38 protein-coding genes, 1 rRNA gene, 1 pseudogene and 1 other annotated feature are annotated in these 42520 nt (G+C 32.9%); of the genes and pseudogenes, 35 read left to right on the forward strand and 5 right to left on the reverse strand.

Annotation, left to right across the window (positions count from 1 at the left end; genetic code table 11):
* Window positions 1-3: 3 nt before the first annotated feature.
* The 19 genes from infC to BUB48_RS12105 all read left to right on the forward strand — a co-directional run bounded on the left by infC (window position 4) and on the right by BUB48_RS12105 (window position 22162).
* Window positions 4-501: a translation initiation factor IF-3 gene (gene infC / locus BUB48_RS12015; RefSeq protein WP_408631050.1), complete on the forward strand. Its 498-nt coding sequence runs from the start codon at window positions 4-6 to the stop codon at window positions 499-501.
* A gap of 20 nt (window positions 502-521) precedes the next feature.
* Complete coding sequence (gene rpmI, locus BUB48_RS12020) at window positions 522-719, forward strand: 50S ribosomal protein L35 (protein ID WP_073026483.1); 198 nt, start codon at window positions 522-524, stop codon at window positions 717-719.
* Window positions 720-743: 24 nt separating this feature from the next.
* Window positions 744-1103, forward strand: coding sequence for a 50S ribosomal protein L20 (gene rplT / locus BUB48_RS12025; RefSeq protein ID WP_073026484.1), 360 nt, complete (start codon window positions 744-746; stop codon window positions 1101-1103).
* A 65-nt stretch (window positions 1104-1168) separates the two neighbouring features.
* Window positions 1169-1978: a TrmH family RNA methyltransferase gene (locus BUB48_RS12030; protein ID WP_073026485.1), complete on the forward strand. Its 810-nt coding sequence runs from the start codon at window positions 1169-1171 to the stop codon at window positions 1976-1978.
* Between the two features lie 72 nt (window positions 1979-2050).
* Window positions 2051-2255, forward strand: a binding site (T-box leader).
* 55 nt (window positions 2256-2310) lie between these two features.
* Entirely contained in the window at window positions 2311-3330 is a 1020-nt protein-coding gene (pheS, locus tag BUB48_RS12035) for a phenylalanine--tRNA ligase subunit alpha (protein ID WP_073026486.1), read from the forward strand.
* A gap of 15 nt (window positions 3331-3345) precedes the next feature.
* Entirely contained in the window at window positions 3346-5721 is a 2376-nt protein-coding gene (gene pheT / locus BUB48_RS12040) for a phenylalanine--tRNA ligase subunit beta (protein WP_073026487.1), read from the forward strand.
* 55 nt (window positions 5722-5776) lie between these two features.
* Entirely contained in the window at window positions 5777-6745 is a 969-nt protein-coding gene (locus tag BUB48_RS12045; protein ID WP_408631049.1) for an ABC transporter ATP-binding protein, read from the forward strand.
* 22 nt (window positions 6746-6767) lie between these two features.
* Window positions 6768-7676, forward strand: a complete 909-nt coding sequence (locus BUB48_RS12050) for an ABC transporter permease subunit (protein ID WP_073026489.1) — start codon at window positions 6768-6770, stop codon at window positions 7674-7676.
* On the forward strand, window positions 7673-10057 hold the full coding sequence (locus tag BUB48_RS12055) for a M28 family peptidase (RefSeq protein WP_073026490.1): 2385 nt from the start codon (window positions 7673-7675) through the stop codon (window positions 10055-10057). Before BUB48_RS12050 ends, BUB48_RS12055 begins: the two co-directional genes overlap by 4 nt.
* Window positions 10054-11019: an ABC transporter ATP-binding protein gene (locus BUB48_RS12060; RefSeq protein WP_073026491.1), complete on the forward strand. Its 966-nt coding sequence runs from the start codon at window positions 10054-10056 to the stop codon at window positions 11017-11019. Before BUB48_RS12055 ends, BUB48_RS12060 begins: the two co-directional genes overlap by 4 nt.
* 30 nt (window positions 11020-11049) lie before the next feature.
* Entirely contained in the window at window positions 11050-12351 is a 1302-nt protein-coding gene (locus tag BUB48_RS12065; RefSeq protein ID WP_073026492.1) for an efflux RND transporter periplasmic adaptor subunit, read from the forward strand.
* Window positions 12348-12983, forward strand: a complete 636-nt coding sequence (locus BUB48_RS12070) for an ATP-binding cassette domain-containing protein (protein ID WP_073026493.1) — start codon at window positions 12348-12350, stop codon at window positions 12981-12983. The genes BUB48_RS12065 and BUB48_RS12070 overlap by 4 nt, the downstream gene beginning before the upstream one ends.
* Window positions 12984-12994: 11 nt before the next feature.
* On the forward strand, window positions 12995-14089 hold the full coding sequence (locus tag BUB48_RS12075) for an ABC transporter permease (RefSeq protein WP_073026494.1): 1095 nt from the start codon (window positions 12995-12997) through the stop codon (window positions 14087-14089).
* A gap of 87 nt (window positions 14090-14176) precedes the next feature.
* Window positions 14177-14752 (forward strand): cell division protein ZapA, encoded by a 576-nt coding sequence (locus BUB48_RS12080; RefSeq protein WP_073026495.1) that lies wholly within the window; start codon window positions 14177-14179, stop codon window positions 14750-14752.
* 26 nt (window positions 14753-14778) lie between these two features.
* A complete protein-coding gene (locus tag BUB48_RS12085; protein WP_073026496.1) occupies window positions 14779-17178 on the forward strand; it encodes a DUF3656 domain-containing U32 family peptidase in 2400 nt (799 codons plus the stop codon).
* A 24-nt stretch (window positions 17179-17202) separates the two neighbouring features.
* Window positions 17203-17880 (forward strand): response regulator transcription factor, encoded by a 678-nt coding sequence (locus BUB48_RS12090; RefSeq protein ID WP_073026518.1) that lies wholly within the window; start codon window positions 17203-17205, stop codon window positions 17878-17880.
* Window positions 17877-19343 (forward strand): sensor histidine kinase, encoded by a 1467-nt coding sequence (locus BUB48_RS12095; protein WP_073026497.1) that lies wholly within the window; start codon window positions 17877-17879, stop codon window positions 19341-19343. The genes BUB48_RS12090 and BUB48_RS12095 overlap by 4 nt, the downstream gene beginning before the upstream one ends.
* Before the next feature lie 21 nt (window positions 19344-19364).
* Window positions 19365-21734, forward strand: a complete 2370-nt coding sequence (locus tag BUB48_RS12100; RefSeq protein WP_073026498.1) for an endonuclease MutS2 — start codon at window positions 19365-19367, stop codon at window positions 21732-21734.
* Complete coding sequence (locus BUB48_RS12105) at window positions 21731-22162, forward strand: DUF523 domain-containing protein (protein WP_073026499.1); 432 nt, start codon at window positions 21731-21733, stop codon at window positions 22160-22162. Before BUB48_RS12100 ends, BUB48_RS12105 begins: the two co-directional genes overlap by 4 nt.
* On the opposite strand, the gene BUB48_RS12110 is transcribed toward BUB48_RS12105, so the two are convergent.
* Window positions 22132-23052, reverse strand: a complete 921-nt coding sequence (locus BUB48_RS12110; protein WP_073026500.1) for a selenium metabolism-associated LysR family transcriptional regulator — start codon at window positions 23050-23052, stop codon at window positions 22132-22134. The two genes, BUB48_RS12105 and BUB48_RS12110, sit on opposite strands and share 31 nt — an antisense overlap.
* Window positions 23053-23192: 140 nt before the next feature.
* On the opposite strand from BUB48_RS12110, the gene BUB48_RS12115 reads away from it, so the two are divergent.
* From BUB48_RS12115 to tmk, 10 genes are all read left to right on the forward strand, one after another.
* The gene (locus BUB48_RS12115) at window positions 23193-23462 is read left to right on the forward strand and encodes a DUF3343 domain-containing protein (RefSeq protein WP_073026501.1); all 270 of its coding nucleotides are present in this window, start codon (window positions 23193-23195) and stop codon (window positions 23460-23462) included.
* Window positions 23463-23479: 17 nt separating this feature from the next.
* Window positions 23480-24379: an LCP family protein gene (locus tag BUB48_RS12120; RefSeq protein ID WP_073026502.1), complete on the forward strand. Its 900-nt coding sequence runs from the start codon at window positions 23480-23482 to the stop codon at window positions 24377-24379.
* 115 nt (window positions 24380-24494) lie between these two features.
* Window positions 24495-25106, forward strand: a complete 612-nt coding sequence (locus BUB48_RS12125; RefSeq protein ID WP_073026503.1) for a lactate utilization protein — start codon at window positions 24495-24497, stop codon at window positions 25104-25106.
* 25 nt (window positions 25107-25131) lie between these two features.
* Window positions 25132-26034: a bifunctional enoyl-CoA hydratase/phosphate acetyltransferase gene (locus BUB48_RS12130; RefSeq protein WP_073026504.1), complete on the forward strand. Its 903-nt coding sequence runs from the start codon at window positions 25132-25134 to the stop codon at window positions 26032-26034.
* 17 nt (window positions 26035-26051) lie between these two features.
* Complete coding sequence (gene iorA, locus BUB48_RS12135; RefSeq protein ID WP_073026505.1) at window positions 26052-27800, forward strand: indolepyruvate ferredoxin oxidoreductase subunit alpha; 1749 nt, start codon at window positions 26052-26054, stop codon at window positions 27798-27800.
* A 1-nt stretch (window position 27801) separates the two neighbouring features.
* The gene (locus tag BUB48_RS12140; protein WP_073026519.1) at window positions 27802-28374 is read left to right on the forward strand and encodes an indolepyruvate oxidoreductase subunit beta; all 573 of its coding nucleotides are present in this window, start codon (window positions 27802-27804) and stop codon (window positions 28372-28374) included.
* 45 nt (window positions 28375-28419) lie between these two features.
* The gene (locus BUB48_RS12145; protein ID WP_073026506.1) at window positions 28420-30468 is read left to right on the forward strand and encodes an ATP-dependent helicase; all 2049 of its coding nucleotides are present in this window, start codon (window positions 28420-28422) and stop codon (window positions 30466-30468) included.
* Between the two features lie 18 nt (window positions 30469-30486).
* On the forward strand, window positions 30487-30738 hold the full coding sequence (locus BUB48_RS12150; RefSeq protein WP_073026507.1) for a hypothetical protein: 252 nt from the start codon (window positions 30487-30489) through the stop codon (window positions 30736-30738).
* Between the two features lie 81 nt (window positions 30739-30819).
* Window positions 30820-31575 carry an S-methyl-5'-thioadenosine phosphorylase gene (locus tag BUB48_RS12155; RefSeq protein WP_073026508.1) on the forward strand — a complete coding sequence of 252 codons (756 nt, stop codon included), beginning with the start codon at window positions 30820-30822 and terminating at the stop codon, window positions 31573-31575.
* Window positions 31576-31592: 17 nt separating this feature from the next.
* On the forward strand, window positions 31593-32207 hold the full coding sequence (gene tmk, locus BUB48_RS12160) for a dTMP kinase (RefSeq protein ID WP_175548415.1): 615 nt from the start codon (window positions 31593-31595) through the stop codon (window positions 32205-32207).
* Window positions 32208-32229: 22 nt separating this feature from the next.
* Here tmk and BUB48_RS12165 read toward each other — a convergent pair whose 3' ends face one another.
* Window positions 32230-33705 carry an aminotransferase class I/II-fold pyridoxal phosphate-dependent enzyme gene (locus BUB48_RS12165; protein WP_073026509.1) on the reverse strand — a complete coding sequence of 492 codons (1476 nt, stop codon included), beginning with the start codon at window positions 33703-33705 and terminating at the stop codon, window positions 32230-32232.
* 161 nt (window positions 33706-33866) lie between these two features.
* On the reverse strand, window positions 33867-34973 hold the full coding sequence (locus BUB48_RS12170; RefSeq protein WP_073026510.1) for an MGDG synthase family glycosyltransferase: 1107 nt from the start codon (window positions 34971-34973) through the stop codon (window positions 33867-33869).
* Between the two features lie 236 nt (window positions 34974-35209).
* Between BUB48_RS12170 and spoIIAA the strand changes: the two genes are divergently transcribed.
* From spoIIAA to BUB48_RS18870, 4 genes are all read left to right on the forward strand, one after another.
* Entirely contained in the window at window positions 35210-35548 is a 339-nt protein-coding gene (spoIIAA, locus tag BUB48_RS12175) for an anti-sigma F factor antagonist (protein WP_207648341.1), read from the forward strand.
* Window positions 35549-35562: 14 nt separating this feature from the next.
* A complete protein-coding gene (gene spoIIAB, locus BUB48_RS12180; protein WP_073026512.1) occupies window positions 35563-35991 on the forward strand; it encodes an anti-sigma F factor in 429 nt (142 codons plus the stop codon).
* 11 nt (window positions 35992-36002) lie between these two features.
* Window positions 36003-36740 (forward strand): RNA polymerase sporulation sigma factor SigF, encoded by a 738-nt coding sequence (sigF, locus tag BUB48_RS12185; RefSeq protein ID WP_073026513.1) that lies wholly within the window; start codon window positions 36003-36005, stop codon window positions 36738-36740.
* A 262-nt stretch (window positions 36741-37002) separates the two neighbouring features.
* A complete protein-coding gene (locus BUB48_RS18870) occupies window positions 37003-37128 on the forward strand; it encodes a hypothetical protein (RefSeq protein WP_278308961.1) in 126 nt (41 codons plus the stop codon).
* A gap of 146 nt (window positions 37129-37274) precedes the next feature.
* Here the strand turns inward: BUB48_RS18870 and BUB48_RS12190 are convergent.
* Both BUB48_RS12190 and BUB48_RS12195 read right to left on the reverse strand, forming a co-directional pair.
* Window positions 37275-38499, reverse strand: a pseudogene (locus BUB48_RS12190) (IS256 family transposase).
* Between the two features lie 163 nt (window positions 38500-38662).
* Window positions 38663-41035 (reverse strand): transglycosylase domain-containing protein, encoded by a 2373-nt coding sequence (locus BUB48_RS12195; protein ID WP_073026514.1) that lies wholly within the window; start codon window positions 41033-41035, stop codon window positions 38663-38665.
* Window positions 41036-41255: 220 nt separating this feature from the next.
* Between BUB48_RS12195 and yunB the strand changes: the two genes are divergently transcribed.
* Window positions 41256-41948, forward strand: coding sequence for a sporulation protein YunB (yunB, locus tag BUB48_RS12200; RefSeq protein WP_073026515.1), 693 nt, complete (start codon window positions 41256-41258; stop codon window positions 41946-41948).
* Between the two features lie 443 nt (window positions 41949-42391).
* Window positions 42392-42520, forward strand: a 16S ribosomal RNA gene (locus BUB48_RS12205); the annotation flags it as partial.

The following is a 42520-nucleotide window of genomic DNA, read 5'->3' on the forward strand; positions in this document are numbered from 1 at the left end:
GATATCCAAATAAATGAGGAAATCAAAGATAAAGAAGTTAGAGTAATTGATACTAACGGAGAACAACTTGGTATAATGTCTTCCAAGCAAGCTTTAGAAATTGCTATGGAAAGAGAATTAGACCTTGTTAAAATAGCTCCACAGGCTAAACCGCCAGTATGCAAGATAATGGATTATGGTAAATTTACTTTTGAGCAGAGCAAAAGAGAAAAAGAAGCCCGAAAGAATCAAAAAGTTATTAATGTTAAGGAAATTAGATTTTCTCCTAAAATTGAAGAACATGACTTAAATGTAAAAGCAAAGAATGCTCAAAAGTTTTTGAATGATGGTAATAAGGTAAAAGTTACAATAAGATTCAGAGGCAGAGAAATAGATCATGTTGCATATGGAGAAAAAGCCTTGGAAAGGTTTTATGAAATAATTAAAGATCATTGTGTAATTGAAAAACCGGCGAAATTAGAAGGGAAAAATCTTTCTTTGACTTTATCGCCCAAACAATAGTTAAAAGGGAGGACTTAGTAATGCCAAAAATGAAAACCCATAAAGCTTCAGCTAAAAGATTCAGCTTCACTAAATCAGGAAAAGTAAAAAGAGCTAAAGCTTACAAGCAACATATTCTAACTAAGAAAAGTTCAAAAAGAAGAAGAAATCTTAGAAAGACAGGTTATGCAAGCTCAACTGAAGCCAAAATCATCAGAAAATTGGTTCCATATAAATAATTTCCATAAGGAGGCAGCATTAAGATGGCAAGAGTAAAAAGAGCATTAAATGCCCATAAGAAACGCAGAAAGATATTAAAATTAGCTAAAGGCTATGTAGGAGCCAGAAGCAAGAAATATAGAGTAGCTAATGAAACAGTTATAAGAGCATTGAGATTTGCTTACATCGGAAGAAAGCTAAGAAAGAGAGATTTCAGGAAGCTTTGGATAGCAAGAATAAATGCAGCTGCAAGAGCTCACGGATTATCTTACAGCAAATTTATAAGTGGACTTAAGAAGTCGGGTATCGAGATAAACAGAAAAATGTTATCAGAAATGGCTATCAACGATGAAGCTGGTTTTGCAAAATTAGTTGAAATAGCTAAGCAAAACATAAACGCATAAAAGACCGTAAGGTCTTTTTGTTTATATAGAGAAACGATTTCTTTATTATGGAGATAGGTGATATAATGATACAAGTTATTGCCAGTTGTCAAAACAAGATAATAAAGCATTGTAAATCTTTGCAAACGAAGAAGTATAGAGATTCAACCAATGAGTTCTTGATAGAAGGTATTAAATTATTGAAAGAAGCTATTGAATCTAATGTTAAATTAACTGCATTATTGTATCACAATGAGGCTGCAAAGGATCGTGATGTTCAGAGCATAATAAAAATGTGCATGGAAAAGAATATAGTTATATATGAACTTCATGAGAAACCATACATGGATATAAGCGAAACAAAGACACCCCAAGGGGTTATAGGCATAGGCAAAAAGATAGATTATAATGTTAACAAATTGCTTAGGTCTAACAGATTTAATATAATAATAATGGAGCAGGTACAGGATCCAGGAAATGTGGGGACAATAATTAGGACAGCAGATGCCTTTGGTTTTGATATGGTTTTTTTATCAAAAGGATGCGCTGATGTTTATTCAGGTAAAGTAATAAGATCAACAATGGGGTCAATATTTCATATTCCTATAATAACAGATGTGAGTCTGGAAAGTTTATTAAAGAAGTTTATTGATTTAGAGGTATATACAATAGCAGCAACTCCCCATACTGGCTTGTCATGTTATGATATAGAATATGGCGATAGAAATGCTATAATTATAGGTAATGAATCCAAGGGTCTAAGTAGCAATATTATGGATATGGTAAAAATAAAAGCCAACATACCTATGGTAGGAATGGCAGAGTCATTAAATGCAGGTATTGCAGCTGCCATAATGATGTACGAAGCAACAAGATATAAGCTTAAGCATAGGTAAGAATATTGATATTATTGTAATAATATAGTATCATATGCTATAATTAAGAATAAATTAGTAAAAACTAGATATTAATAATCGATGAAGGAAAGAGTAAGGTATATCAAGTATAAGAGAGATGGTGTCGTGGCTGAGAGCGCCATTTACTGTGGTATATCTGAAGTTCATTCTGGAGATTCGGAGCTGAATTAAAAGTAGGTTTCGACGGCATAGCCGTTAACTTTTGAGAGGCCTTTGTGGCAATTAGGGTGGTACCGCGGAAAACTTCGTCCCTTTGTTGGGAATGGGGTTTTTTTTTATGAATGAATAACTTGAAGAAAGGAGTTTTATGTATGAAGGATATACTTGAAAAAATAAAAAATGAATCTATTATTGAAATCGATAAAGTTGAATCTATTCAACAGCTTGAAGAAATAAGAGTAAAGTATCTAGGTAAAAAAGGTCAACTTACACAATTACTTCGTGGTATGGGCCAATTAACTCCAGAGGAAAGACCTGTTGTTGGACAGCTTGCAAATGAAGTAAGAGACTTAATAACAGAAAAAATAGAGCAGACTGCCTATTGCCTAAAAAGAAAAGATTTAGAAAAGAGATTAAGAAGTGAGTTTATTGATGTTACCATGCCAGGAAGAAAGAAAAAATTGGGGAATAGACATCCTTTGACTAAGGTATTAAATGAAATTGAAGATATATTTATCGGAATGGGTTTCTCTATAGTAGAAGGACCTGAAATAGAGAAAACTTATTACAACTTTGATGCACTAAATCATAGCAAATATCATCCTGCAAGGGATATGCAGGATACATTTTATATAACTGAGGATTTGTTATTGAGGACTCAGACTTCGCCAAATCAAGTAAGGACAATGGAGAGACAGAAACCTCCTATTAGAGTAATAGTACCAGGCAAAGTATATAGATCAGATGAGATTGATGCAACTCACTCACCTATGTTCCATCAGATAGAAGGATTGGTTGTTGATAAAGGTATAACAATGGCAAATTTGAAAGGGACATTGGATGTTTTTGCTAAAAAACTGTTTGGAGAGCAGACAAGAACAAAATTCAGACCTCACCATTTCCCCTTTACCGAGCCCAGTGCAGAAATGGATTGCACATGTTCTGCCTGTGGAGGAGAAGGCTGTCGCATATGTAAGAATACAGGTTGGATTGAGATTTTAGGAGCTGGTATGGTTCATCCCAATGTCCTTGCAAATTGTGGTATAGATCCAGAAGAATATTCAGGATTTGCATTCGGAATGGGTTTGGATAGAATAGCCTTGTTAAAATACGACATTTCAGACCTAAGGCTAATGTTTGAAAACGATAAGAGATTTCTTGAACAGTTTTAAGAGGGAGGAATTAATATGCTTGTACCGATTAAATGGCTAAAAGACTATGTTGACTTGGATATAGATATAAAAGACTATGTTGATGGAATGACAATGTCTGGTACAAAAGTGGAATCTGTTGAGGAAGTAGGACAGAATATAGATAAAGTTGTAGTTGGAAAAATCATTGAGATAACTCCTCATCCCAATGCAGATAGTCTATTGGTAACAAAGGTTGATGTAGGAGGAGAAATTCTTCAGATAATTACTGGAGCAAACAATATTAAAGTAAATAATTATGTACCTGTGGCGTTGCACGGTTCTACTCTACCTGATGGAACAAAGATAAAAAAAGGTAAATTGAGAGGTCTTGAATCCAATGGTATGTTGTGCTCTCCAGAAGAATTAGGATTGAATGCAGAAAGCTTTCCGGATGGCATATATATATTGGATAAAGAATACCCTCTTGGAACAGATATAAAAAAGGTTCTTGGGTTAGATGATAAGATAGTGGAGTTTGAAATAACCAATAACAGGCCAGATTGCTTAAGCATGCTTGGTATAGCTCGTGAAACTGCTGCTACCTTTGGCTTGAAAATGAATTATCCAAGCATTGAGGTTTCTGGCAAAGATGGAGATGTATCTGATTATATTTCTGTAGATGTTCAAGCTACTGATTTATGCCCTAGATTTGCAGTAAGAGTAATAAAAAATGTAGAAGTAAAGAGTTCGCCTGCATGGATGCAGGATAGATTGCTGAAAGCAGGAGTAAGACCCATTAATAATATAGTTGATATAACAAACTATGTAATGCTGGAAACTGGCCAGCCTATGCATGCATATGATTTAAACATGTTGGAAGGTAATAAAATAGTTGTCAGAAGAGCAAAAGATAATGAAAAGATAGTTACATTAGATGAGATAGAAAGAATACTGGATAATAAAACACTTGTAATAGCAGATGAGAATAAAGCCATCGGTATAGCTGGAATAATGGGAGGTTATAACAGCGAAATTAAAGAGGATACCAAAACTATTGCCTTCGAAGCTGCAATATTTGATTCCGTAAACGTAAGACTTTCATCAAAAAAGTTAGGTATACGAACAGAAGCATCCTCAAGGTTTGAGAAAGGCTTGGATGCAGCAATGGTACAGTTCGCCATTGATAGAGCTTGCCATCTGGTGGAAGAGTTAGGAGCAGGAGAAGTTGTTGGTGGAATGATAGACATATATCCTACAAGAAAAGAAAGAAGAATTATGAATTTAAGAACTGAGCGTGTGAAATGGTTGCTTGGAGTTGATATCCCTGTAGACAAGATGAAGAAAATATTGGAATCTTTAGAGTTTAAAGTTTCTGGAGTTGGGATATTGGAAGTTTCAGTACCTACTTTCAGGGATGATGTAACTATAGAGGCTGATTTGATAGAAGAAATTGCTAGAATATATGGATATGATAATATTCCTTCTAAACTTATGGATACAACCTTTACCCAGGGAGGAAGGAATGAAAAACAGAGAATTAGGGAAATTGTCCGAGATAATATGACAGCACAAGGTTTGTTTGAAACTTGCACATATACCTTTGTAAGTCCCAGTGTATTCAATCAGATTAACTGTAAAGCAGAAAATCCATTAAGAAAAGCAATAAAAATAATAAATCCCCTTGGTGAAGACCAAAGTATAATGAGAACTACCATAATTCCAAATATGTTGGAAGTCATTAGTAGAAATTATAATAGAAAGATAACAGAGGGTATGTTCTATGAACTATCTAAGGTATATCTGGCTGAAGAATTGCCATTAAAGGATTTAGCCCATGAGAGAGATACTCTTATTATAGGAATATATGGAGATAAGGATTTCTTTGACTTAAAAGGAATCATTGAGAATCTGATGGATGATTTAAATATCACTAATTATAGAGTCCTTCCTTCAAATAATGAGAGTTTTCACCCAGGCAGAACTGCAGAATTGCTGATAAATAATAAGAGAATTGGATATTTAGGAGAGATTCATCCTGATGTATTAGATAATTATGATATTCCTACAAGGGTATATATAGCAGAGTTAGATTTTGAAGAGATAGTCCTACAGACTAATTTAAACATTAAATATAAACCTTTGCCTAAGTATCCATCTATCCAAAGAGACATTGCTGTAGTTGTATCAGAAGAAATTACAGCAGGACAAATTGAAGAGATAATAAGGAATAAGGGTGGAAAGCTTGTTGAAGAAGTAAATCTCTTTGATATTTACCGCGGTTCCCAAATTGAAGAAGGCTACAAGAGCATGGCCTATAGTATAATATATAGATCAGAAGAAAAGACTTTGACAGAAGAAGACATTACGAAGGTTCATAATAAAATCCTGAATTCCTTAGCAAGCCAAGTAGGAGCAATATTAAGAAGCTAATTCCTATAAGTGGCATGAATACTTAAGTATTCATGCCACAATAAAATGGTGTGGAGTGATTGCTTTGAATGAAATAGTAAAGGTGGTAAACCTGAAGAAATATTTTGAAATCTATGATGTTAAAAGTAAAGAAAAGAAATATGTAAAAGCTGTTGATGGAATTTCCTTTACAATTAATGTGGGAGAAACTTTGGGCTTGGTTGGTGAAAGCGGTTCAGGTAAAACGACTACGGGTAAAATGATTCTTAATCTGATGAAGCCTACTTCTGGAGATATATTTCTGGAAGGGAAAAGCATTAAGAATTTAAACAAGAAAGAAATGAGAAGTTTACGAAAAGATATTCAAGTTGTATTTCAGAATCCATATGCCGCATTGGATCCAAAGATGACCATAAGAGATATACTTATTGAACCATTGAGCATTCATAAAATCGTATCCAAGTACGAATATAACAATGAAGTTAAAAGACTTTTAAATATGGTAGGCTTAAGCGAAAAGGATATGAATAAGTTTCCCTATGAGTTCAGTGGAGGCCAGAGACAAAGGATCGGAATTGCAAAAGCCATAGCTGTTAAACCTAAATTTATCATATGTGACGAACCAGTTTCAGCATTAGATGTATCTGTTCAATCTCAAATACTAAATCTTCTTTGCGAGTTACAAAGGGATCTAAAAATATCCTATCTGTTTATAGCCCATGGTTTGAGTGTTATCAGACATGTATCTGATAAAGTTGCCATAATGTATTTAGGAAATATTGTAGAATATGGCGATGCAAAATCTGTTTTTGACTATGGTGCTCATCCTTATACCAAAGCATTAATATCTTCAGCACCGATACCTGATCCAAAAAGGAAAAATAATGGTATTATATTAAAAGGAGAGGTACCTAGCCCAATAAACATACCTGAAGGGTGCCCTTTTCATCCAAGATGTAAAGATGCTATTGAAATATGTAAGAATAAAAAACCTTTTCTCAGAAAGATTAAAGAAGACCACATGGCAGCTTGCCATCTTATCTAATGTATAAAAAGGTGGGGTCAAATTGTTAGGTCAGAGAACCATTAGAAAGATTTTATCGAAGGTTTTAGTATTATTTGCTTTTACATATATTAGTATTTTTATATTCAGTATTCCATATGGATATAGTTGGGAGATAATTGATGGAAGATTTGTTTCTACATACCCTTTATACATGATATTTAAAAGGTGTAATAGTACTTTTATTTCACTTCTTGAACTAAATCTTGGCTATAACATAAAGGGAAAAGCATTAAATAAGGTGCTTTTTACATCCTTTATGAGAACAGCTTTGCTGCTTTCTTCTTCTATTGTTCTAGCTTTTGTATTAGGAGTATTTAAAGGCATATCTGACAGTAACAGAGGAAATAAAAACAATGTATTTGCTAAAATTCTAATATCTGTGATACCTATATCTATACCAGATGTACTAATAGCGGCTATAATGCAAAGTTTTGCAATATGGCTAAATCAAAGAGATATACATATATTTAAAGTTGCAGGGGCTGGTACTCTGGCACATTCTTTTTTACCCATCATATCATTATCTATTCTTCCTGCTTTTTATATTGCAAGAATTACTTCACTGGAAGTTAATGATTGTTATAAAAAAGCATATGTACTAACAGCACTAGGTAAAGGTTGCTCTTCTAAAAGAGTTTTATGGAATCATGTAATGAGAAATGCAATAAAAAGCATTATTGAAGGATTACCTAATATTACATCAATGATAATTAGCAATACACTTATAGTTGAATATATGTTTTCCTACCCTGGTCTCACAACATTACTTATGGATCATATTGCAATTGCTGATAGGAGAAGTTCAGCAATTATTATTGTTTTTATAGGAAGCTTTTATTTCATTTTAAATGGATTATACCGATGCATAAGTACTTTATTTAATAGATCTAACAGGAGGGAAGCAGTATGAAAAAATTGAATATGTCCCTTCTTAAAAATATAAAGAAAATAAACATACCACTTCTTATAGGAAGCATTATATTAATATTTATTTTCGGAATGTGCTTGTATCCTGAATATTTCACTGAAGCTGACCCATATGGAAGAGAAAGAACTCAATATAAATATGAAAACGGAAAGAGCATATTAGTTATACCTCCAATACCGCCTAATGATGAGTATCCATTAGGAACAGATCATAGGGGAAGAGACTTAAAAAGCTTGATAATATATGGTAGTAAGCTTACCATTTTTTCTGCTTTGACTGTAGCCTTAATAAGGCTTATTATTGCTTTGCCTTTATCTATTGCTGCTGCGTATAAAGTCAGGTTTACCAATGGATTTATTAATTTTTTTAACATTATGTTTAGTGCGTTTCCATTGATCATTGCGGTAATCGTATTATCAAACATCGCTCTTTTCCAAGATATTTTTAAAGATGCAACATATGTAAATATATTCCTACTTTCTGTTCTTGGATGGAGTAGATTATCACATATATTGAGGACGAAAATAGATGAAATACTCATGCAAGACTTCATAGAAGGTGAAGTTGCTATAGGCAAGAACAAGCTGGAAATAGCCGTACAGAATATTATACCTCATCTAATTCCATCCATTATTGTGCTATTCTTTTTGGAGACAGCAATGGTGCTGTTATCATTTTCACAATTAGGAGTTTTTGGTCTAGTTTTTGGCAGCGGATATGAAGGTGCCACTGGAGAAGTAGGGGTGCCCATAGAATTTGACTGGCCATCTTTGCTTTCGTTATCAAAGTATTTTTACAGAGGTGATTATAGCTATCTTTCTATATACCCTGCTATAGCTTTTGCTTTTGCCATAATAGGTTTTAATACCTTTGGGGAAGGACTCAAAATAGAATTTGAAAAAGAGAACTCAAGAGTAATAACATTTATTAGAGCTATGCCATCTTTTTTATCACCAATAAGATTAATTTATGAAATAAAGAACTACAAGCAATATAAAAGAAGTGTTTTAGGCAAAGTTGGCTTTTATATAACAATATTACTTATAATATTTTGCCCTAAATATGAGAGTCCTTATGGATTTGATGAAAATAACGCTTTCAAAATAACGAAAGAGCTTACGGATGATATATTTAAGGGGCGTTTGACAGGTTTTCAAGATAAAGATAATAATCCAGCACAGTACATAGTGAATAAGCTTAAGGAATATGGAGTTAAAGCCTATGGAGATGATTATATTCTGGAAAATACTATTCAGGAGGTTTTTAACATCAAATACGCTGAACTAAGCATGATTGATACGAAAACATTTTCAGAGAAGAAACTGAAATTTAGACAAGATTATATAGTTGCTTCAAATTTTAACTATGACGGAATACTGGATGCCGAGAATATTGAGATAAATGATGGAATATTTGAAAATATGGCTAATGAACCTGATTATTACAAAGAAAAAGCTCTTATTATAGATATAAGATCAATGACACAAAAAGATTTTATTTCTTTAAACGGTTTTATGAAATATTATGTACAACCCAATGTTGTTATATTTATAGAAAACTGGAAGCAGCAAGAAGCAAGATATAAAAGTGATATAATAAATAAAAATATGGAAGATACAGTGATAATTTCCTTATCATCAGAAGCAGGTGATGAGCTTCTGCGTATGGGCAAGTGCAAGTTGAAAATATCTGTAAATGCTGAAAAAAGAAATGATGTAATAGGAAGGAGTGTTGTGGCATATATTCCTGGCATAGATGAAAGCAAAAAAAATGATTTTGTGATAATAGGCAGCAATTTAGATGGAATAGGTTACGATTTAGATGAGAAGTACCCTTCTGCAGGTAGAGCTTCCAGTGCTGCAATATCCCTGGAAATAGCAAGGACTTTGATCCAAAACGAAGTAAAACCTGACAGAGATATTATTTTTGCATTTTGGGACGGAAATATGACTGATGATAGAGGATCAAAATCATTCTTTTATAAGTATCTAATTAATAGAAATTATAGAATTTTTTATATTGATTTGATGAACCTGGGCTATAAAAGCTCGGACAAGCTAATGATAGACAACACAAAGATTTTTCCCAATAGCAAGGAAGAGCAGGATTTTATAAAACGATTAAAGAAAAATGCAAAAAGAAATGATTTTGAGTTAGTTTATGGTACATTGTATAGTCCTGCTGTGATAGATTTTACAGGCTCTGATAGTCAGCCTTTACTAATAGACAGCTTCATATCTAATGAAATTGTGCATACTCCTAAAGATACCCTAGAAGAAATAGATACTCATAGTATCAAGCAAGTAGGGCAAATGCTTTTAGATACTTTAATAGATTCTTTCTCAGGAGGAAGTAACAAATGATGCCTTTACTTAAAGTAGAGAATTTACAAGTATCTTTCCCATGGAAAAACAAATCTGTAAAAGCTGTTGATGGTGTTAGTTTTGATGTTCCTCATAAAAAAATTATAGCTCTAGTTGGAGAATCGGGCAGTGGAAAAAGTGTTACCGCTCTTTCAGTAATGGGCTTAATAGCATATGAAGGAGGAAAGATTGAGGGAGGAGAAATAATATTCGATGGCCAAGAAATTTTAAGAATGAAAGAAAAAAGGCTTTCAAAAATAAGGGGTAAGGATGTGGCTATGATTTATCAGGATCCTATGGCATCTTTAAATCCCGGTATTTCCGTTGGCGATCAAATAAGAGAAAGTCTACTAATTCATAAGATAGCTTCAAGAAAAGAGAGCAAGCAAATAGCATTAAATCTTATGAGAGAAGTTGGAATTCCAGATGCGGACCAAAGGTATGGAAGTTTACCAGCTTCTTTCAGTGGCGGAATGAGACAAAGAATAATGATTGCTATGGCAATAAGCTGTCGGCCAAAACTGTTGATAGCAGATGAGCCAACCACTGCATTAGATGTATCTTTACAAGCAGATATAATGAATACTTTGCAAGAATTGAAAAATAAAATAGGTATGTCAATATTGCTCATTACACATGATTTGGGTTTAGTGGCTCAGCATGCTGATAATGTAGTGGTAATGTATTGTGGCAAAGTTATGGAAGAATCTCCTGTAGACAAGCTATTTGAAGAACCACTTCATCCTTATACCATTGGACTTATGAATTGTATACCTAGGATTGATGTAACTCAGGATCAACTGTTTTACATACCTGGATGTGTGCCAAGCATATATGATTATCCCATGGGTTGCAGATTTCACAATCGCTGCTCAAAAGTAAAGCCGATTTGTAGAGAGAAAATGCCGAAATTGATAAACCTCAATGATGACAGAAAAGTTAGATGTTGGTTATATCAGTGATTCAATGATACTGAAGGGAGGTTACGTATAATGAAGTTTAGTACTTATTTAAAGTATGTGCTGACAATATTAAGCATTCTATTTCTTTCTTTTATCATATATGCCATCAATCCGGTTATTGGTGATAAAAGAGCTCAGGTTTCTTATGCAGTTAAGAAAGATTTAGGCCAATCCATTATGGTTAATGGTATTGTTACTGCAAAGGATAAAGAGGAAATATCAGTTGAGAGAGGAAAAATAGTAAAAAGATTGCATATAAGAGAGAATAGCATTGTAAATAAAGGTGACATATTGTTTGAAACCGATGAAAGCGATTTGAAAGTGGATGTAAAAAGAAAGGAGCTTGAATTAATTGACGCACAGAGAGAGCTAGAGAATATAAAAGAAACGAGCTTGGAAAAAGAAAATAAAGATAATGAACTAGCTCTAAAGAAACTGGAGTTTGACATCATAGCAAAAAGAGCAGATCTTAAGGATCTGGAAGAAAACTATAATGTGAGCATAGAGTTGTATGAAAAAGGTTATTTATCAAAAAAAGATTTTGAGGCAACAGAGTATAAATATAATAAAGCATTGACTGAACTGGAACTTTTGGAGAATAGATATGAGCTTGAGAAAGAAAAGGTTCAAGACTTTGTAAACAATTATGAAAAGAAAAGAAGCGAAAAGTTAGATATGCTTATCAGAAAAATTGAGTTGTTAAAACTTGAATTGAATGAATTGTATAAAAATGAAAGAAAAACAAACACAGCTGGAATAAGTGGTGAAGTAGTTAATCTGGATTTAGAAGAAGGAGAAAAGGTAAATACAACAGGACCTCATATAACAATATACGATTTATCGGAATTATATATTGATACTATAGTTGAGCAAAGGTATGCTTCATATCTTAAACTGGGAGACACAGCAGAAATCACAATTCCAGGACTTATAGGGGATAAAATTTATGGGAGTATTTATAGCATAGATAAAGTAGTATCAAGCAAAACAAATGGTGAAGAGCCAGGAGTCAATATCAAAGTAAAAATTGATAAGCCTGATGAAATTATAAAAATAGGATACAGGGCTAATGTAAAACTCATGTTTAATAGCAGAGAAAATGCTGTCAGTGTTGATTATAGGGCTATTGTAACAGATAGAAATGGAAATGAGTTTGCATATGTAGTGAAAGATGGTATTGCAACAAGGACCTATGTCGAAACAGGCATAAGGAATGATTTTGAAGTAGAAATAACAAAAGGCCTTACTAAAGGAGATCTGTATATAATAAATCCTTCCGAAAAAATGCGGGAAAAGGATTCTTTCCGCTTGTGGAGGTATGAAATAAAATGAGTGAATCAGAAAATATCGTAATCTGGGCAGAAAACCTCAAAATAGGAAATTGGCCTGAGAATTTTAATATTATTATAAAAGGAAATGAGATAGTTGGTATAACTGGTTTAAATACAGAAGATAAACAGGAACTGCTTAAAATTTTCGGTTGTATAAAAAAGCCGAATAATGGCAGATATATTTTTGATTATGAAGATACGAGTTTGTTGGAGATAAAAAGATTAGAATCTATAAGAAGAAATAAGATAGGCTATGTATTCAACAGTCCCAGATTGCTTAATGATTTAAATGTTATAAAGAATGTAACTCTATGGTTGGATTATATATATCCACGAAAGAAAGCTTATGAAATGGGTATGAACATACTAAAGGAAATTGGTATGAAGGATAAGAGACATTATAAAATTGATCAACTAAGTAATTTGGAGAAGGTTTTAGTATCTCTTGGTAGTGCATTAATAAACAAACCTTTGCTATTGTTGGTTGATGATGTTTACACTTATTTACGGCCCGATGAGATTGTTGAAGTAAATAACTTATTTAGGAAGTATGCTCATAATGGTACTACCATTATTATATTAGCTGATGCTGTAAATAATCTTTCCATAGTTGATAGAATTGTTAATCTATAAGGGGTATGCATATGAAAAGAAACTTATACCAAATAATTACTTTGTTATTTCCCTCAATAGGACTAATAATTACTATAAGTCTGCTGACTCTTGGTTTTTCTATATACCAGGGAGGAGTAAAATGTGCTACTTCATATTACTTTTCAAATGATAAGAGCATCATATCCATATCATCTAATAGCATGACTGATTGGAGTGAACTAACAGAGTTAAAGGAAAAGCTCAATATTGATGACGAAATAATAGTTTCTTCTGAGTTAGAAGTTTCATTGTCTACAGATATGGAGAAACTACGGATTAAAGCAATAGGAATAAATAGTTCATATTGGAATATAGAAAATAAAAAAATTCTTTATGGTCGTTTAATAGATGAAGAAGATGTTGAACATGCTAATCCGGTTATGGTTATTAACGAAAAAGCAGCTATTGATCTTTATGATACAAGAGATGTTATTAGTAAAAGAATAAATGTAGATGTTAAAGGAACTATAAGAAGCTTTACAATAATAGGAGTTGTAAAGGATCCATTTTACAACAAAGAGGTGCTTTGTTTTATACCCTATAATACTATTTCAGCTAATAAGTGGAATAGTATGTTTTTATCAATAGCAGTACCTAAACATATGAAAAATGATATAAAAGAAAAAGCAAAAAAAATAATGCAAGATAAGTATAATACTGATGTAAAAGAGGCCTCTGAGTATAAGCAGCTTTTATTTATAAAGAATTGGTTAGATGACAATATTATTGCCTTATGTTTGATAATATTTATATCTACTTTAGTAGGATTTGCTACATTATATTTTGGTTTTAATAACTATATAGATAATTTAATGGATAGGCTTGAGATATTAAAAACATTTGGCGTTAGTGTTGACAAAATAAAAATAAAATTATTTAATAGACTATGTCTTTTTGAAATTTTGCCATTGGCTTTTAGTATGGCTATGGGCTACATTGCTGCTTTGGTATTAGGTAATTATATTTTTATAAAGCCCATTATAACATTTCAACACTTATTTATTATTTTCGGCTATGGAATGCTATTTATAATTCTTGCTATTTTATTGAGTTTCAATAGGATAAAAAATTTTGACATAGATTAAATATTATTCCTTTTGAAGGAAATAGGTTTTTTATAAAGAATATATATACAAATTGCAATGACTCTTAAAGAACAGGAGTTGTATTATATGGACACCAAAAAAAAGGTTGTAGTTAATATTTATGGTAGCGAGTACACAATTGTCGGAAATAGCTCCGAAGAATATATAGCATATATTGCCGAAAAAGTTGATGAAACCATGAGAGAAATAGGGAAAAAGAACAGTAAGTACAGTACTACTATGATAGCTGTTCTTGCTGCTCTGAATATGGCAGATTATCTTTATAAATCCCAGGAAGAAGCCAGTTTATTGTCTGATGAAAACAATAAACTTAAAGAGGAAATGGCTGCACCATTTACAGAACTTGAAAAGCTCCGGAAAGAAATGGAATCACTTAAGGAAAAGTATGCCATTACTCAGGATGCCCTTACTAAGGCACAGATTGAACTGGGGGTTATAAGCAAAGAAAATGAATCTTTGATGGAAGAGAATAAAAATCTGAAACTTGAGTTGGACGTTTCAAGATCTACATTGAAAGAAATGCAAAACAAGGTTTTTGAATTCCAAATAGAATTATTAAAGACTAAAAAGGAATTGGATGAACTTAAAACTCAGAGATATAATAAGAGTAATAAAAGCAAAAATAATAATATTATAAAATGATATTTATTTTAGGATGTGTTATTGACATGAAAATAGAGCTACTAGCTCCAGCGGGCAACTTTGAATCTCTTATTGCAGCCATTGAAAGTGGTGCTGATGCCGTATATATTGGAGGTACTAAATACAGTGCGAGAGCTTCAGCAGATAACTTCAATGAAGAAGAAATTAAAGAAGCAGTCAGATATGCACATATAAGAAATGTTAAAATATATGTAACTATCAATATATTATTAACTGACGAGGAGTTAGTGGATGCCTTAGAATATGTGCAGTTTTTGTATAATAATGATATAGATGGAATTATTGTACAGGATATAGGTTTATTATATTTGATTAAGAAATGTTTTCCAGATATGCCTGTTCATTGCAGTACTCAGATGACAATACATAACAAAGATGGTGTAGATATTTTATCCAGACTGGGAGCTGACAGATTTGTTCTGGCTAGAGAAATGAGCATTAGGGAAGTAAAAAACTTAGTGGCTGATACAAATGCAGAGACAGAGATATTTATTCATGGTGCTTTATGTGTATGCTATTCGGGCCAGTGCCTTATGAGCAGTTTTATAGGTGGAAGAAGTGGAAACAGAGGTAAATGTGCCCAACCATGTAGAAAAAAGTACATATTGGTTAATTTAGATGATAGTAGAGATTTAGAATACCATAGAAAAGGTTATTTATTAAGTCCGAAAGATTTGAATACCATTGAATATATAGGCGAAATAATAAAATCAGGTGTAAAGTCATTAAAAATTGAAGGTCGAATGAAAAAGCCCGAATATGTGGCAATAGTGGTAAAACACTATAAAGATGCTCTTGATCAAGTGGAGCGTCAATATAATAGCAATATAGATGAAAGTGTCCAAAGAGAACTGGAAAGTGCATTTAACAGGGGTTTTACTCGTGGATTTCTATTTAATGAGAAAAAAAGTGAGTTTGTAAATAGCGAAAAGCCGAATAACAAAGGTGTGTTTATAGGAAAAATTCTATGGCAGAAAGGTAATAGAACTGCTATTTCTCTTGAAAAAGGATCTTTAGATAAAGGGGATGGCATAGAAATAACTTTTGAAGATGGTACTAGTGTAGGTACTTATATTTCTACGTATGAAAAATATTCTAATAATAGTTTAGTTACGAGCATAAGTCATAAATTATATCCTGGTTTACCAGTATATAAAACTTATGATAAGCATTTGTATGATAAAGCTCACTACGAATATTATTATAAAAATCGAAGAAAGGTTTTTTTAAATGGTGAACTTTTTATCCATATAGGAAAGAGATTATATTTTAAAATATGGGATAATGAGGGACATATTATCGAGTATGAAAGCCAATATATTTCTGAAAAAGCAAAAAATACAGCCATAACCGAAGAAAGGATAATTAACCAGTTAAAAAAAACAGGGGATACACCCTATTTATTTGATAAAATCTTAATACATGCAGATGATAATATTTTTGTTTCCATGAGCGCAATTAATGAATTAAGAAGAGAATCACTTAAAAAAACGGATAGGATATTATCTAACAGGAATAAAAGAGAATACAGAAGCTTAAGAAATGAAGATTTTTTGACGAATTTTGAGCCGGATAAAAGCAGTGATAGAAACAGTATCTGTTTTGGAGCTTCCGTATGGAATTATGAGAATATAAGCGCTGCAATAGAAGCAGGAATTGATTATATATATTATGGAGCCTGTGAAAAAGTAAAGGAAGCTGTAGAATTATGCCATAGAAATAATATAGAAATATACTTTCTGCTTCCTAATATTATAAAAGATGCAGAAAGGGAAAGGTTTACCCAAATAATAAAAGAGAATAGTTTCGATGGCATAGTGATTTCTAATATAAGTCAGTTGAGCTATGTAAATATAAAGCCAGATATAAAAATAATAGGAAATTATAATCTGAATGTTTTTAATAAAAGATGCATGGATATATATTTGAAATTAGGAGTACATAAAATTTGTCCTTCTTTAGAACTTAATCTCAAGCAATTAAAATCTATTGCTCATAACTATGGAACTTCAATGGAGTTAGTAGTCTATGGGCAAATACCTCTGATGACCATGGAATATTGTCCATTATCATCTTCAGGCGGGTGTAAAGGTTGTAAAAATCAAAAAAGTTTTGGACTAAAAGATGAAAAAGGTGCAGTTTTTCCTCTGTTTTGTAACAATCATAGGATGCAATTGCTTAATAGCAGTATATTATTCGTTGTAGAAGAAATGGAAAAGATACTTGCTACAGGTGTGAAGAGAGTCAGGCTTGATTTTTATAAAGAAAGCAAAACAGAAGTTAAAGAAATAATAGAACTATATAGAAATTATAAAAATCTTAGCAAAGAGAGTTATTTCGATACAATAAAAAGAGTAAAAAGTACAGGACATACTAAAGGTCACTACTTCAGGGGAGTTGATTGAAGGGGGTAGTTGTGCTTGGATAGAATAGTAAAGATACTGCTTGTAGAAGATGAAGCTAAGATGAGGGAATTAATAAGAATTGCATTTAAAAAAGAGAGTTTTGAAACTTATGAAGCTATCGATGGAAAACAAGCACTTAATATGTTAAAGAACATTCATTTTGACATAGTAATATTAGATATTATGTTGCCCGAAATCGATGGGTGGACTGTATGCAGGGAAATAAGAAAAGTTTCAGATATACCAATAATAATGCTAACTGCTAGAGGAGAAGAGTTTGACAAACTTTTTGGTTTTGAGTTGGGAGCAGATGACTATATTGTTAAACCATTTAGTCCAAGAGAATTAGTAGCAAGGGTCAAAGCCCTTTTAAGGAGAGCAGAAAACAAAAATATTGAAATATCCAGTATTATAGATTTGGGAGATATTAGTATAAATACTTTGTCGAGAGAAGTAAAAGTTGAAGATAAAGCAATATCATTAACTAATAAAGAATATGAACTATTACTTTTTTTAGTTACTAACCAGAATGTTGTCTTTACAAGAGAGCAATTACTCTTAAAGGTTTGGGGATATGATCAATATGGAGATCCTAGAACAGTTGATACGCATATTAAAAGAGTAAGGGAAAAACTGGGAAATAAGAGCAGCTTTATTGCTACCGTTTGGGGAGTAGGATATAAGTTTGAGGTAAAAAAATGAGATGTAACAGTATCAGAGTGAAACTATGGAGTGCTATAATATTAACTATTCTTATCATTCTTGTTATGAGCATGATTTTTCAAACCAGTTTTCTATCCTCTTTCTATTACAATCAAAAGGTTAGAGAGGTAGAAGAAGATGCTCGAGATATTGCAAGAGCTTTAGGCAGAAATGAATATAACTTTAATGTACCTTATATAGATGCAATAAGAAATGTAAATGATGTCATTGTTGTTACAGATTACAGTGGTCGAATAACATATATTACAGGGAGTACTGATTATAAGCAAGGTTGGTTCTTTGGGCTTAAGTATTTGAACAAAATATTGAAGGGGCAAAAGATTCAAGATGAAAATAAAATGCTGAGAGGGTTAGATTCAATTATTATCGGAGTGCCAATTGTGAAAACACAAAACTCATTGTGGGATGTAAAGCAGAAACAACTATATGAGCAATATATTGAAAGTGAAGATCTCCAAATGTTTATAGGAGCAGTATATATAATAACTCCGTTAGAACCTTTGGAAATAACTACTCGAGCTATTAGGACACAGTTTCTATATATTTTTTTAGGTGCTATAATAATAGCTTCAATTATAGCTCTTTTCCTTGCTCATAGTTTCACAGAACCATTGATAAAAATAAATGATGCTGCAAAAGAAATAGCAAAGGGAAATTATAATACAAAAATACATTTGAAATCCAGCTCTGAGATTACCACTTTAGGTGACACTATTAACAATTTAGCTAAGCAATTGTCAAGAGTTGAGCAAATTCGAAGAGAATTTATAGCTAATGTATCGCATGAGCTTAGAACACCTCTTAGCTATCTAAAAGGCTATGCAGAGATTATGATTGATGGTTTAGCTGACACTGAATTTGAAAGGGAGAAATATTTAAATATAATCTTGGAGGAATCTGAAAGATTGGGAAAAATGGTTGATGAGATACTGCATCTTTCTCAAATTGAGGCTGGATCTATACAATTGAAGCTTTCACCTTTCAGCATGGATTCAGTTATAAAGCGAACTATAGACAAAATGTTGCCTTTAGCTGTAAAAAAAGATATATCAATAAAGTATAGTAACTTAGATGGTGATTTACTACTATGTTTAGCAGATGAAAACAGAATCAAGCAGATATTGATAAACTTGTTGGCTAATGCGGTAAAACATTCATATGATCATAGCAATATATTAATAAGCTCATATAGGCTTAATGATAGAATTTATGTTTGTGTAAGAGATAATGGTGAGGGTATTTCCGAGGAGGATCTGCCCTTTATATGGGATAGGTTTTATACTGCAGGGAAATCAAAGGATAAAAGTATAGAAGGAATAGGTTTAGGATTATCAATAATTAAGAGTATAATAAATGCTCATGGATGCGACATTACAGTAAATAGTGTGGTTGGAGAAGGAACAGAATTTTGCTTCTGGCTCCCTTCATATCAGGAGAGCTAGTGAAATTGACGAGGTGATAACATGAATGATAAGGCATTAAGAGTTTTGGAATATGATAAGATAATAAAGATTGTAGCAGACGAAACGGTATCAAATCTTGGTAGAGAAATAGCAATGGCTTTGAAACCTAGCAATAATGTATACGAAATAAAGGAATGGTTGCAAGAAACTACAGAAGCAGCAGACATAATATTGAAGAGAGGTACATTTCCATTAGAGGGTATATATGATATAAGAACAGCTTTAAAGAAAGCAGAAATAGGATCACCACTTACTATGGAAGAGTTGCTTCAAGTTTCTTATACCTTGGCTTCAGCAAGAAAGATAAAGCATTTTATGAAAGAAGATCGTGGTGAAAAAGAATATCCTATAATAGAAGATTTAGTAAACATGCTGACTGAATATAAGCAAATAGAAAATAGTATTAATAATGCAATAGTCAGTGAAGAAGAGATATCTGACAATGCAAGTCCTGAGTTAGCTAGCATAAGAAGAAAGATAAGAGATAAGCATGGACAAATCAAAGATAAACTCAATAACATGGTGACATCTTCTGCTTATCAGAAATACCTGCAGGAGCAAATTGTAACCATGAGAGGTGATAGATATGTATTGCCTATTAAACAGGAATACAGGTCAAATGTGCCTGGAATTGTCCATGACCAATCCTCTAGCGGTGCAACACTTTTTATTGAGCCTATGGCAATAGTAGAAATGAACAATGATTTAAGACAGTTAAAATTGAAGGAAAAAGAAGAGATTGAAAGAATCATAGCCCAATTATCTGCAGTGATAGCAGAAAATCATGATGACATTAAGGCAAATGTAGAAATATTAGCTACTTTAGATTTTATATTTGCTAAAGCAAAGTTTTCTTTAGCATATAGATGTTCTGAGCCGGTAATTAATACAGAAGGCAGAATTAATATTAAAAAGGCAAGACATCCGCTCATTGACCCTAGTGTTGTTGTCCCAATAGATATAAGAGTGGGAGATGACTTTAATACTTTAGTGATTACTGGACCAAATACAGGAGGAAAAACTGTTACATTAAAAACCACTGGTCTTTTAAGTTTGATGGCCCAGTCGGGATTGCATATACCTGCTGGTGATTACAGTGAAATATCGGTATTTGATCATATATATGCGGATATAGGCGATGAGCAAAGTATAGAACAAAGCCTTAGCACATTTTCATCCCATATGAAAAATATTGTATCGATATTGCAAAGTATCTCAGAAAATTCTTTAGTTCTTCTTGATGAACTTGGAGCCGGAACAGATCCTACAGAAGGTGCTGCACTAGCTATGGCAATTTTAGAATTACTACACGAGAAGGATGTAAGAACTGTTGCTACTACACATTATAGTGAATTGAAGATATATGCATTAACTACACCTGGTGTGTGCAATGCAAGTGTCGAGTTTGATATTGAGACATTACAGCCTACTTATAAATTATCGATCGGAGTACCAGGAAAATCAAATGCATTTGAAATATCAAAAAAACTGGGATTGGATGATTCTATAATTGAGAAAGCTAAAGAATTTATAACTAAGGATAAAATTAAGTTTGAGGATGTAATATCTTCCTTGGAGGAAAGCAGGAAAAAAGCTGATGAAGAGAGATATGCAGCCCAAAGGCTTAGAAATGAAATTGAACGAACAAAGGAAGAGGCTGATAGAAGACTAGAGAAAATATTAGCCCAAAAGAATAAGATTATAGAGGAGGCCAATAAAACTGCAAAAGATATAATAGAAAGACAAAGGGAAGAAATAAATAATCTGATAAAACAGCTTAAAGAAGCCATAGAAAAAGAAAGCGAAGATAAAGCAAAAGCTTTAGAAAAAGCAAGACAGGACCTAAGAGCTATCGAGGAAAAAACAGAAAAATCATTGGGACTAGGTGTACCTAGAACTAATATTAAACCACCTGAGAAATTAAAATTAGGTGACACAGTGAAAATACTCACATTAAACCAAAAAGGAGAAGTGATAACCATTCCAGATGAAGACGGAAATTTGGTAGTTCAGGCAGGTATTATGAAAATTAATGTAAATATAAAAGACCTGCAACTGATGAAGGATGAAAAGGTAGAAATCCTTACTCAAAGATACTCAAAAATTGGCAGAATAAAAGCTGCACAGGTACCGCATCAAATAGATCTGAGAGGAAAGACACTTGATGAAACGCTTATGGAAATAGATAAGTACTTAGATGATGTGTATCTTGCAGGAATTCCGAGTGTTACTATAATTCACGGAAAAGGTACTGGAGTATTGAGAACCGGAATAAAAGAATTTCTCAAAAATCATGCCCATGTAAAATCATTCAGAACAGGAGGTTATAACGAGGGTGGTTTAGGAGCCACTATCGTTGAGATAAAATGAATATTTTAGTAAGTGCATGCCTATTAGGTATAAATACAAGATATGATGGTGGAAGTTGCTTTAATAAAAAGATAGAAGCTTTGCTTAGTGATCATAATCCGATACCTATATGTCCAGAGCAATTAGGGGGTCTTAGCACCCCCAGGCTTCCTTCAGAAATTCAACAAGGATCCGATATGGTAAAAAATATAAAAGGTGAAGATGTAACTATAAATTTTCACAAAGGTGCTCAAGAGGCTCTAAAAATAGCTCTATTAAACAATTGTAAATACGCCATATTAAAGTCCAAAAGCCCATCATGTGGCTATGGCTTTATTTACGATGGTACATTTACAGGAAAGTTGATACCCGGAAATGGTGTATTTGCTCAGTTGTTGATAGAAAATGGAATAATGGTTTACACAGAAGATGATGAGTTTACATTATAATAATCTAGTACAAACTCTCTAAATTTGCTTACTATGGGTGACTGGGGTCTATTTTTATGATATACAATATAGAACTCGCGGTTCAGATTAAACTCTTTTATTTCAAAAGCTCTTACCAATCCAAACTTAATATAATCTTCTGCACTTAGAAGAGATACGATGGAGACACCAAGTCCCAAGCTTACTGCTTGTTTTACGGCTTCGGTACTATTCATTTGAGCTACTACATTAATAGATTTTGGATCTATGCCAGCTTTTTGCAATCTTGTTTCAAATTCTTTTCTTGTTCCGGAGCCTCTTTCTCTAAATATAAAGTTTTCGTTTTTTACCTCATCAATTGAAATAGTGTTGTCTCCTTTTCTATCAAACCTTTTATGATTTGGTGTAATAAGAACCATTTTATCTTCCATCAGCCTATCAAATTTCAGCTTGTCATTATCAACTTTAGATCCAACTATTCCTATTTCAAATCCATTATCCAGTATTTCTTCAATAACCTGACTGGAATCATATTGAACCAGGTTAAAGAAAATGTTCTTATACTTCTTTTGAAACTCAAGTATAAGCTTAGGAATTACATACTGGCTTGGAACAGTAGATGCTGCAATATCAATTTTCCCAGTTAAACCATTAGTATATTCATTTAAAGAGAATATTGCTTCATCTCTTGTGTTCATTAAGTTCAGAGCATAATCATAAAAAATTTTGCCGGCTTTTGTTGGGAGAACAACCTTTGAAGATCTATCTATAAGCTTGGTTCCAATTTCTTTTTCTAAAGAACTTATATGAGCACTAATAGTAGGTTGAGTCAGATATATGGCATCTGCCGCTTTAGAGAAGCTTTTGTGACGAACTACATATACAAATGCTTCTATTTGCTTGAAATCCATCAATGTAACCTCCATAATGTAAATCTATCATTAATGAAATAATACAACTACTTTTGAATTAAGTCAATTTATTAACAAAACATAGTTTGATTATGGTAAAAAATAAGAGTATAATATATATTCGGCAAGAGGTGATATCAATGCAAGATAGAGAATATATTGCAACATTTAATTCCACGCATCATGCATTAACTTTTGAAAGAGCTGCTAAGAATTGTAATTTAAAAATAATTATAATGCCTGTACCGAGGAGTATTAAAGCAAGCTGTGGCCTAGCGATTAAATTTAGTGAAGATGCTTTGGATGATATAAAAAGTTTGATAAATGAAAAAAATTTGAATTATTCAGGATTATATAAAATTGAAGACAGTAACGGAAAAAAAGATTATATAAAAATGTTGCAGATTTAATATCAGGGGGTAAGGTTTTGAAAGTAAAGAAGAAATTTCTAAAGATATTTTTTATCAGTTTTGTAGTGACTTTGGCAGCACTATATGGGATTTTGTATATGTTTTTGAACAGCATAAGTATAACATCAAGTTTTGCAGGATCTAATATAACAAAAAAAAGAGTAAATGTATTGGTCATAGGAGTGGCAAAAAACTTATCAGATACTATTATGCTTGCCAGTTATGACATGGAAAAAGATAAAGTTGATATAATATCAATTCCTAGAGATACCTATTATCCGAGGGAAGGGTATAAACATGCTGCACAAAAGAAGATAAATGCAGTGTATGGAAGCAGTGGAGCAGAAGGGCTTGTTAAAGCCGTTGAAGATATTACTTCCTTAGATATAAATTACTATGTGAAATTTGATTATGAGGCAGTAAAGGCTATTGTAGACGGTATCGGAGGTATAGAAGTCGAAGTTCCAAATGATATGAACTACGACGATCCTGTTGATGATCTTCATATTCATTTTAAAAAAGGACAAATAGTAAAAGATGGAGAAGATATAATTAAGCTTCTGCGCTGGAGAAAAAACAACAAAGGTGGCGGATATAAGGATGGAGACCTAGGCAGAATCAAAATGCAGCAGCATATTGTCAGACTAGGTATCGAAAAGCTTTTAAGTGGAAATGTTGTTTCTAACTTTATTAAATTACAAGGGCCAATTAAAGAGTATGTAGAAACTAATATGTCTCCCAATGAAATGATGTACTTTGCAAACAAAGGGAAAAATGTGAAGTCAGAAAATATATGTTTTCATACATTACCAGGTAAAGCCAAGACAATGGAAGGTCTTTCATTTTTTGTAATAAATAAAGAAAAGCTTAAGGAAGAAATAGATGCTATTATTTCAGATAACGTTACAGCTGATTAAATCGCACAACCTCTTTTAAAATGCTGAGTCATTTTTAAAGAGGTTTTTTTCATATTTGGACAGCATATAAATCTTATGATAAAATAATTATGAATATAGGGAGAGGGGTGTTTCTATGGATAAAAGAATAGAAGATACTATGAAGGCTCTCGAAAAAAATAAGTTTAAAGTGAGGTATTTTAATGACTCAAAGACTGCTTCTGAAACATTGCTTAATGAAATCAGTTTATCAGATAAGGTTGGTATAGGAGGTAGCATTACTATTACTGAATTAGGTCTTCCAAAGGCATTGGTGGACAGAGGTAATACAGTATATTTCCATTGGTTAGAAACAACTCCAGAAGGTATGGATAACGCCAGAAGAAATGCCTCAAGAGCGGATATATATCTTACCAGCACCAATGCATTGACAGAAAAGGGGCAGTTGGTTAACATTGATGGAACAGGAAATAGAGTTACATCAATGATATTTGGACCAAAGAAGGTATATGTTGTATGTGGTATCAATAAAATCGCAGAAGATATTGATGGAGCCATGAAGAGAATCAAGGAAAATACATATAAGAATGCAAGAAGATTAAAACTGGATACTCCTTGTGCTATTACAGGGAAATGCAATGATTGCAGCAGCCCTCAAAGGATGTGCAATGTTACAACAATAATTGAAAAGAAACCTTCAAAGACAGATATTGAAGTAATAATAATCGGTGAGGCCTTAGGTTATTAAATTATTAACATTGGGGGATGAAAGCGTGATAAGGGATTTTGATGAAATGCTGTCAATTGTAAAGAGCAATAAGACTATGAGAATTGCGGTGGCTGCTGCTCAGGACAAGGATGTATTAGAAGCAGTAACATCTGCAGCTAAAATGAAGCTAGCAGAGCCTATATTGGTTGGAGATGAGGAAGCAATCAGAAGTTTTTTGAGAGATATGGATATTCCATATGATTTTAGAATAGTTAATGAACCTGATGTCATCAATGCTGCTAAAACTGCTGTATCTCTCGTAAAAGAGGGTGAAGCAGATTTTCTTATGAAAGGATTAATTCAAACTGCAGATATTATGAGAGCTGTTTTGGATAAAGATAATGGTTTGAGAACAGACAGCCTTATAAGCCATGTTATGGTTTATAAGACAGATTCCTATGATAAGTTGTTGTTTCTGACAGATGGAGGTATCAATGTAGCACCTAATTTAGAGCAGAAGATTAAGATATTGGAGAATGCAATAACAGTATGCAAGGCTATGGGATTAGATAAAATTTATGTTTCTGTTCTTGCAGGTGCAGAGTCCGTTAATCCCAAAATTCCTGCCACAGTTGATGCAGATGCTCTAGCTAATATGAAAGATAGATGGAGTCAGTTGAATACAGTTGTAGAAGGACCTGTGGCATTGGATTTAGCTATCAGCAAACAAGCTTGCCATCATAAGGGCTATAAAGGTGAAGGTGGAGGAAATGCAGATGTATTATTAGTTCCTTATTATGAAGTGGGAAATGCCCTTGGCAAATCATTGACTTACTTTGCAAATGCAAAGTCGGCAGGTATAATTATGGGAGCAAAGGTTCCGATTGTCTTAGTGTCAAGAGCTGATACATCTGAAACCAAGCTGCTATCTATTGCTTTAGGAAGCATTGTTGCAAATTATAAATAATAAAAGGGGGAAATCTTATGAAACGTTTAATGTCAGGCAATGAGGCAATTGCCAGAGGTGCCTATGAGGCTGGAGTTACAGTTGCAGCTGCATATCCTGGAACTCCCAGTACAGAAATTTTAGAGAATATAATAGAGTACAAAGACTGCATTTATTCTGAATGGGCACCTAATGAAAAGGTTGCTGCAGAGGTTGCCATAGGTGCTTCCATAGGTGGAGCAAGAAGTTTGGCAGCTATGAAACATGTAGGTGTAAATGTTGCAGCGGATCCTATATTCACATATGCCTATCTTGGAGTAAATGGAGGTTTTGTATTGGTTTCTGCTGACGACCCAAGTATGCATAGTTCACAGAACGAGCAGGATAACAGATACTATGCAAAATTTGCAAAGATGGCAATGGTTGAGCCTTCAGATAGCCAGGAATGCAAAGATTTTCTTAAAGAAGCCTATAGAGTAAGCGAAAAATATGATACCCCCATATTGTTTAGGGTAACTACAAGGATATGCCATAGCAAAAGTATCGTCGAATTGGGAGAAAGAGAAGATGTAGAAGTTAAGCCTTATGTAAAGAATATTCCCAAATATGTTGCAGCTCCAGCAAATGCAAAACTTGCCCATGCAAGAGTTGAAAAAAGGCTGCTTGAATTAGAAGAATATTCAAATCAATCACCTTTAAATAGAATTGAGTATAATAATAAAAAAATTGGTATCATTAGCTCAGGAATAGCTTATCAGTATGCAAAAGAAGTGTTTGGTGAAGATGCTTCTTATCTAAAACTAGGTTTTACTTATCCATTACCTATGAAATTAATTAAGGAGTTCTCAGAAAATGTTGAAGAACTCTATGTCATCGAAGAACTGGAACCATATATAGAAGAACAGATTAAGGCGGCAGGAATAAAATGCATTGGTAAAGAAGTCATACCAAAATTATACGAGCTCAATCCAGAGATAATTGCTAAAGCTATTCTTGGAAAGACATATGAATCAAAGACACTAGATGTAGAAGTTGTGCCGAGACCACCTGTGCTTTGCCCCGGTTGCCCACATAGAGGATTTTTCTACACCATGTCAAAGAAGAAAAACAGAGTAATTACTGGTGATATAGGCTGCTATACTCTCGGAGCAAACCAACCCTTGGAAGCAATGGATACCTGCATATGTATGGGTGCCGGCTTTAGTGCAGGCATGGGTATATCCAAGGCCTTTGAAGTTTCAGGGAAAAAAGATAAAGTATTTGGTGTTGTTGGTGATTCGACATTCTTCCATTCAGGTATTACAGGTGCTATAGATATAGTATATAATAAAGGGAATATGGTTCCTGTAGTATTGGATAACAGGATAACAGGAATGACCGGGCATCAAGAGAATCCAGGTACAGGTAGAACACTTATGGGAGAACCTACAACAGAAATAGATGTTGTAGAAGTGCTGAAAGCCATAGGTTATAAAACAGTTAAGGTTGTGGACCCATGTGACTTGAAAGCCATGGAGAATACCGTGAAAGAAGCGGAAGAGGCAACTGAACCTTATGCGATAGTAACCAAGAGACCATGTGTATTGATAAAGGGACTACCTGCACCTAAAAATAAATGCATTGTTGACAGAGATAAATGTAAAAAGTGCAGGATGTGCTTGAAAGTTGGATGTCCTGCAGTCTTTTTTAAGGATGGAAAATCCTATATCGAGCAATCAATGTGTGTCGGTTGTGAAGTGTGCATGCAGGTATGCAAATTTGATGCCATTGGAAGGGTTGGTGAATAAGATGAATAGCGTTAAAAATATACTACTCGTGGGAGTCGGTGGACAAGGAACCATTTTGGTTAGTAAGGTTCTTACTGCAGGATTGATGAAAGCAGGATATGATGTAAAGATGTCAGAAGTTCATGGAATGGCACAAAGAGGAGGTAGTGTTACTACCCAGGTAAGATACGGTGAGAAAGTCTATTCACCGCTCATTGGGAAAGGCATGGCCGACATACTTGTTGCTTTTGAAAAGATGGAAGCAGTAAGATGGATAGATTATTTGAAACCTGACGGTATAGTAGTTGTCAACAATTATGAGATTCCTTCTATGCCAATAGCTACAGGAAAAGCTGAATACCCCCATGGCATTTTGGAATCTTTGAAAGATAATTTTAAGACCATAGTAATAGATGCTGCCCAGGCAGCAACTGAAATAGGGAATATAAAAACCCAGAATATAGTACTGCTTGGAGCATTAGTTAAGGCTTTCAATTTAACTGAAGTTGACTGGATAGAAGTGTTAAGAGAAACAATAACTGAGAAAATGTTAGATATAAACATTAAGGCTTTCAACAGAGGTATGGAGTTATAATAATTGGGGGGGAGGATTATCCTCCCATTTTTTAAGGTGTTGCATATGAAAGCTGATTTGAGGAAATTGAATAAAGAACAATTGGAAGCTGTTAAGCATTATAAAGGGCCTTGCTTAGTGATAGCAGGGCCGGGAACAGGAAAGACTACCGTTATTACTCATAGAGTAATGCATCTTATTAAAGAGTATAGAGTTAAGCCTAATGAAATATTGGTTATTACCTTTACAAAGGCTGCAGCGAGAGAAATGGAAGAAAGATTCTGCAAACTCCCTTATTATCAGAAGGATTATAAGAGGGTTGCCTTTGGCACCTTTCATTCCATATTTTATAGAATACTTAGAGCTTATAAGGGTTATAGACTTGAAAATCTTCTTGATGAGAAGGAAAAATACTATGTAATAAAATCTATTATAAAAACATTAGGATATGACTTTTATGAAGATGAGCAAGTTATTGAATCAATAATAAGCGAAATGTCTTATATGTACAATACACTTGCAAATATTGATGATTATGAAGCCTCATCAATTGACAATGCTGTTTTCAAGTCTGTATTCAAAGAATACGAAAAATATAAGTATTATAACGATAAGTATGATTACGATGACATGTTGGTGCATTGCTATAAACTGCTTATAAGTAACGAAGAAATATTAAACTCAATAAGGGCAAAATATAGATATATACTTATTGATGAATTTCAAGACATTAATAAAGTCCAATTTGAGATTATGAGGCTTATTGCCTATCCTGATAATAATATTTTCGTTGTCGGGGATGATGATCAATCCATATATAGTTTTAGGGGCGCCGATGCAGGAATAATGATTGAATTTTCCAGGATATATAACACAGCAGTTAAAATAACATTAAGATATAATTATAGAAGTTGCAGTGCAATAATTAATTCAGCTATGTCTTTGATAAGCAACAACAAAAATAGGTATGAGAAAAAATTCGTGACCGTTAAAGATATGGGCATCAATCCTTTAGTTGTAAGAGTTGAAGATTTTGAACAAGAAGCTAAAATAATATGTCAAAAGATAATAGATCATGTTAACCAAGGCGGAAGTTATTCGGAATTTGCTGTTATACACAGGACCAATCTTCAGTCTAGAGCTTTCATTGATGCTTTTACTATTGCGAATATACCATATGTATCCTATGATGGTTTGGCATCAGTATACAATCATTGGTTGCTTAAAGACATATTAGCCTATTTAAAAGCTGCTATAGGAATTGATAGAAGGAATAGTCTTATAAGAATTATAAATAAACCAAATAGATATATACCTAGATACGTTATTGAAGAAAACATAGGTAAAGAAGGAGATTTTTTGGATAATATTGCCATATATAGTTCGTTAAATGATTTCCAGAGAAAAAGTATTTATGAGCTGAAGGACAGCCTATGCAGAATAAGGAGTATGACAACCAGCAAAGCAATAAAATACATACGAGGTTATATAGGTTATGAAGAATATATTAGAGATTATGCATTTGCTAAATCAATTGATGTTAAATTGTTTGATGAGTTATTAGATGAAATTAACAGTTCCTCTGAATCATTTGCAAAAATTAATGATTATATTGAACATGTTAGAATAATCCTTGAATCTGTTGATTATAAGTATAATGAAAATAGAAACACAAATGCTGTTTCATTAATGACAATGCATAAAGCAAAGGGTTTGGAGTTTGAACAGGTTTTCATATCTGGAGCTGTAGATGGTGTTGTTCCTTATATAAAAGGAGATGATATATCTTTAAGTGAACTGGAAGATGAAAGAAGGCTATTTTATGTGGCTATGACAAGGGCTAAAAGAGTATTATATATTTTTGTTCCCAAAAACAGATTTTCCAAGAAAGTTTATCCTTCCAGATTTATAAGAGAAATAGACAGTTGGCTTAAAGATTATAGAAATTCATTTAAATGTGGAGATAAAATTAATCATAAGCATTTTGGCGATGGTATAATAAAAGGAATAGAAAAAAGGGCAGAAGATTATATACTCACAGTAGAGTTTAAGAATGATACAAAGAGATTAAACCTTGATGTACTTTTAAAAAATAAAATAATTACTTTGATATGATATATTGAGGTGCATAGTATGAGATATATTAAAGTTATCAGAATGTCAGGCAGTTATTTTGCAAGAGAATTTGAAAAAAACGAAAAATCAAAAAAAGCAATAAAAATTAGAGAAGTAGATGAGGAAACAGCTGCAGAGCAATTTATTTATGGAGAGGCAACAATAAAGGTAATATTTGAAGACTTAGATAGAGAGCCCATTGAGCTCTCAAATGAAAGTGATGAAGAGCTTATAAGAAGGTATCTGGGAACGAAGTTTTTAAGCAAATAAAGAATTAATATAATATTGCTCCTATAATGGCATTATAGTAATATTTATGTGAATAAATTAATTAAGAAAGGAAAGGATTATATGAAGTATAAAGCAGATATAGGTGTATTTGGCGGTTCAGGCTTATATTCTCTTATGAGTGATGTTGAAGAAATAGTTGTGGAAACACCCTATGGTAATCCCAGCGATAAAATAGCAATTGCGTCTATCGGAAATAAAAGAGTGGCGTTTTTACCAAGACATGGAAAGAATCATTCTTATCCTCCACATAAAATACCATATAAGGCAAATCTTTATGCAATGAAGATGCTGGGCGTTAAGGGCATTATAGCGACAACTGCCTGTGGAAGTTTAAAACCAGAGATAAAACCAGGAGATTTTGTAATTTGTGATGATTTTGTAGATAGAACATGGGGGAGAGGTGACACATACTATGACGGGCCGGAAACCAAGCATATAACAGGAGCAGAACCCTATGATCCAAAATTGAGAAACTTGGCAATAGAGATTTGTGAAGAAATGGGTATAAGGGTACATAAAAAAGGCATTGTAGTAGTTATCCAAGGACCAAGGTTTTCAACAAAAGCAGAAAGTCGATGGTTTAGTAAAATGGGTTGGGATGTAATAAATATGACCCAATATCCAGAGTGCATATTGGCCAAGGAATTAGGGATTCCATATGTAAATATTTCTCTGATAACAGATTATGATGCAGGGCTAGAGGGAAATGAAGATATTAAGCCTGTTACGGAAGAAGAAGTGTTAAGAGTATTTAATGAAAATAATAATAAAGTTAAAGAGTTGATTTTTAATATAATCGGTAGATTAGAAGTATAATTGCTATGGAGGTAAAATTGAATAAGAAAGGGATTCTAATTGTTTTTGAAGGAATGGACCAATCAGGCAAGGGAACACAATCGAGATTGTTTGTTGAAAAACTAATTAAATCAGGTTATTCGGTAGAATACATGCATTTTCATGATATAGAAACTCCTTTGGGAAAAGAGATTCAATCATTTTTAGATGGTAAAAGGAAATATAATCCTTTAGTAAGACAATTGTTATATACAGCAAACCGATACGAAAAAGTAGAACATATAGAAAAAGTTTTGCAGGAAAAAGATTTTCTAATAATAGACAGGTATATTCCTTCGGGTATTGCTTACGGTATGGCTAATGGTCTAGATTTTGATTGGATGGTGAAATTAGAGAGCAGACTTCCTCAACCCGACATAGTAGTATTAATTGACATAAGCACTAACACATCAAGAAGCAGAAAACATGAAGAGCAAAGAGATGTATATGAGAAGAATTATGATTATTTAGACAAAGTAAGGGAAGCATATCATATTTTAGCTGATAAATATATGTATATAGTAATTGATGGAGAAAGAGAAAAAGAGTTAGTACACGAAGAAGTCTGGGAAAAAGTCTGGAATAAAATAAATGTAAATAAAATAAATGAGTAGGGTTATGATCCTACTCATTTATTTAAAATATATTCAAGTCGCTCACTACTTTAATATAATTTACTTCTGGATCTTCAGTTCCCTGGACATAAAGATTAGCTTCTTTTAATGCTCTTACATAATCAATTATCTCTTTAGTTATCATCTCGCCGGGACATAATATCGGTATGCCTGGAGGATAAGCCATCAAAAATTCTGCACTTATCTGCCCCATACTGTCAGCTAGGGGTATTGATACTGTCATGCTGTTGAAAGCATCTCTCGGTGTCAGCATTTGCTCTGGTATATTAGGCACATCAATTATTTCAATTTTTCTTCTTATAGAACAACATTGTATATCACTAATTTCTTTTAGTGCATTAATGAGTTTATCAATGGTTTCTTTAGTATCTCCAAGTGAAAATACACATAGTACATTGTATAAATCAGACATTTCCGGTTGTATAAAGTATTTTTCTGCTAAAATTCTTTCCAATTCATATCCGCTTAATCCTAAATCTTTGCATGTTATTGTGACCTTAGTAGGATCAAAAGCATATGCACCTTTTTTCTTTAGTACTTCTTCACCAAAGCAATAGTATCCTTCAATATTATTAATGCTTTTCCTAGCATAATTAGCCAGTTCAATTGTTTTATCCAAAAGCTTTTCTCCCTCAAAAACCATTTGCTTTCTAGCCGCATCCAAGGAAGCCAATAAAATATATGAGGGACTTGTTGTTTGAAGTAAGCTCATTACAGTTTTTACTCTATTAATATCTACAATACCTTTTCTTACATGCAATAATGAGCTCTGAGTCATTGAACCAATAATCTTGTGTGTACTTTGAGAGCAAATATCTGCTCCAGCGTCTACCGCAGAAATTGGCAGTTTGTTGTTAAAATGTAGATGTGGTCCATGAGCTTCATCTACTATTAAGGGAATACCGTAACTGTGAACGATATCGACAATTTTTTGGATATCAGTAGAAACACCATAATATGTTGGATTTACAATTAAAACTGCTTTTGCATCAGGATTTGCTTCCAAAGCTTTTTCTACTGTTTCTGGGGTAACATTTAAAGCAACACCAACCGCACTATCAATTTCTGGCTGCATATATATTGGAGCTGCACCACTAAGTATTATACCTGCTGTTACAGATTTATGCACATTCCTTGGTATTATGATTTTGTCCCCTGGTCCAACAACGCTCATAATCATAGCTTGTATGGCACCCGAAGTGCCGTGAATTGAAAAGAATGTATAATCTGTATTATATGCATCAGCTGCTAGTTCTTGAGCAGCTTTTATTACTCCTGTAGGTTTATGAAGACTATCTACCTGTTTAAATACAGTTACATCCATTGATAGTACATTTGTTCCAACAAAATTTTTAAAATCATTCCACATACCTTGTCCTTTTTTATGGCCAGGTACATGAAAGGGAATAGTTTTGTTATTTACATATTCCATAAGTGCATCAAACAAGGGGGTTTTACTTTGATCTAGTTTGTACAACTTACTTTACACTTCCTTCCAAGCTACTATTATGAATAAAAAAAAGCCTAACTTCGATGCAATAAGTAGAGGCTTTTGCAGAGCGATTTCATTAGACCTATTAAATTCAATAACATTATAGGGGAAAAGTATATAAAAAGCAATATTAAATTATAAACATTTTAACCATAAGTCTTAATAACAAAATCAATAATGTTTTTTGCAGAATAAGGCTTTTTTAGATAAGCAGAAAGTTTTTTCATGCTATCTATTCGTATCTCATTATTTAGTATCTGATTAATCAGGAGCGGTATTTTTTCAATATCAGATGTAGTTGCTGCAACTCCATTATTCAACAAAAATTCAGCATTATCAGATTCTTGACCTGGAATTGGAGAGAATATAATTAACGGTTTTTCTCTTGATAATACTTCTGCCACAGTAACTCCTCCAGGTTTTGTTATGATTATATCAGATACTTCGATTAGCTCATGAATGTTATTTATAAATCCATAAACAACGAGGTCATTTTTTGTATCTAAGCTTTTGAGCTTATTTTCTAGTTTCTCATTATGCCCCGCAATAGCAATAATCTGTATATTTTTAAGTTTTCTATCTAATTCTTTAACTATTCTATTTATTGATCCTAAACCTAGGCCACCTCCCATTACAAGAATAGTTCTTTTATCTTGCAGTTTTAATTTTTGGAGGATATCTGTTCTGTCTAAGGTTAAGGAAAACTCTCTTCTTATAGGTATACCAAAAGGAAGAACTTTATCTGATGATACTCCAAAATTTTCCATTACATAAATTAGATCTTCATGGGGTATAACGTAATAATCAGTATTGTCATTTATGTATGATGAGTGTATGTTAAAGTCTGTAACTATGGTGACTAATGGACATTTGATTTTTCCTTTTTCTTTAAGGTTAGAAACAATTGAAGAAGGAAAACTATGAGTACAGAAAACAATATCAGGTTCAAAACTCACTTTTGGCTTTCTTAACCATACAGTTGATAATAATTTGTTTGTTATTTCGTTTATATCGATTATAGGGTCTAATTTGTTTGTCTTTTCATATATTTTACCCCAGGCCTTAGGATAAAATTTAATAATATTTAAATAACTGTCTAGAATTACTTTATCTAGCAAGGGACTGATTAAGCTTATAGTATTTATTATCCTTACATTATTTTCAGGATCTGCTGATAAGAATTCATTCCTTATGGTGTGAGCAACCTGATCATGTCCGTTACCTATAGATACTGAAAATATAAGTATATTCAAAATATCACTCCTTATTTATAACAAGTATTGCACTTTATTATTGTAAAGATACATAATATTTCCTTTGTATTTATACGATAAATCGTCCTAAAAGTTTCATATATTATCAAACAGCTGTTTAAGCAATTAAATAAAAAATTGATAATCTACCTATTCGAACAAAACATTACATTTTTCTATGAAGGAAAAAATAAGTCAATAAAGAATATTAATACTACTATGGTAATGGAGGGAAAATGATGCAAGTTAGCTTTGAGACATGTAATAATATACTGATTATAAAACTAAATGGGGAGTTAGACCATCATAGTTCAAATTATGTTAGGGATAAAGTAGATGAAGAAATAATGCTGAAAAACCCAAAGCATGTAATATTTGATATGAGTCACCTTAATTTTATGGATAGTTCTGGTATAGGAGTAATAATAGGTAGGTATAAACTTGTTGCTACAAATGGAGGTAAAGTAGGTATTATATCTATGAAACCGCAAATTAAGAGAATATATGAAATATGTGGTTTGAAAAGAATCATTCCAAGCTATGACGACAAAAAAACTGCAATAGAAAAACTGTAAAGGGGCGTAAGTTAATGAGAATAGATAATGAAATGAAACTAGAGTTTATGAGTAAGTCACAAAATGAAAGCTTTGCAAGATCAGTAGTAGCTGCCTTTGCAGCTCAATTGGATCCAACAATTGAAGAATTATCTGAAATCAAGACAGCTGTATCAGAAGCTGTAACTAATGCTATTATACATGGTTATGAATATGAACAAGGATATGTCACAATAGTATGTAGAATAATTGATAATACTGTAGAGGTGGAAGTAAGTGATAGAGGTAAAGGAATAGAAGACATTGAGAAGGCAAGACAACCTTTATTTACAAGCAAACCAGAGTTAGAGAGATCAGGTATGGGTTTTACAGTTATGGAGACCTTTATGGATCAAGTAACAGTTATTTCTGAGCTGGGCAAAGGGACAACTGTGATAATGAAAAAATCTTTTAAGAAAGATTGATGAGGTATTATATGGATTGGTCAGAGCTTTCACAAGAAGCCATAATTGAGTATATTAAGAAAGCCCAGAACGGAGATACGGAAGCAGAAAATTATATTGTTTCACAGAATCTAGGTTTGGTTCGCAGCGTTGTTAAGAGATTTCTTAACAGAGGATGTGAGTATGAGGATCTGATACAGATAGGAAGTATTGGATTACTAAAAGCTATAAAAAAATTTGATACATCATATAATGTTAGATTTTCTACATATGCAATTCCTATGATTATTGGTGAAATTAAGAGGTTTTTAAGAGATGATGGTATAATTAAAGTTAGCAGAAATTTGAAGGAGATCGCTATAAAAGCCAATGCCTACAGAGAAAACATTGAAAAGAATTTCGGAAGAGAACCAACTATATCTGAATTAGCAGCAGAGCTTGATATCCCAGCGGAAGATTTAATCATGGCTATGGACTCCATAAATTCAACTCAATCCTTATATGATGTTATTCATCAGGATGATGGAACGCCGGTATTGCTTATAGATAAAATTCAGAATGAGAGTATAGAAGATAGCAGTTTGATAGATAAGATAGCATTAAGAGAAGTACTAGCTACATTAGAACCAAGAGAGCGTCAGATAATCATTTTAAGATACTTCAATGAAAAAACTCAATGTCAAGTTGCAGAAATGCTAGGTATATCACAAGTGCAAGTATCAAGAATAGAGAAAAAAATACTGGATAAGTTAAGAAAAAGAATAATGTGATTATAAAGAAGAATCTCAAACATATTTTATGAGATTTTTCTTTTTTTGAATTATTATATAAAAATTATAAATACTAAATCTAGAATTATATAGAGGTGTATAGCATGTTTAAGCTTCACTACTTAATCATTATATTGGTTGTTGTTTTAATTACATATTTCTCGTGGGCTACCACAAAAAGCAAATCGTTAGATCATATACCTGAAAAAGCTAAGTTAGTATATAACAAAATAAAATAAGTGGATTTTTTGAGGTGAATATTATGAAGCAAAATGATTATTATAGAATTAATAAGAATTATTTAAACATGGAGCAGGAAGGTGAAAATGAGATAAGATCAAATATAGATGAAAAGATTAATAGAAATATAATGAGAAAGCATGATTAAAATGATTTCTACTGGGAGTGTAAATAATTTTGTGTATTCTCCTTTTCTTGGCAAATAAACATGGTTCAAATAACTTAACATAAAATGTATTTTGCAGGTCTAGCCGCGCAGCAATGAGCGCCGGGGTTTGGGGCAGCGCCCCATGACTATCCAGCAAACCTGTCGACAAACCTATTTTGAAAAAAGATGGACAATTGAGCGATCACCAAATCCCAATCACGGTATCGCTGTGTCCATTTTTTTGTTACATTTATTGTTGCAAGGTATAGCATTTTTACTAGGCTTTCATCTGTAGGGAATATTAACTTGTTTTTTGTAACTTTTCTATACTGACTGTGTAGGCTTTCTATTACATTTGTTGTGTATATTATCTTTCGAAGCTCCGGTGGATATGTAAAGAATGTACATAAACTATCCCAATTTTGCTCCCAACTCTTTACTGCATTTGGATACTTGCTTTGCCTTTTTTCTTTTACTAAGAGTAATTTCTCTAAGGCTGATTCTTCTGATGGTGCACTATAAACAGTTTTAAGGTCAGCTGCAAATTGTTTCCTATCCTTGTAAGGTACATATTTCAGGCTTGACCTTAGTTGATGGATTATACATCTTTGCTTGTGGAAAAGCCGCTTCTATGGCTTCCTTAAAGCCATTTAACCCATCTACAGAGAATATTAAAACATCTTTAACTCCACGATTTTTTAATTCGTTTAATATTCCAAGCCAATACTTGCTAGTTTCGTTACCTCCGATCCAAATACCTAGTACATCTTTATAGCCATCTAAATTCACGCCCATTACTACATATGCTGCTTTATTGACTATCTGTTTATCCTCTCGTACTTTGTAGTCAATTGCGCCCATAAATATAAATGGATAGATTGCTTCTAATGGTCTACTTTGCCACTTTTGCACCATAGGTAATATTCTTTCGGTAATCTTACTGACCATCTCTGGTGATATTTCCACACCGTATAAATCTTGAATTTGAGCGTGAATATCCCTGGTTGTCATACCTGAGGCATAGAGAGCCAATACCTTCTCCTCAATACAAGTAACATTTTTTTGATACTTAGGTATTATCTGAGGCTCAAATTCTCCATCACGATCTTTAAGAATGTTAAGTTCAATCTCTCCTAATTGTGACTTGATAGTCTTTTTGGAATATCCATTTCTGCTGTTTTCACTGGCTTTCAATTGTTTTGTCCCTGCATCATATTTGCTATAGCCTAATTTTTCATCAAGTTCAGCTTCTAATGCTTCTTGCAGCACCTCACGGAACATTTCCTTTAATGTAGCTAGAATGTCATCGGCACTACTAAAGTTTTTCTCGCGAATTAATTCTCTAATTACTTCTTTAGGTAATACTGACATAATATAAATCTCCTCCTTAGCTTTATATCCAGATTCTCGCCAAGAAGGAGATTTTTAATTCTATTTACACAAAATTTTTTACGGGCTCGAGAAATATTATAATATTTCTCCATAATTGAATATTAATCTATAATATAGTTCTAATTATCATTTACTATAACTTTTATTCAGTGATTGAATTACTTGAACCATTAAATTCTATATTATCAATGTCCTCATTTACCGTTCCATCATCTATAATATTGTCATCGATATGTTCATTAATATCAGGCACATAATTTTTATGAATATCACATACTGCAGTAGGAGCTTCATAAATTGCATCAGCAGGCATTTTTCTATTAGGATCTAACGGTTCGTGTCTTTGGGTAAATACCTTTGATTGAACAGATTCTATTGGACAATATTCTGATGCCAGTTTGTTTGATATTGTGCATATATCCTTAATAACATGTATGTCGCATATACTGTCGACAGGAGGTTCAGTGCCTTTTATAAACAACTCTGAGCGTATTGTTGCTCCTCTTGGGTCAAGAGCGCATAATTCAGAAGGTCTTTTACCAGATTCGGTGCATATGTTAACTGCAACTAAACCATCGGGTTTTTCAAACTCTTTTCTCTTTAAATCTTTATGAACTTCCTGCATAACTGCCTTCCACAACTTTGCAGGATACGAACCTCCTGTGAAATTCATAGCTTTTGGTTCATCATGACCCATCCATACTACTGCAGTGTAATATGGAGTATATCCGGCAAACCAAGCATCCTTCATATCAGAAGTAGTACCTGTTTTGCCTGCTACGGGCATATTTGATAATGCTGCATTACCGCCGGTACCACCTTTTATTACTCCTTTCATGATGTCCACCATCATATAAGCGACTTGCTCGCTTATTACCCTATGCTTTTCAGGAGTATTATCAAGTATTACATTTCCATGTCTGTCTAAAACTTTAGTAAAGGATACGGGTTTAGTATATACGCCTTTATTTGGAAAAACAGTGTAGGCAGCAGCTAACTCAACAGGCTTTATACCCTTTGTCATGCCACCTAAAGCCAAAGCAGGAAGATTTAAATCAGTTTTACTTCCTGTTTTTACTATAGTACTAATTCCAAACTTTTCTAGATATTCTACAGAACGTTGAACTCCAATATCCTGAACAATTTTTACTGCCACTACGTTTAATGAACTCTGAATAGCTTCTCTAACCGTTACCAAACCATTGAAATTTCTGCTATAGTTATTTGGAGAGTAATTTCCGAATGTGACAGGAGAATCATCAATGACTGTGGCAGCAGTATATCCATTATCTAACGCAGGAGTATAAACAGCAAGCGGTTTAATTGATGAACCTGGTTGTCTAGGTGATTGAGTTGCTCTGTTTAGTCCTCTTCTTACCTTTGAACTTCTTCCACCCATGACTGCTTTTATATGTCCTGTGTTATTATCAATTATAACCATAGCTGCTTCTGGCTGCAGCGTTCCATTTTCATCTTCAGTGGATTTAGGAAACAGTTGGGCATTATTAAATGTATCTTCCATAATGTTTTGTATTTTTGTATCTATGGTAGAAACTATTTTTAAACCCCCATTGAATACTTTTCTTTCAGCTTCCTCTTTTGAATATCCTAGCTTTTCTTGAAAAGCGGATATTACATCTTTTATTACCATATCAGCAAAATAAGTAGTTTCAACTTCCTTTTCTATTTTAGCAAGTTTTATTTCTTGAGCAATAGCTTCATCATATTCTGCTCGAGATATCATGTTTTGCTTCAACATTTCGCTCAATATTAAATTTTTACGCTGCATAGATCTTTCATAGTTAAGATAAGGTGAATATGCGGAAGGAAGATTTGTAATACCTGCTATAACAGCCGATTCAGCTAATGTTAAGTTACTTACGTCTTTGCCAAAATAATATAAAGCAGCTTCCTGAACACCTGCAATGTTATTTCCACCCAAGCCAATGGTATTTAAGTATGCTTCTAATATCTGATCCTTAGTAAATTGTCTTTCTAATTGAATAGCATAATACATTTCAATTACTTTACGTTTCCATAATTTATCTCTAGTCAGATAGACGTTTTTAATCAACTGCTGCGTAATTGTACTTCCGCCATGAGCTAATTTTCTTTGCTTAATGTCTTCAATGGCAGAACCAATAATACGTTGTATATCAATGCCGTTATGTTTATAAAATCTTTTATCTTCAATAGCAATAAAAGCATTTTGTAAATGTTTTGGAATCTTATCTAAGGATACAATGCTTCTATTCTCATTGGCATGAAGTTTATCGATAACATTACCTTCCTCATCAACTATATAAGTTGTTTGATTTAAGTTAAATACTTCTTCGGTATCCAATGGCGGAGCACTGCTAATCCAACTATAAGCGATACCTAAAGCTATACCAGCCCCAATAAAAACTATAAGCAATAAAATTAATACTGTAATCTTTAAAATCTTATTTAAAGATGTTTTTTTCTTTTTACTTGATGTTTTATCTAAATTTGATTTCGTTTCTTCGGTACTCATTCTATACCTCCTTATTAAATTTTAAGGGATACCAAGTCATTTCAACAGACCAATTATACCATATAAGAGCAATGTAATCAAATTAAGGCTCCTGTCAGTGTATTTTGACGAATAAATAAGCAATTAGTTCTCTGTTAAAGAAATATATTAAACATTGAACATGCTTTTTTTTACATATATTTATATGAAGCTATTATTATTTATTTTGGTGGTGTAATTTATGAGATGGCATAATAAGCGTTCGTATAAAAAAAGAAAAGCTATTCTATTTATTATTACAATATCAATATTTATTCTTGTTCTATATTTCTATATATATGTAGAAAATAATATCAGAGCCAAAATAGCAGTCATGTCTGAAATAAAAGCTAGATTATTTGCAACACAAGCTATAAATGATGCAGTAAGAAAAAAAATAGAAATGGATGCTTTTAAAAATTTAGTAAGCATTCAAACTGATAATATGGGTAGAGTTACAATGGTCCAAGCTAATACTTCTGAAATGAATAAAATTGCAGTTGAAACTTCTCTTTCGATACAGAGAGAGTTGGAGGACATAAAGACAAAAGATCTTTATATTGCAATTGGAAATATTATGGGTAGTCAATTATTTGCCGATGTTGGACCTAAAATGAAAGTAAAGATTTTACCAGCAGGTTCTGTAAATGTAAATTTTACAACGGAGTTCTCTGAAGCCGGAATAAATCAGACAAGATTAAAGATATACATGAAAGTAGATACAAAGGTGCAAATAATAGTTCCTTTTGCTGGTAATGAAATAGATGTTTCTACTAATATACCAGTCTCAGAAACTATAATAGTTGGAGATGTACCAGAAAGTTATATTAATTTGCCCAATGGAAGTTCAAAATTTCTAGATTTAGTTCCTACAAAGAATCCTTTCAACGATTGAGACATGATGATTGTTAACAAATAATTAAATATAAAGTAGAAATACTGATAGTTTTATTGATAAATTTTATTATAAAACTCTTGTTTAGATAGGAAACATAAAAAAAGAAAAAAATATTGCTTTACATGCAATTATTAAACTACTGATGATGAAAATAATATCCAATAAAAAACATGTTGACAGTTTAGATATTACATGATAATATATAATTCCTGCTTCGGTGGGAATACACACCACAACAATGTACAAAAAGAAAAAACATATTGACAACAGAGTCAAGTTGTGATATGCTATAAAAGTCGGCGCGATGAGCTGACGAAGAGAGAGAAATGGACTTTGAAAACTAAACAGTACTAGAAGAAAGTAATTCTTTTGAGTAGGATTGAACAAAGAAGAGTTAATTTAGGTAGAAGCTATGACGGAAGTCGTAGGTTAAATAGAATTAACATGAGAGTTTGATCCTGGCTCAGGACGAACGCTGGCGGCGTGCCTAACACATGCAAGTCGAACGGAGATGGTGGGATAGCTTGCTATTTTATCATCTTAGTGGCGGACGGGTGAGTAACACGTGG

The organism is Lutispora thermophila DSM 19022 (assembly GCF_900142105.1).
GTDB lineage: Bacteria > Bacillota > Clostridia > Lutisporales > Lutisporaceae > Lutispora > Lutispora thermophila.

What these genes read in the sequence shown, in the direction of transcription:
- rpmI (WP_073026483.1), top strand. Translation starts at nt 522, where the DNA reads ATGCCAAAAATGAAAACCCATAAAGCTTCAGCTAAAAGATTCAGCTTC.
- rplT (WP_073026484.1), top strand. Translation starts at nt 744, where the DNA reads ATGGCAAGAGTAAAAAGAGCATTAAATGCCCATAAGAAACGCAGAAAG.
- BUB48_RS12030 (WP_073026485.1), top strand. Translation starts at nt 1,169, where the DNA reads ATGATACAAGTTATTGCCAGTTGTCAAAACAAGATAATAAAGCATTGT.
- pheS (WP_073026486.1), top strand. Translation starts at nt 2,311, where the DNA reads ATGAAGGATATACTTGAAAAAATAAAAAATGAATCTATTATTGAAATC.
- pheT (WP_073026487.1), top strand. Translation starts at nt 3,346, where the DNA reads ATGCTTGTACCGATTAAATGGCTAAAAGACTATGTTGACTTGGATATA.
- BUB48_RS12055 (WP_073026490.1), top strand. Translation starts at nt 7,673, where the DNA reads ATGAAAAAATTGAATATGTCCCTTCTTAAAAATATAAAGAAAATAAAC.
- BUB48_RS12060 (WP_073026491.1), top strand. Translation starts at nt 10,054, where the DNA reads ATGATGCCTTTACTTAAAGTAGAGAATTTACAAGTATCTTTCCCATGG.
- BUB48_RS12065 (WP_073026492.1), top strand. Translation starts at nt 11,050, where the DNA reads ATGAAGTTTAGTACTTATTTAAAGTATGTGCTGACAATATTAAGCATT.
- BUB48_RS12070 (WP_073026493.1), top strand. Translation starts at nt 12,348, where the DNA reads ATGAGTGAATCAGAAAATATCGTAATCTGGGCAGAAAACCTCAAAATA.
- BUB48_RS12075 (WP_073026494.1), top strand. Translation starts at nt 12,995, where the DNA reads ATGAAAAGAAACTTATACCAAATAATTACTTTGTTATTTCCCTCAATA.
- BUB48_RS12080 (WP_073026495.1), top strand. Translation starts at nt 14,177, where the DNA reads ATGGACACCAAAAAAAAGGTTGTAGTTAATATTTATGGTAGCGAGTAC.
- BUB48_RS12085 (WP_073026496.1), top strand. Translation starts at nt 14,779, where the DNA reads ATGAAAATAGAGCTACTAGCTCCAGCGGGCAACTTTGAATCTCTTATT.
- BUB48_RS12095 (WP_073026497.1), top strand. Translation starts at nt 17,877, where the DNA reads ATGAGATGTAACAGTATCAGAGTGAAACTATGGAGTGCTATAATATTA.
- BUB48_RS12100 (WP_073026498.1), top strand. Translation starts at nt 19,365, where the DNA reads ATGAATGATAAGGCATTAAGAGTTTTGGAATATGATAAGATAATAAAG.
- BUB48_RS12105 (WP_073026499.1), top strand. Translation starts at nt 21,731, where the DNA reads ATGAATATTTTAGTAAGTGCATGCCTATTAGGTATAAATACAAGATAT.
- BUB48_RS12110 (WP_073026500.1), bottom strand. Translation starts at nt 23,052, where the DNA reads ATGGATTTCAAGCAAATAGAAGCATTTGTATATGTAGTTCGTCACAAA.
- BUB48_RS12115 (WP_073026501.1), top strand. Translation starts at nt 23,193, where the DNA reads ATGCAAGATAGAGAATATATTGCAACATTTAATTCCACGCATCATGCA.
- BUB48_RS12125 (WP_073026503.1), top strand. Translation starts at nt 24,495, where the DNA reads ATGGATAAAAGAATAGAAGATACTATGAAGGCTCTCGAAAAAAATAAG.
- iorA (WP_073026505.1), top strand. Translation starts at nt 26,052, where the DNA reads ATGAAACGTTTAATGTCAGGCAATGAGGCAATTGCCAGAGGTGCCTAT.
- BUB48_RS12140 (WP_073026519.1), top strand. Translation starts at nt 27,802, where the DNA reads ATGAATAGCGTTAAAAATATACTACTCGTGGGAGTCGGTGGACAAGGA.
- BUB48_RS12145 (WP_073026506.1), top strand. Translation starts at nt 28,420, where the DNA reads ATGAAAGCTGATTTGAGGAAATTGAATAAAGAACAATTGGAAGCTGTT.
- BUB48_RS12150 (WP_073026507.1), top strand. Translation starts at nt 30,487, where the DNA reads ATGAGATATATTAAAGTTATCAGAATGTCAGGCAGTTATTTTGCAAGA.
- BUB48_RS12155 (WP_073026508.1), top strand. Translation starts at nt 30,820, where the DNA reads ATGAAGTATAAAGCAGATATAGGTGTATTTGGCGGTTCAGGCTTATAT.
- spoIIAA (WP_207648341.1), top strand. Translation starts at nt 35,210, where the DNA reads ATGATGCAAGTTAGCTTTGAGACATGTAATAATATACTGATTATAAAA.
- spoIIAB (WP_073026512.1), top strand. Translation starts at nt 35,563, where the DNA reads ATGAGAATAGATAATGAAATGAAACTAGAGTTTATGAGTAAGTCACAA.
- sigF (WP_073026513.1), top strand. Translation starts at nt 36,003, where the DNA reads ATGGATTGGTCAGAGCTTTCACAAGAAGCCATAATTGAGTATATTAAG.
- BUB48_RS18870 (WP_278308961.1), top strand. Translation starts at nt 37,003, where the DNA reads ATGAAGCAAAATGATTATTATAGAATTAATAAGAATTATTTAAACATG.
- BUB48_RS12195 (WP_073026514.1), bottom strand. Translation starts at nt 41,035, where the DNA reads ATGAGTACCGAAGAAACGAAATCAAATTTAGATAAAACATCAAGTAAA.
- yunB (WP_073026515.1), top strand. Translation starts at nt 41,256, where the DNA reads ATGAGATGGCATAATAAGCGTTCGTATAAAAAAAGAAAAGCTATTCTA.